We start from the raw sequence: 57,671 nt of genomic DNA, 5'->3' as shown, positions 1-57,671 counted from the left end.
TCCGATTTCGACCTCGGCAACGCGGTATCTCCCTGTTCCGATGAGCGGACGTCCGTCCGCATCGCGCCGGCAGATGTAGAATTCGGAGAAGACGTCAAGAATGTCTGCGAAAGGACGTGGGTTGCGCACTTCAATAATGTTCGGGGACCGGGCAGTAATCGTCGCGTCCTGAAGATAGCGCGCGTAGGACCACTTCATGCCGAACGTATCGACCGCTTGAAGGATGCCGTCGATGAATTCCAGGATGTCTGCGGCGACGCAGGGCTTGCCGTCGTGAAAGGTGGCGCCGTCACGGATGGAAAAGGTCCAGATGCGGCCATCTGGAGAATGCGTCCAGTTCTGAAAAAGGGCCGGACGCGCCCAGCCATTATCCCAGCGCAACAGCGGCTCGAAGACGAGGTTCTTCAAGGTGAGCACGCTCGTGTCGTCCGTCACGCGGTCCGGCGGAAGGAAATCGATCTTCTCCAGGGCGATGTGCAGGCGATCCACGGATGGCATCCTAGTCTATTTCGCTGCGGCGGCGCGGATTAAACCAGTCGGCCAGCGAGTCGCCGATCAGGTTGAATGACAGGACGGCGAGCAGAATGGCCATGCCCGGCGCCAGGGCAACCCACGCAGCGCTGCGCACATATTGCAGGTTGGCAGACACGTCGGCGCCCCATTCCGGCAAGGGTGGCTGCGCGCCAAGGCCCAGAAAGCCAAGGCTCGCGGTTTGCAAGATGGCGCTGCCCAGTGCAAGCGTCGACTGGACGAGGAGAGGACCGAGGCCGTTGACGAAGACATAAAAGATCAGGATTCGATGGGCCGGAAGCCCCAAAGACACGGCCGCCTCCACATAGGGTTTGACGGAAATGCTCAGCGCCTGACTGCGCGCGACACGGGCGAACTGCGGGGCCAGCGTGATGGCGACGGCAAGCATCGCATTTTGCAGGCTTGGTCCGAAGGCTGCGGCAAGGGCGATGGCAAGCACGAGAGCCGGAAACGCCAGAATGGCATCGACAACGCGCATGACCAGCGCATCGACCCAGCCACCGGCGAAGCCGGCAAGCATGCCGACCGAAACCCCGACCGCAAATGCGATCGCCACGACCCCAAGGCCAATCGCCAGCGTTGCACGTCCACCGTACATGATGCGGGTCAGAACGTCCCTACCGAACGCATCAGTGCCGAGCCAATGCTCCAGGCTCGGTGCGGCAAGTTTGTGCAGGATGTCGAGCTTCGTCGGTGAGTATTGAGTGAGCCAAGGTCCGACGGAAATGATGCCGACCAGGACAAGGAGAATGATCAGTCCGACGAGGGCGAGCGTGTTGCGACGCAGAAAAAGCAGAATTTCACCCATCGCCTCATCCCATCTTTCGCCGAACACGCGGGTCGAGGATACTGTACAACACATCAACCAGGATGGATGTCAGGACGAAAAGTAGCGCGAAGACGAGCGTCGTCCCCTGAATAACAGGGTAGTCGCGATTTTTGATCGCTTCGAACATGTAGCGGCCGATTCCCGGCCAGGCGAAGATTGTCTCCGTCAGGATTGCACCGCCCAGCATTTCCGCGAATTTGAGGCCGATGACGGTGACTGCCGGCAGGAGAGAATTGCGCAGGCCATGGGTCAGCACCACATCGCGACGACGCAGCCCTTTCGCCTTCGCCGTCCTGATGAAGTCCTCACCCATGACATCGAGCATCGTGTTGCGGACGAAGCGGCCAAGCGTCGCCGCCAGAAAGGCCGCCAGCACCGCGGTCGGGAGCAGCAGATGCTGAAGCGCATCGACCGCGCCCGGCAGATTTCCCGTGAGCAATCCGTCGAGAATGACAAAACCTGTCACGCTTTGTATTTGCAGATAGGGGCTCAAGCGCCCGGAGACCGGAAGCCAGCCCAGGTAGTTCGCAAAAACGAGTTGCAGAACCAATGCAAGCAGAAACGCCGGCATGGAGACCCCGAGCAGCGAGATGACGCGCGTCAGATGGTCGAAAAGGGAGTTGGGACGCGTGGCAGAGAGGACGCCGATCGGGATGCCAACAACGATGGCCAAAATCGTTGCCAGGACTGAAAGCTCTATCGTGGCGGGCAATCGGTTGAGGATTTCCACGGCGACCGGCTGACCGGTCTTCAGCGAGTATCCGAAGTTGCCGGTCAGCAAGCCCATGACATAGTGATAGAACTGAAGGACGACCGGCTCGTTCAGATTGAGCTGCGTCCGCAAGGCTTCGATCTGCTGTTGCGTTGCGCCGGGCCCGAGCAATGTCGTAGCCGGGTCGCCGGGGATGATCCGGACCAGTGAAAACACAATGACGAGGACAATCAACATCACTGGAATCAAGGCGATCAGACGGCGTATCAGAAAACTCGCCATGTCCGGTTCTCGGTCTTTCTTGCAGCTTGCTTTGGACGATCAAGCGCATTCGCGTGGAATGCCTGACCCAGGATTGCGCCGGCGGCCCTGGACCGCCGACGATCTGACATGATCCTATTTTTTGTAAACAGACCAGTATTCGTTCAGCGGCGGCGCGCTGTTGACGACAAGTCCCTCGACATTTGCCCGGGCAAACACGATCAGCTTCGGGCTGAAGAGATAGGCGCCGGGCACCCGCTTTGCGATCTCCTCCTGGATCGTGAAATAGAGCTGCTTGCGCGCCTCCAGATCCGAGGTTTGCTGCGCTTTAAGGATCAGGTCGTCGAGCTGCTTGTCCGGCGGCATGCGGAACGTCATGGCCGTACTGGCAAGCGACGAGAGGTATCCGATCGTGATGTGGGCATCGGGATCGTTGTACCACGGCTGGCGACCGTCGAGAGCGACATCAAACTGACCCGACGTCTGCAACGTGCGAAGAGCCGGAAATTCGGTCTGCTCGATGGTCGCATTCACGCCGATATCAGCCAGATTGGCCTGGACAAAGGTTGCCACGGCACCCCAGAGCGGTCCCTGGAAGCTGTAGAGCTTCAGGTTCAATGAGGACGGATCAACGCCGGCCTCGGCCAGCAGCTTCTTGGCGAGCGCCGGATCGTATTTCGGCGCGAGTTCCTTCATCTTCGGATTGAAGGCCCAATTGTTGGAAGGAAGCGGTCCATAGACCCGTTCTGCCGTTCCCCCGAACACACCCTTCAGAAGTCCATCATAGTCGATGGCATGCGCAATCGCCTCGCGCGCCTTCACGTTTGCAAACGGGCCGTCTGTCTTGCTGTTGTTGAATTCAAGCTGACGAATGATCTGGCTTGAAGATTCCAGAACCTTCACATCCTTGTTGGCCTTCAGCGCCTGAATGTCCTCCGCAGCAATCGCGGACAGCTGTCCCTGTTGCTGGACGATATCGACACCGCCTCCCTCCAGTTCGAGACGGCGCGTGGAGGCATCCGGAATGACCCGATAGATGATCTGGGACAGTTTGGGCGCACCGCGGAAATAGTCCGCGTTTGCCTCCAGAACCACGTTGGTATCAGGCTGGGCGCTCTTGAAAGCGAAAGGCCCAGTGCCGACAGGATGGGCGGCGAATTTGTCGCCATATTTGGCAACGGCTGCAGGGCTGACAATGGCGGCCTGTGGCTGTGCAAGAATCGAAAGAAAGGCAGGATAGGCGCTCGAAAGGGTGATTTTCAATTCCGTCGGAGAAACGACCGCAATCTCCTTGATGAGATCAAATGTCGCCTTGACGTAAGGGTTGGTAGCCTTGGTGCGCTCCAGAGAGAACTTGACCGCCGCCGCATCGAATGCGGTACCGTCCTGGAATTTCACACCCTCCCGCAACTGGAAATCAAACACCTTACCGTCCTCGGAAACGATCCAGCTTTTGGCCAGACGACCCTCGAGAACCTTGAAATCCGGTGCGGTCCAAGCCACCAGCGTGTCGAAGACGTTCAGGATGATTTCGCTGCCAATCGGCTCGGCCTTGTTGGTGCCGGGCTCGAGGCTGACGGGGTCGGAGGGCACGGCCACGACAAGCGTCTTCAGTTTGGCCCCATCTTCGGCGTGAGCGCCTGAGCATAGCAGCGGCAAGGCAACCGCAGCGATAGCAATGCTGTCCCAGATTTTCATTGTCTCATTCCCCTATCTGTCTGATCGATAAACACGGATGCCGAAATGCGCAGGTTGGATTTCTGTAATATACTACGAAATATATCATGGCCGAGCCCGCTGTAAAGCCCGTTTGGTGATCATTTAGTCACGCCGCGATCCTGCCTAGAATTTGTGCTGATGTCATAGGGTCTGGCGCCCCTCGCGACCGGACGAGCAGGGTCGTAGATCCATTCGGACCAGGACCCGGGATACATGGAAGCCCTGATGCCTATCGATGCGAGTGCCAGAACGGTATGAGCCGCCGACATGCCTGCGCCGCAGTAAACGCCAACGGGTTTGCTGCCGTCTGCGCCGAGCGCAGCGTACATCTCCTGCAGCGTCGCAGCGTCGGTAAAGTTTCCATAATCCGTGACATTGTCGGGCGCAGGGGCGCTGATAGCGCCGGGAATATGTCCACGCGGCGCCGCACCTGGTTGAGCCGGTCCACCGATATAATTCGGTCGAATGCGGGCATCGAGCAGGACACCTTCATGAACAAACCGCTGCGCGTCCTCTGCGCCAAATTCCGGCATATGACCTGGGCTCAGAACGATCTCGCTCGGTTTCGGCTTGCTCGCATGCGCAGCTGTAGGCAGCCCGGCCGCCAACCAGGCCGGCAATCCGCCATCCAGGACCCTGACATCCGGCAGACCGGCCCATTTCAAGACCCACCAGGCGCGGGCCGCAGTCATGCTCCGGTCGGCATCATAAACCACAATCGTGCCGGTTCGCATCAGGCCCCATGCCCGCGCCTTGGCCTGAAAGACTTCGATCTCCGGAAGAGGTCGCTGTCCGCGCTCTGCGGAACCTGGCGACTGGAAGTCCTCGTAGGCGTATGTGTCTATCGCTCCTGGGATGCGAGGGTCGCCGAGGGAGGATCTGCCCGTGTAGGGATTGACCGAGTGCACAGCCAGAACCGTTACGGCCTCGCCGCGCAGTTGCCGCCCCTGCAATTCATGAGCAGCCACCAGCACACGGCTTCTTATTTGCTCAAGGGTCATTCCGTCTCCCGTTCCAAAGGCGTTACAAGCTTAGCTTCGAACACAACAAGGTGCTTGGCAAGTTAAAATATATTACGTAATATATTAGAAAATTTTGCCTTGACCAGCACCCCGCTGCATTCGCTGGAGCCTATCTGCCATGAGCATTCTATCGGTGAGCCACCTGACGACCTCGTTCCGGCAAAAGGGTGAATGGCATGCAGTGGTCAATGATGTCAGTCTCGAAGTGAACATGGGCGAAACCGTTGCCATCGTCGGCGAATCGGGGTCGGGCAAAAGCGTGACAGCCATGTCGATCATGCGGCTTCTTCCGGAAAAGACAGCACGCGTGACAGGCGAAATCCGGTTGGAGGGGCGCGATCTTCTGGCGCTATCAGAGCGGGAGATGGAGGATGTTCGCGGAAACCAGATTGCCATGATCTTTCAGGAGCCCATGACATCGCTCAACCCGGTCATGACCGTCGGGCGACAGGTTTCGGAAGCCATTCGGCGCCATGGCAAGGTTTCAGCCGACACAGCGCGCCGGCAGGCGATCGCCCTTTTCGACCGCGTCCGCATTGCGTCCGCTGCAAACCGCTTCGACGAATATCCGCATCAATTGTCCGGTGGCACATTGCAGCGCGTCATGATCGCGATGGCGCTTGCCTGCCGTCCGCGCCTGCTGATCGCCGACGAGCCCACGACGGCGCTGGACGTGACTGTTCAGGCGGAAATCCTGCAACTGATCAAAAACCTGCAGGACGAGGAAAAGATGGGTGTGCTTTTCATCACCCACGACATGGGCGTCGTTGCCGAGATCGCTGATCGCACCACCGTGATGTTCCGCAGCCGTTCGGTGGAAACCGGAATGACGCAGGACGTTTTTGCAGCACCCCGGCAGCCTTATACACGCGCGCTCCTGTCGGCGGTTCCCCGGCTCGGGTCCATGACGGGGCGCGAGAACCCCGCGACCTTCCCGCTCCTTGATCCGGAGACAGCTTGCGCCACGCCGGAGCGCGAAATGCCGGCGGCCGGTGACGCAACGGTTCTGGACGTCCGCAATCTGGTCACCCGTTTCGACATCAAGACCGGCTTGCTGGGTCGCGTCACAAGCCGCGTCCATGCGGTTGAAAACGTATCCTTCGATCTGCGGGAGGGTGAAACATTGTCGCTCGTCGGGGAGTCGGGCTGCGGCAAGTCCACGACCGGACGATCGGTCCTGCGGCTCGTCAAGCCCACCAGCGGGACAATCCGCGTGCATGGTGAGGAGATCACGGACCTGTCGAAGAAGGCGCTGAGAGGCCGCCGAAAGCAGATGCAGATGATCTTTCAGGACCCGTTTTCGAGCCTGAACCCGCGCATGCGTGTGGGTGAAGCGATTGCAGAACCGATGATCGTCCACAAGTTGGCCAGCAAACGCGATTCCATCGCGAAAGCGACGGAACTGATTGAGAAGGTCGGCCTCAAAGCCGACATGGCGCGGCGTTTTCCTCACGAGTTCTCAGGCGGTCAGCGTCAGCGCATCAGCATAGCGCGGGCTCTGGCGCTCAATCCCGGACTGATCGTCGCCGACGAAGCCGTGTCGGCCCTTGACGTCTCCATCAAGGCGCAGGTCGTCAACCTCATGCTGGAATTGCAGGAAAGTCTGAAGATCGCCTTTCTCTTCATCAGCCATGACATGGCCGTGGTCGAGCGGGTCAGTCACCGGGTCGCAGTCATGTATCTTGGCGAAATCGTGGAAATCGGCACACGTGCACAGATCTTCGGGGACCCGCAGCATCCTTATACACGCCGGCTTCTGGATGCCGTCCCCGTCGCCGACCCGGCACGCAGGCATGATCCCAAGGTCAGGGCCGAATTCGAACTGGGAAGCGCAATCCGCCCGGCAGATTTCGTCCCTCCGAATGCCAGCTACCGGCAACATGCGCCTGGGCATCTGGTCAAGCAAAACTGATAGGATGCGGAGTCTGCCGTTGCAGTCACGTCAAAGGGTCAAATCGGCGCGGCCGTTGGCGATCAGGGCAGAAAGGAGGCCTTTGCGCGTGTTTTCGTTATGCTCCATGATCGCCTGCCGGGCTTTTTCCGCGTCGCGGGCGCGAAGATGCACCAGGATGCGATGATGATCGTTGTTCGTTTCCGGATTGATGTCGCGAACGCGGGTTCCCATGTGAAAAAGCCGCGCACATTCCTCAAGATGGCTCATCACCAAAGTAGAAAGGCGCTGATTACGCGACCCTTGTGCGATCAGGGCGTGGAACTGCTCGTTACGGGCAATAAAGGTCCTCGTGCTCACCTCTTCGCCCATGACATAGCTGGCATCCGCCAGTTCATCCAGTTGGTCCATTTCCGCGACCGTGAGATTTTCAGCCGCCAGCGCTGCGGCAGTGCCCTCCAGCACGCCGCGAACCGAAAAGAGATCGTTCATGTCCTTGATCGTCACCGGGCTGACGCGATACCCGCGCCGCGGATAGGCTTCCATGAAGCCTTCTACACACAGACGTCCCAGAGCTTCCCGCACAGGCGTCTTGCTCATCTGCAAGTCTTCTGCAAGCTCCGGCTCCGAAACATCTGCGCCAGGCGGCAGAGCGCCGGTGATGATTCGCTCTCGCAAGATCGCATAGGCCTGCTCGGTCAGCGATTTCGTACGCTTGCCCCCGGTCGCGTCAGCTTGCCCCATGGCTCTCACGTTCAGTCTCCTTCTGCCCGATCCGGGCGGTCTTTTGTTGTTACGACCAATCCGCCTGATGTCAAAACGTTTCCGGCCAATTTTCCGCGCAGGGTCACGTCATCCACTTTGACACAGTGGCCCTTGTAATATACTACGTAATATATCTAATCCATCCCCATTTGGGTTGGCGCATTGGAGCGCAAGTTGTCAAAAATCCTCGTCATCAATCCCAACAGCTCCGTTTCCGTCACGCAGTCGATGGAGGCATGCATTTTGCCCCTGCGTGCGGCAACCCGTCACCAGATAGCCTGTACAGAACTCGAAAAATCACCCGCCGGCATCGAAACCGATGACCATGTGGCAGAGGTCATCCCCAACATTCTCGAAGCAGTGGGTTCCTTCAACGCGGATGCTTTCGTGCTTGCGTGCTTCTCCGATCCGGGAATTGAGCGCGTCCGGGCGGCCACGGGAAAGCCTGTCACCGGGATTGCGGAGTCGGCTTATCTAACTGCCCTTTCATTGGGCCGACGCTTCGGGATCATCTCGCTTGGCCCCTCCTCTATCGCGAGACATCTGCGCTATCTGCAGAAGCTCGATCTCCACCACAGATTGGCCGGTGATCGTTCGATCGACATGACTGTCGTGCAGTTGATGGCGACTGACGTCATAGAAACTCTCTCACGGACCGCTTGCCTTCTTCGCGACGAGGACAAGGCCGACGTCATCATTCTGGGATGCGCGGGGCTTGGCTCCTATCGCGCCTCGCTTCAAAACAAGTTGGGATTACCGGTTATCGATCCCGTTCAGGCGGGCGTTTTGCTTGCAGCCCATCATCTCGATATGGCCTACGGAAGGTGACGCGCATGTCTTTCGATCTTGTCATTCGCGGCACCGCCGTCTTGCCGGAAGGTCCGATGGAAAACGCCTGGCTCGGGATCAGCGCGGGAAAGATCAGCGCTATCGGGACCGGCGACGCGCCAGAGGCAGCGACAGTGCACGACTGCGGCGACAATCTGATCCTGCCGGGCGTCATTGATGGCCAGACCCACGCCTGCAGCTACGGCGGTCTTCCCGGCATTCGCTCGACCACACGTTCTGCCATCGCAGGTGGCGTGACCACCATCGTGGACATGCCCTATGACAATCCCGCACCGCTCAATGATACTGGGCGCCTGTCGGAAAAGGTCGCTGCGATCGCGGACCATGCGCATGCGCATGTTGCTCTCTACGCGACGATCCTGCCGGGCCAGTCGACAGACGCGATCGCAAGTCTGATCGAGGGCGGCATCGCCGCCTTCAAGATCTCGACGTTCGAGAGCAGTCCGACCCGCTTCCCCCGTATCCCGTCCGATCTCATCCTCGATATCTTCCAGGCGCTTGCGGATACAGCCATTCCCCTGGGTGTGCACAATGAAGACCAGGAAATCGTTCGTGCCTACATCGCCGCCGCCAAGGCCAGCGGAGAAAACGGTATTGAGGCCCATTCCGCCAGCCGCCCGCCCGCTGCGGAGCTGGCGGCAACAGCACAGTTTCTGGAGCTTGGCGCGTCTGCCGGCGCTCATGCCCATATTGTTCATCTGACGACCGGGCGCGGGTTCCAACTCGTCGACAACTATCTCAACGATGGATTTCGCGCGACCGGCGAGCTGTGCGTCCATTACCTCTGGTTTGACCCCGAACGCGACGGAAGGGAACTGGGCGCCCGCATGAAGGTGAACCCGCCGATCCGCCCCCGCCAAATCGACGCACTCTGGGACGAAATTCTCGCCGGTCGTGTCGCCTTTGTCAGTTCCGACCATTCCAGCTGGCCGATCGACAACAAGCTGACCGAATCTATTTTCGATGCGGGGGCCGGGGTACCGGGGCTGGAGACTTTGCTTCCGGCTTTCTGGACCGCTGCCGAAGAACGTGGCCATGATGCTGCGACACTGACGGTCGAGATGCTTTGCGAACGGCCGGCGAAATTCTTTGGCCTCTGGCCCCAGAAGGGTTCGATACGGATCGGCGGCGATGCCGACCTCGCCATTGTCAGCAGGGCGCCACAGACTTGGGATGCCCGAAACGCGCATGACGAATTGCAATGGAGCCCGTTCGACGGTCGACGGTTCACCATCAAGGTCGCGCGCACCTACCTTGACGGTCGTCTCGCCTTCGACGGTGACACTGTTCTCAATCAGCCGGGCGACGGGCAGTACCTGCGCCGCGGTCAATCCCACTGGTTCGAATAGGAGATATCGGCGTGGCTCTTATCAGCGCAGAATCAAAGGGCGTCTTCGTGATTGCCGTGACGCCCTTCAAGGACGATGGAGCACTCGATCGCGACAGCATCGACCGGATGGTCGACTTCTATGCTGAAAAGGGTGCCGACGGCCTCACCATTCTCGGCATGATGGGCGAGGCACCGAAGCTGACGCAGGAAGAATCGATCGAAGTTACACGCCGGACGATGGCGCGCGCCGGTGGCAGACCCGTTGTGGTCGGCGTGTCGGCACCCGGTCTGGCGGCAATTGGCGAACTGACCAAAGCCGTGATGGATCTTGGTGCCGCAGGTGTGATGGTCGCCCCTCCTCCCGCGTTGCGCACCGACGATCAGATCGTCGGCTACTACCGCGATGTCGTCGAAACGGTGGGGGAAACGGTTCCGATCGTCCTTCAGGATTTCCCGCTGTCGACGGGCGTTCAGATATCCACCAAGACTTTGGGGACGATCTTCGAGGCGATGCCCAGTATCGTCATGCTGAAGCACGAAGACTGGCCGGGCCTGCAGAAGATTTCCGACCTGCGCCGGGCGGAAGCGGGCGGCAGGCGCCGTGTTTCCATCCTGTGCGGCAATGCTGGCGTTTTCCTGCCCGAGGAAATGCAGCGCGGCGCAGATGGCGCCATGACAGGTTTCGCCTATCCGGAAATGATGGTGGACGTCGTCCGTCTCAGCAACGAGGCCAGGCATGACGCCGCGCAGGATGTGTTCGATGCCTATCTGCCGCTCGTGCGTTATGAGCAGCAGCCCGGAATCGGCCTGGCCGTTCGCAAATATGTTCTTGCCAAACGTGGTGCGATTGCCAGCGCTGCCCAGCGCCGCCCCGGCGCGCCTCTCAACGCCGCTGCAGTCGCCGAGGTCGAAAAACTGATCGCACGGCAGACGCGCAAACTGGAGGCTCTGGGCTGATGGATTTGAATATTTCCGGGAAAAGGGCCCTCGTATTGGGAGGTAGCCGCGGTCTCGGCGCGGCCATCGCACAAGCGCTCGCAGCAGAAGGCGCTATCGTTTTTGCAGCCGCGCGAAATATCGAGGCGATGCCGGCAAGCTCGAATATATATCCAGTCCGCGTCGATCTTGCTGACCAGGCATCGATTGACGAACTGATCGCATTAGTGCGGCGAGAGGGCGGGATCGATATCCTGGTCAACAACACGGGCGGCCCCAAGGCGGGCCCTGCCATGGGCCAGTCGAGTGAGAATTGGCAGTCCGCCTTCCGGGTGATGGCGACCTCCATTTTCGCCATCACCGACGCGCTTCTGCCGGCCATGATAGAGAAGCGCTGGGGGCGCGTTCTGACAATCGGTTCGTCGGGCGTCGTCCAGCCGATTGCCAATCTCGCGCTGTCCAACGCAGTTCGTGCCGCCATCGCCGGATGGTCGAAGACACTGGCCGGCGAGGTTGCGCGGCACGGCGTCACCGTCAACATGATCCTGCCCGGACGCATTGACACGGATCGTGTGCGTGAACTCGACGGGATAAAGGCGGAAAAAACGGGCAGCAACCTTGCCGCTGTTCAGGAGGCATCGCGAAACGATATTCCGGTGGGGCGATATGGTCATCCGGAAGAATTCGGCGTTGTGGCCGCCTTCCTTGTCAGCGCGCAGGCAAGCTACATCAACGGCGCCACCATCCGCGTTGATGGCGGAATGATCCGGGGCATATGAGCATGAACCGTTTCGACATCGTCCAGAACCGCGACGGAACAGGCAGTTCGAAATGGAGCCGTTATCCTGCGGATGTCTTGCCCATGTGGGTTGCCGACATGGATTTTCCCGTCGCCCCCGAAATTCTGGCAGCCCTCGGCAAACGGCTTGAACACCCGGTTCTCGGCTATGGCGTCGCCCGCGACGAATTGCGCGAACAGATCGTTGCCGACATGGCCAAGCATTATGGCTGGGCGATCAAACAGGACGATATCGTCTTTCTTCCGGGCGTGGAACCGGGCTTCAACATGGCGCTGAAGGCGATGTTTGCATCTGACGATTCGGTCCTGGTCCAGACACCTGTCTACCGCCCTATTCTCAATGCACCCGGTCATTGGGGGCTCGTTCGCCAGGAGGCTCCGCTCATCCCGTCCGCCTCGGGATGGGTCATGGACAGGGAGACATTTTCCGACCGATTGGCATTTTCAAAAGCACTTCTCTTCTGCAATCCGCACAATCCGACAGGAAAGGTCTTCACGCGAGACGAGCTGGTCTGGATCGCTGAGCAATGCCACAGACACGATGCGATCATCATTTCGGATGAAATTCATTGTGAACTGCTTCTGGATGGAAGAAACCACGTCCCGATCGCGACCCTCTCCCCGGACGCCGAACAGCGCACGATCACGCTGATGGCTGCCAGCAAGACCTACAACATTGCGGGCCTGAAGACCGCGTTCGCGATCATTCAAAACCCGAAAATCCGCGAAAGATTTGCGGCCTCTAGACTGGGGATGGTCGATAGCGTGAATATTCTCGGGCTAGAGGCAACGCTTGCTGCGTTTCGCGGTGCCGAGGCGTGGAAAACGGAATTGCTGGCCTATCTCCAATCCAATCGGGATTTCCTGATGAAGGAGATCGCACGGCGCTTTCCGACGATCCGCTGTCTCGCCCCGGAAGGCACCTTTCTGGCCTGGCTCGACTGCAGCAAGCTCGGCTTGACCCCGGACCCTCAGTCGTTCTTCCTGGACCGGGGCAAGGTCGCTTTCAGCGCGGGTTCGGAATTCGGCACCGACTACAAGGACTTCGTTCGGTTGAATTTCGGATGCCCAAGGTCCTTGCTCGAAGAAGGTCTGCAGCGGATGCAAACCGCGTTGCTTGACTGACCGTCGGATCATGTCCGATGGAGCGGCATTGTCGCAACTGTCGCCGAGAGTTCCGACGGCAGATTCGATCCCCTTCGCCAACCGCCGTAAATCCTCGCCAGATTCTCTCTCACGCGATCTCGACCTCGAGAAATCAGCTTGATGCGTGACGTTCAGGCGAAAGACATACCGCATCTCAAAACCGGTTAAGCGATGCCACTCCAATAAGGCATCTAATCAGGGTTCCCAGGAACCAACGAAAAGTTGTCGTTCCACGTTTGATTGCCAGTTGACATTCGGAGCCGCTGCAATTTTAGTAGGATGTCAGACCAATTTTGAACCATAGGATGGAGCGATGGCCCGCGCTGCGGATACCGTCAAGAAGACGCGGCCTCCGATTGCCCCGCTCGACGCCATCGACCGCGTGCAGCAGGTAAGCGAGGCACTCGCCAACTATATCGCACATACAGACATGCAGACCGGCGAGCGTTTGCCCGCGGAACGAGAGCTGATGGAGGCACTGGGTGTCGGGCGGTCGACGATCAGGGAAGTGATCGGGCGTTTCCAGGCACTGGGTGTCATGGAGACACGCAAGGGCAGCGGCACCTATCTGCTGAAGCCGATCAGCAGCGCGACGATCCATATGCCGCTGATGCTCAATACTTCCGGGCTTCGCGATGCACTTTTGCAAACGCTCGAGGTGCGGCGGGGGCTGGAGGTCGAGGCGGCTGTGATGGCCGCCCGGCGACGCACGCCCGAGGACCTGAAAGACATCGAAGCAAAACTTAACGAGATGGAACGTGTGCATCTTTCGAAGGGCACGTCCGGACCTGAAGACTTGCTCTTCCATCTTGCAATCTACGACGCCACCCACAACCCGCTTTTCCGTCAACTGCTCGAACAGATGCGTGAAGCGTTTGAACGCTTCTGGTCGCGGCCGTTTGACAGGCCAGATTTTGCCCGACGCTCGTTTCCCTTTCACCGCACCCTGTTCAACGCGATCGTCGCGCAGGATACCGAAGCGGCAAGGCGCGAGACACTAAAGATCCTCGACGTGGTCGAGGACGATATCAAGGAAATGTCCCGATGAACGAAGGCCACACAGAACCCGGCCAACATGGATTTGACGCCTTTTCGCTGATCACTGCGCATGACGAGGCCAACGCCTTCGACGCGGTCGTTCCGCCGATCGTGCAGACCTCGCTGTTCACTTTCTCAACCTATGACGAGATGATCGCGACCTATCGTGGCGAAAAGATCCGACCCGTCTATTCCCGAGGACTGAATCCCACGGTCCGCATATTCGAGGAAATGCTGGCGAAGCTCGAGGGCGGCGAAGATGCGCTCGGATTTGCGAGCGGTATGGCCGCCATCTCCTCCACTGTCCTGAGCTTCGTCGAGCCCGGTGATCGCATCGTTGCTGTGCGCCATGTCTATCCGGATGCGTTTCGTCTCTTCGGCACCATTCTCAAACGCATGAAGATCGACGTGACCTATGTTGATGGCCGCGACGAGGATGCGATGGACAAAGCCCTTGACGGCGCAAAGCTTCTCTATCTCGAAAGCCCGACGAGTTGGGTCATGGAAACGCATGACGTCGGGGCACTTGCCGGCCTTGCCAGAAAGCACGGAGCAGTCTCCGTGATCGACAACAGTTGGGCGAGCCCGGTCTTCCAGCAGCCGCTGTCGCTGGGTGTCGATCTCGTTCTCCATTCGGCGTCGAAATATCTGGGTGGTCACAGCGACGTCGTTGCCGGGGTGGTCGCGGGATCGAAAGCGTTGATAGACCGCATTCGTGGGGAAGCGTTGCCCTATCTTGGCGGCAAGCTGTCGCCCTTCGACGCATGGCTGCTGATCCGCGGCCTGAGAACCCTGCCATTGCGCATGAAGGCGCACGAGGTTTCCGCCCTGGAGATCGCACGGCGTTTGCAGGCACTCGAAATCGTCGAGCGGGTCTGCCATCCCGCCGTGTCAAATCGCCTGCCACCGGGCCTCAAGGGCACGTCTGGGCTGTTCTCGTTCATCTTCAAGGAAGGCATCGATATCCGGGCGTTCTGTGACAGCCTGAAGCTTTTTAAGCTGGGCGTGAGCTGGGGTGGACATGAAAGCCTGATCGTGCCGGGAGAGGTAGTGCTCCAGCAAAAGGCCCAGCCGAATTCGGCTCACGCTTTTGGCACCCATCCTCGCTCTATCCGCCTCCATGTCGGCCTTGAAGGCACCGAGGCTCTCTGGTCCGACCTCGTGGGGGCGATGGCCGCATCCAAGATCACCTGACCTGAAACACAACCACCAGCGAAAAGGGGAATGACAATGAAAAGACTGATAACCGCAGCACTGATGACCGCGCTGATGTCCGGAACGGCATTTGCGGACACGACGTTGAAGCTGGTGGAAGTGATCACCAGCCCCGAGCGAACAGAGACACTGAAGTCGATCGTCGCCAAATTCGAGGCGGCCAATCCGGGGACCAAGGTCGACATTATTTCGCTTCCCTGGAGCGATGCCTTTCAGAAGTTTGCGACCATGGCATCCGCCGGCGATATTCCCGACGTGATGGAAATGCCCGATACCTGGCTGTCGCTCTACGCAAACAACGGAATGCTCGAAAGCCTCGAACCCTATCTCAAGACATGGGACACGACGGCGGATCTTTCCGACCGGGCACTTGAGCTTGGCCGGGATGTGAAGAACACCGCCTACATGCTGCCCTACGGCTTCTATCTGCGGGCCATGTTCTACAACAAGAAGCTTCTCGCCGAGGCCGGCATTTCCGAGCCGCCGAAAACCATGGATGAATTCCTTGCCGACTCGAAGAAGGTTTCAGCTCTTCCCGGCAAATACGGCTACTGCCTGCGCGGCGGGCCCGGCGGCTTGAACGGCTGGGTCATGTTCGGCGCATCGATGGCCGGTTCCAATGAGTTCTTCACCAAAGACGGCCATTCGACCTTCAATTCGCCAGGCTGGGAAAAAGGTCTGACCTGGCTGATCGATCTCTACAAGAATGGCTATGCGCCCAAGGATTCGGTCAACTGGGGCTTCAATGAAATTGTCGCCGGCTTCTATTCCGGCACATGCGCCTTCCTCGATCAGGATCCCGATGCCCTGATCGCAATCGCCCAGCGCATGAAGCCGGAGGATTTCGGGGTCACCACGATGCCGAAGGGCCCGGATGGAAAAACCTTCCCGACGATCGGCTACGCCGGATGGTCGATGATGTCGGCGAGCAAGCAAAAGGATCTGGCATGGAAGCTGATTGCCACGCTCGAAGGTCCGGAAGGGAACATCACCTGGAACAAGCGCACCGGTGCTCTGCCCGCGCTGAAGTCCGCCGAGAAGGATCCTTTCTATTCGAGCGACCAGTTCAAGGGCTGGTTCGCCGAGCTTGCCGACAAGGACGCGATTCCCACCAAGATGCCGACCTATCTTGAGGAATTTGCATACTTCAAGGATTCCCTTGTCATCAAGACGTCCCAGGAAGCGCTTCTGGGCGACATCACGCCCAAGGATCTCGCCAAGCAATGGGCCGACTATCTGACCAAGGCGCAGCAGAAGTTCCTTGCGAACAAGAAGTGACACGCTGGCCGGGCAGCCGTTTAAGCGCTGCCCGGCCCCATGCCTCCAAACCCGGAAATGCCTGATCGATGACCACCTCACGTCTAAACCAGGCGCGTGCGCCCCTTCTGCGCAGGCTTGCCGTAGCGTCGGAACCGTATCTGTACAGCGCGCCGGCCCTGATCCTCATCGTCGCCGTCATGCTGGTTCCGCTGACGCTGGGGATTTCCTACGCATTCCGCGATGTCCAGTTGCTCAATCCGTTTTCCGGCGGTTTTGTCGGTCTCCAGCATTTCCGCGATCTCGCGGAAGATCCTGCCTTCTTCAAGGCGTTGAAAAATACGCTATGGTGGACGGGCGCGTCCGTCTTCCTGCAATTCGTGTTCGGCCTGATCCTCGCGCTGTTGCTCGACAAGCCGTTTGCCGGACGTGGCCTCATCCAGGCACTCACTTTCCTGCCATGGGCCGTGCCGACATTCCTCGCAGGACTCACCTGGGCCTGGCTCTTCAATCCTGTCATCGGGCCGCTCCCCCACTGGCTATTCGCCATTGGCCTGCTCGACGCCCCGAACAACATTCTTTCAGATCGCAATCTGGCCATGTGGGGACCGATCATCGCCAATGTCTGGTGGGGCATTCCATTTTTCGCAATCACCCTGCTAGCAGCCCTACAGGCCATCCCGCGCGACCTCTATGAGGCCGCCGCGATCGACGGCGCGAACCCGCTGCAGCGCTTCATGTCGATCACGCTGCCGTTTCTTGCGCCGACAATTGCCATCACCGTGCTTCTGCGCACAGTCTGGATCGCCAATTTCGCCGATCTCATCGTTGTCATGACCAATGGCGGACCAGCCGACAGGACCCAGATCGTCGCAAGCTACATCTTCACCCAGGCCTTCAAACGCCTCGATTTCGGCTATGCCTCGGCGGTTTCACTGGTGCTGCTCGTCCTCCTGCTCGCTTATTCGATGCTGATCATCCTTTTGCGGCAAACACTTCTCAACAAGGATTGAGCCCATGCGTATGCAACGAATCCTGCTTACGGTCGCACATCGCCTGGCACTTCTGGTCTATGTCGCCTTCGCCTTGTTTCCGCTTTTCTGGCTTCTGAAGGTGGCAATCACGCCCACCAACCTGCTTTACACGGAGGGTGTGCGCCTCTGGCCGTCGGAGACGACGCTGGAGCACTTCAAATTCGTGCTTGTTCACAGCGACTTCCCGATCTTCTTTCGCAACAGTGTGATCGTCGCCGGGTCGACTGCGTTTTCGGTCACGCTCCTCGCCTCGCTGTCCGGCTACGCCCTGTCGCGTTTCACCTTCCGCTCCAAGTACTGGATCGTCGCACTCATGCTGATCACCCAGATGTTTCCTCTGGTCATGCTGGTCGCGCCGATTTTCAAGATGCTGTCGCCGCTGGGTCTGACAAACAGCCTCACCGGTCTGGTTATTGTCTACACCGCCTTCAACGTACCCTTCGCCACCTTTCTGATGCAGTCCTTCTTCGACGGCATACCGAAGGACCTCGAAGAGGCCGCGATGATCGACGGCGCCACACGTTTCGTTGCCTTCAGACAGATCATCCTGCCTTTGACCCTGCCGGGTATCGCTGCGACGCTCGGTTTCGTGTTCACCGCATCGTGGAGCGAGCTTCTGTTTGCACTCATGCTGATTTCGGGCAATGGCTCGGCGACCTTCCCCGTCGGCCTGCTCACCTTCGTTTCCAAATTCTCCGTCGACTTCGGGCAGATGATGGCCGCCGGCGTGCTGGCGCTCATTCCCGCCTGTGTCTTCTTCCTCTTGATCCAGCGTTATCTCGTACAGGGCCTGACGGCGGGCGCCGTTAAAGGCTGAAAGGACAAGTCATGGCCTCCATCGATATCCAAGCGGTTCGGAAGAATTTTGGGAATTTCCCTGTCCTGCGCGGCATCGATCTCACCATTCAGGATGGCGAGTTCATCGTGCTTGTCGGGCCATCCGGTTGCGGTAAGTCCACATTGTTGCGCATGATCGCAGGCCTTGAAGAGGTGAGCGATGGGGAAATCCGGATCGCCGGCAAACGCGTCAACAGTCTCGCGCCAAAAGATCGCGACATCGCAATGGTCTTTCAGTCCTATGCCCTCTACCCGCATATGAATGTCGCGGGCAACATGAGCTACAGCCTGAAGCTGCGCAAGACGCCGAAAGAGAAGATTGCAAGCGCCGTTCGAGACGCCGCGGCGAAGCTGGGCCTCGATCCATTCCTGGAGCGCCGCCCCAAGGCGCTATCCGGTGGCCAGCGACAACGCGTCGCCATGGGTCGCGCCATCGTGCGCCAGCCCAAGGCGTTTCTCTTCGACGAGCCGCTCTCCAATCTGGATGCTCGACTGCGCGAACAGATGCGCGCCGAAATCAAGCAACTCCACCGCAGCGTCAGCGCAACGTCTATTTACGTCACGCATGACCAGATCGAAGCGATGACCTTGGCAGATCGGATCGTCGCAATGCACGGTGGCGTCGTGCAACAAGTGGGAGCGCCGCTGGAGCTTTACGATCGTCCGGCCAATCTGTTCGTCGCGGGCTTTATCGGCTCGCCTGGGATGAACTTTATCGCTGGCCACTACAGCGCGGCAGGCGACCATGCCGAGTTCAGGCTCGCAGACGGAACAGCGATCCCGCTTCGCCCGCGTGGCGGTATCGAAAACGGTGCTGCTGCAACGCTCGGCATCCGGCCTGAGCATGTCGGCCTGACCACAGAAGGCCCTTGGGAGGCGTCGATCGACCTGATCGAGCCCACCGGCTTCGGCATTATCCTGCATCTGGACTTCCGCGGCCAGAAGTTGAAAGTCTTCACCCTCGATCGCGACGTCCTCAACGCGAGAGGAAGCGTCCGAATGGCGCTTCCCGCATCGTACTTGCACCTCTTCAACGCCGAGGGTAGCCGCGTCGACTGATCAGAACGCTTCGCTTGGGCCGCGTTCGGCCACGGGTTGGGGGAAAAATTGCTAACTCGTGATTCAGACCAGTCTCAGAGCATGGACGATGTTCCAGTCTTCAATCGCTATCGACTGCGCGGAGTTGACCACGGCGATCGCGTCAAAGCGGATGACCTTTCCATCCAGTTCCTGGCGAAGTCCCGCTTCTACGGCCTTTCTCTGCTCCTCGCTGACGCCATAGGCCAGCGAGATATGCGGCATGAAGCTCTCGACGGAGCCGACCCCGAAGGCGTCGACCGCCCGCATCTTGAGCGCGCGAAGCCTTCCCTCAGCCTCAAACGCTGCATAGAGCGACCGGAAAAATTGCGGCAGGCCATGGATGCCGGTGACAGGCGTTGAAAACGCTGACTCACCGGCAAAATGCGAATCCAGGACCTCCGCCAGATCCCCGGCGGATCGTTCCATGTCCTCCACAAGCGTCAGATGCGGGATGAACCTTGGCGTGTCCAGCTTGTCGGAAAGGCCGAAAACGATGTTCTGAAGCCGATCAAGGTCAGCGCTGCATGGCTGCAGCCAGATAGAATGCCAGGAGGTCATTTTTCTGTCCCTTCCGTTGTTCGCGCTGTCGTGAAGGTCTGCTCCCCCTTCCCCTTGCCCGGCTTGGGTGAACGAACCGTGTCGCGCATGATCAGAGGCACATCCAGTTCGGAAATAATCGGCGGTGCATGTGGATCGCTGAGACGCCTGTCGAGAATGCGCAGGATTTCCCGCGCCTGCCGCTCCGCGCTCTGCTGAAAGGTTGTCAGGCGATAGGCACCCCAGCTGGCCTGCGGGATGTCGTCGAAGCCGATCACCGAGAGATCGGCTGGAATGGCAAGCCCCAGCATGTTGCGTGCATAGTCCATGACCCCGAGCGCCATCAGATCGTTTACGCAGAACACGCCCTCGATGCGACGCTGTGGCGAGAGAAGCAAGGAAGCCGCGAGCGTGCCGCCCTCGTAATCGGTCCGCTCCGCACGTTCGACCACAACCTCCAGCCCAGCGTTCCGGGCAGCATCGACATAGGCCCGTTCCCGTTCGACGAGATTGGGGCTCCCGACGGCCGACGTGACCAGACCGATGCGGGCCATGCCGCGGGCGGCGAAAATCTGGACGACCGTCTGTGCAGCGAGCGCATTGTTGACGCGGACGTGGTCCGGCCCCTCCTCACTGCGCCCGACGGCGATCAGTGGCTGACCGTTGCGCTGGGCAAGATCGATGAAAGCCTTCGACGGCATGCCCGAAAGAACGATCGTCGCCTGCGCCCGATAGCGCAAAAGAGTCTCATGCGACGCCTGACCTGTCTCGGACCTGTCCGTGGTGATCAGCACGGGCACTCGACCGTTCTCAATCAACAGGCGCGACAATGTTGAAATCTGCAGCGCACGGAACGGCGTTTCCGGATCGGACGCGATCATGCCGACCAGCTGGCTGCGGTTTGCCAACAGGCCTCGGGCCAGATCATTCACCTGATAGCCGAGTTCCTCGGCAGCTCTGAGAACCTTTTCGCGCGTGGCAGGCGAAACACTGGCGCCATGCGTGAACGTGCGCGACACGGCCGAACGAGATACGCCCGCGCGCTCTGCCACCTCATGGGCACTGATATAGCGCGGCAGATCGGTTGGATCGTTTTCATTGCCATCCCGCATCAGCGCCCCACCTTGGAAAGCACGTCGGCGCGCAGGAACCGCTCAATGACAAGCATGAAGGCGATGGAGGGCACGAGCAGGATGAGCGCGGTGATCGAGGCGATCTGGTAATTGCCCCCAGAACCGGCTGTGTAGAGCAGCAGGGGCAGGGTCGAGATATCCGGTGCGCCGACAAAATAGGTGCCGGTGAATTCGTCGAGCGATTCCAGGAAGACGAAGACGGCGCTGGCGAGCAGGCCGGGGGCGGCAATCGGCAGCGTCACATCGCGGAAGGTGCGCAGCGCCGAGGCGCCCATGGAGCGCGCCGCCTCTTCGAGTTCCCGGTCGATGGCGGAGAAGGCGGCGGTGGCGATCCACACCGCATAGACGAGACCGTGGGTGACATGAACGAGAACGACGCCAACGACGGTGCCGTTGAGGCCGATCTGGTAGAAGAGCCGGGCGATGTTCACATAGACCGGCAGGTTCGGGAAGGCCTGCGGGATGAGGAGCACGAGCAGGATCGCGCCACGGAAGGGCAGCTTGAGCCGCGCCAGCGCATAGCCGGCGGGGATGGCAAGGCCGATGGAAAAGACGACGGTGAGGCAGGCGATGAGGACGCTCATCGTCAGCGAGGTCGTGGCATTGCCGCGCGGGGAAAACACGCTCACCCAATAGGAGAAGCCGTATTGCAGCGGCAGGGCGTGCGGGAAATACCACTTCTCCGCCACGGCCCAGAGGACGAGATTGGTGAGCGGGCCGAAGATGGCGAAGGCGAGCAGGCCGAGCCCGAGGGCTCGCGGTATCCACTTGAGGTCGATCATGGTTGCGTTCATCGATGGTCCCTCATCGTCTGGCGCAGATAGACCCATGCCACGAGGCTGGTCGTCAACAGCGATATGACGCCGAGCGCGTTGGCAACGCCGTAATCTCCATAGGCATTGATGCGGAAGGCCATGCTGGCGGTGATCATGGTCGGCGATTGCGCATTGATCATCAGCGGCACGGAGAGAACCGACATCATGGTGACGAAGCTGAGAATGAGGCCGACAAGCAGCGTGGGCAGCACCTGCGGCAAGATGATTTCGATCAGAATGCGCAGGCGGCTGGCGCCCAGATTGCGGGCGGATTCGATCATCGAGCGGTCGAGCGAGGCCATGGCGCCGGCGAGCAGCAGGGTGACGAAGGGCGTCTGCTTCCAGACGAAGGCGATGACGATGCCGCGCCAGTCGAGAAAGCTCGTCGTCTGCATGGGCGTCAGGATGCCGGCCTGCATGAGCAGGCTGTTCATCAGCCCGTTCTTGGCGAGAAAGGTGCGCAGGATCTGGCCGACGACGATGAAGGGTACGAAAAGCGGCCAGCGATAGAGCCAGCGCAGGATCGCCACCGCGCGCGGATTAGAGCCGAGCGTCAGATAGCCGCCGATGGCGATGGAAAGCAGCGCGATCAGCACAACGGAGAGGCTGACGATGACGATCGTGAAGACGATGTCGCTGCTGTAGAGCTCGAAGGCTTTCTGGAAATTGGCAAAGCCGAACCTGCCGTCGACGCCGAAAGCCCCGGCGATGGAACTCACCAGAGGCACGACGAAGAGCGTGAGCACGATGACCAGCGCCGGCGTGACCAGCAGAAGGCCTAGAAGTGGGATCGGCATGGGTTTCACCGAAGTCTTGGTTTCGAACAGGGTTCGCCGGTCAGGGGCGAGAGAGTTGCCGGGGGCGGGAGAACGCCGCCCGGCAGGCGCTCCATCAGTTGCCGACCTGGCGCTCATAGGCTTCCAGGATCGCCTTGTTGTAAGGCGCAATCGGGAAGGCCTTGCCGTTCTTGGCGAGGTCAGCCGGACCGATATCGGTGAAGAGCTTTTCCCAGGTTGCCTTGTCGAGCTTGGCCTGGACATGCTCGGCATCGATGCCCGGATACCAGTTGAAGCGCTCGACGATGCCCTTGGCCTGGACTTCCGGGCTGGTGGCGAGGTTGACGAATTTCTCGGCCAGCTCCTTGTGGGCGGCCTTTTCCGGGATCGTGTAATGCATCGGCTGGCCGGGCATGCCGGGGGCGGGAAGCACGAGCTTCATCTCCGGCGGCAGCTTGCCGGTGGCCTTCCAGCTATAGAACATGTCCACCCAGACCGGGCCGATGGCGATTTCGCCGCGGCTCAAGAGGTCGAGCGTGCCGGCGTTACCCGGGGTCAGCGTCGCGTTGGTGGTGAACTCCTTCAGCTTGGCGAAGGCGGGCGTCCACTTTTCGGCCTCTGCGGCGTCGAACGGGCCGTTCTGCAGCTTGTCGCCATCGCCGGCAAAGGCATAGATCCAGCCCATGACGAAGCTGACGCCGGAGGCGCCGCCCTTGATGCCGTTATAGCCGAACTGCTTGGGATGCTCCTTCGCCCAGGCGACGAGTTCGTCGTAGCTCTTCGGCGGGGTGGCAACGAGCGCCGGATTGTAGGCGAGCGCCGTCTGGCTGTTGAACATCGGCATGACATAGCCGTCGACATTGGTGCCGAGCGCCATCTTGGCGTTGGAGCGCGTCACCAGCTTGCCGCTTTCGATCTTGTCGCGATACTTTTCGAGATACTTCTTCTCGACCATGGGGCCGACGAACTTTTCGTGCACCACGGCGACGTCCGTGTCCCAGGTCGGAACGTTCGCGCCGGCCTGCGCATCGAAGCGCTCGAGGATCTTCTGCGAACCGGCATCGCCGGGGCCGGTGCCGACCGCGCGGACCTTGACGCCGGGGTTCTGCTTTTCAAACAGCGGGCCGAGATACTCGTTGATATAGTCGACCATGTTCTGGTCGCCGGCCGTCATGACGGTCAGCTCTTCAGCCATGAGCGGCGAGGTCGTGAGGCCAAGGGCCAGGATCGAATAGGCGAGGGTTTTCATGTCATCTGTCCTTTTTGAGGTGATTACACACATCTGTTGAAGGGCATGCGGGGTATTGAGGCGGTTTGTCCGGAGCCCGGCGAAGGGCTCCCTGCGGTCGCGTCGCGCGGTCAGTTGCGGGCGAAAATGTAGAGCGCGGGTTCCGGCACGGTGATTTCGACGGCTGCGCCCTCTTCGAAGCGCGTGGCGCTATCGACGATCAGGCTCGTTTCGCCGAGATGCACGACATGGCGCCAGAGCCCGCCCGGATAGCTCACCTGCGACACCTGGCCGGTCAGCACCAGCCCGTCGCGTTCGGAGACGGAGGCATCCCCGGCCGGGGTCATCCGCACCGCTTCGCTGCGGAAGCGGGCGATGGCCTTGCCGGTGACAAGCTGCCGGTCGCCACGATCAATCACGGCCTTGCGGTTGTTGCGGCCTTCCGAAATGCCGATGCTGTTGCCGAAGACGTTGACATTGATCTCGACGACATTCTCGGCCCCCATGAAGGCGGCGACGAAGTCGGAATTCGGCCTGTTGTAGACCTCCTGCGGGGAGCCAGCCTGGGCGATCTCGCCGCCGTTCATGATGACGATGCGGTCGGCCATTACCATGGCCTCCTCGCGGTCATGCGTGACATGGACGGCGGTGATGCCGAGGCGACGCTGCAGCGCGCTGATCTCGTGGCGGACCGTGAGACGGATGCGGGCGTCGAGGTTGGAGAGCGGCTCGTCGAGCAGCAGGATATCCGGATTGATGGCGAGCGCCCGGCCGAGCGCGACGCGCTGGCGCTGGCCGCCCGAAAGCTCCGACGGCTTGCGGCTGCCCAGCGCCTGCAGGCCGAGAAGCGCCTTCATCTCGTCGATGCGCTGGCGGGCGGCCGTGGCCTCGACGCGACGGAGCTTGAGACCGTAGCCTATATTCTGGTCGACGCTCATATGCGGCCAGAGCGCGTAGGACTGGAAGACCAGCGCCATACCGCGCTTGTCCGGCGGCTGGCGCGTCACATCGCGGCCGTCGATGGAGATCGTGCCGTCGGTCGGCGTGTTGAAGCCCGCAAGGGTGCGCAAGAGGGTCGTCTTGCCGCAGCCCGACGAACCGAGAAGCGCAACGAATTCCCCCTTGCGCACGGAAAGATCAATCCCTCTCAGGACTTCCGTATTGCCGTAGCGCACATGTGCTTTCGATATAATCAGGTAGCCGTCCATCGGTCCCTCCATACCAATGAAGATTGCACAGCCGTGCAAAAGTTTTATGACAGCGTCCGCACAGCGTCCTTTTCAAACGCCGGGAGCCTGAACCTCCTCCCCGAGGTTCAGGCCAGCTGTATTCCAACAACGCGACTGATCGAGTCTGCAAGTCCGGGAACCGAGGCCAGAACCGGCCCTCCGCGCAGGATCTTTTCATCTCCCTCGAATGAACAGATCCTTCCGCCGGCCTCCTCCACCATCAGCAAGCCCGCGACACAGTCCCAAGAATTCATGTGGCGTTCCGCATAGGCCTCGTTGCGCCCGTCGGCCACATAAGCGAGCCCCAGCGCGCCCGAACCGGCACGCCGCACATTGAGACCGAGATCGAGTAAACCGCTCATGGTCTCGAGGTAATCACCCTTCTCGATCCGCGACGACCAACCCAGTTCAACGGTCGCCGCCTGCGCGGACGCAACAGCCGACACACGGATCGGCCTGCCGTTCAGGGTAGCACCCTCCCCGCGGCGAGCGAAATGCAGCTCGCGAAGGACAGGGTTGTAGATGGCGCCGAACTCGGCGCGGCCGTTCTCCACATAGGCGATGGCGATGCAGAAATGGGGAATATTGCGAGCAAAATTGGCCGTTCCGTCGATAGGATCAACGACCCACAAGCGGGGAGCGTTGCCCGCGCCTCCGCCTTCCTCGCCGAAAAAGCCGTCGCCGGGAAAGGCGTCCGCAACGGCCTGACGCAGCAGCGCTTCGCAGCGCCCGTCAAATTCGGTAAGATAGTCCTGCGGACCCTTCATCTGCATCGTGCGGGCCTGTCCAAAACCCTCCATGACCAGATCGCCAGCGCGAACGATCACCTGTTTGCAGAAATCCACCTTCTCGTGCAGCATGGGACCTGTCCAAGGATTTTCGACATCCAGATCATTGCACAGCCGTGCATTCATGTAAATATCCGATCGCCGGCCTTGCGCTTCCACGAGGTGGCGGCCACCCTGCCGAGCGACTGTGGAAACGTATCGGCAGCCGGCGTCGGAACCGCTCGTCCCAGCATCTCTCCGCCGCGCGCGTTGATTTGCAGCCATGGCTCGGATTGGAACCAATTCCTTAATTTCAATTTAATAGACTTCTAGTTGAAGTTCCCGTGACTGATCATTTCCGGGACAATGGTGGGGAAGAGGTTTGGACGACACGGTTTCAAAGGTGAGCGGAAAGAAAAGCAGAATTGGCCGCCGGCTGTTCCTGATGGGCGGCGCAGCGATTGCCGGTGCTGTGGCGGGGCGATCCCTGACCCTCTCCACCAATGCCCGCGGGCCACTCTTTCCGAAGCCGGAAGATGCAATGGCTGATGGCGTACTCAACGACGCGAGTGAATTGTCGCCGACGCCGGTCCGTAGACATATCACGCTGTCGTCGGCACCGGACACTGCTACTATAGAAGCCATACGCAAGGAATTGGAAGCTGCAAAGGCGGCGGGGCAGCCGTTTGTTGCCAGTGCCGCGCGCCATTCCATGGGGGGTCAAAGCCTCGCCCGAGACGGCGCCGTCCTGACGCTCGATCAGGAATGGCTTGAGCCCAATACGGCTGCCAGGACTTACCGCGTGGCCGCCGGCACGCGCTGGTCGACGGTTATCTCGAAGCTGGACAAGATCGGCTTCTCGCCGGCCGTCATGCAATCGAACAACGACTTCGGTGTCGCCAGCACATTCTCGGTCAATGCGCATGGCTGGCCGGTTCCCTTCAGCGGCTGCGGATCGACAGTCCGCTCACTGAAGCTCGTGACGGCTGGCGGCGAGCTCATCACCTGCTCGCGCACGGAAAATGCCGACATCTTCAATCACGCCATGGGTGGATACGGCCTTTTCGGCGTGATCACCGAGCTGGAACTCGACATGGTTCCAAACGCGCTTCTGCAGCCGCAGTTCGAGCGTCTGGCCGGTCGCGATCTGGGCAAGCGATTTGCGGAGGCTCTGGCTACAGATCCATCCATTCAGATGGCCTATGGGCGCATGGACGTTTCGCTCGACCGCTTCTTCGACGACGCCCTGTTCATCACCTATCGGCCCACAGCAGACCAGTCGAATATTCCTCCGGCTGTCGGCTCCGGCATCGTCAGCCGCATCGCGCGCGACATTTTCCGGGCGCAGGTGGAGTCCGACGAGATCAAACACCTGCGCTGGTGGACGGAAGCGGTCGCCAATCCCGCCATCGCGGCGCAATCGACCCGAAACAGCCTGATGAACGAGCCGGTGATCACGCTGGACGACCGCGATCCCGGACGAACCGACATCCTGCACGAATATTTCGTATCACCGTCACACTTTGCCGAATTTGTCGAGGCTTGCAAGGATGTCATCCCGGCCTCCTATCAGCAGCTTCTCAACATCACCCTGCGCTATGTGAATACGGATCGGGACAGTGTGCTGACCTATGCCACGGAACCGCGCATCGCCGCCGTGATGCTGTTCTCCCAGGAAAAGACGATGCGCGGGGAGGCGGACATGGCCCGCATGACCGAGGCGCTGATCGAACGTGTGATTGCCATCGGGGGAAGCTATTACCTGCCCTACAGGCCGCACGCCCGGCTCGACCAGTTGCAGAAAGCCTACCCCCGCGCCGCAGACTTTGTGGCTTTCAAAAGAAAGCTCGATCCGGGACTTCTGTTCCGCAACGGTCTCTGGCAGAATTATCTATCGAGCATCTAGGGCTGGACATGTCGAAACTTCGTTTGATCGCCGGCCTCTACGCTCTGGCTCTTCTGGGTGCTGCGGCCCTCAATTACATTCCGGGCCTGACGGACGCGCAGGGCCGCGCCTTTGGCATTTTCGCACTCGATATCTATGACGACAGCCTGCATCTGGCCTCGGCAATCTGGGCGGCGACCGCGGCCTATCTGTCGGCGCGGTCGGCGCGGATTTTCCTGTTCTATTTCGGTCTCCTCTATTTTGGTGACGGGCTGCTGGGCCTGATCACCGGTTCGGGCTATCTCGATCTCGGGATCATCAATTACGGCATTCTGGATCTGCCGTTCGGTTTCAAGATCCTGGCAAACCTGCCGCATCTGTTCCTGGGCGGAGCCGCCATCGTTTCGAGCTATGTCTTCGCCAAAGAGGCGCGCTGATGCGGCGTCTGCTGAAAGGCCTGGCCATCCTGGCCTTTATGTTGCTGCTGGGGATCATAGGCCTCATCAGCCCGGCGGGCTATGTGGAAGCCTTCTGCCATGGCGACCCGCAGGCCCAGACCTTCGTTCCGCTCATCAAGGACCCCGAGCAACGCCGGGCGGAGGCGAACACGTACCTCACCTATCCCGAGTGGCATATTGTTTATGCCTATGACGGCCTTGCCGAGACCCTGAAAAATGGAGACGAATATCAGTTCCCCTATTGGGAAAGCGTCAAGGGCTTCTGGACGACCGATTGCGCGCTCACCCGCATCGCGGACGCCCATGGCGGAGCCGATACTGATACGCGGCTGACCATCGCCACGATCGGCGTGAGCTTTACCCTCGAAATGGGCCTCAAGGCTGCCTATGAAGACACGATCGGCCGTCTCACGGCCTGGTGGCGCGGGCCCGAGAAGACGCCGCAGGACATCGTCGCGCGCGACATGGCGATCGACTACGCCGCCTTCCTGCGTCAGGTTCCCTGGTACAAGTATCCGTTTCAGAAATCGATCGACGCCCTGCGGGCAGCGCCTTCCGACGGCTCGCTCAGAGCCCTGGAGCGTCGCTTCGCGCTCGGAACCGAGTGGCGTTCGAAAATCGCCTACGCCGGCGCCATTGCAAGCGCGGTCGGCGTGGCCGGAGAGGCGAAGCTGACGATCTTCTCGGCCGTCACGGATATCGATGCGAAAAGGCTTGCAGGCATCAAGGATGTCCGGGTCGTATCGGAGAGCGGCGGGTCCATTCTGATCGAAACACCTCGTTACGATCTTTTCACGCATATTCTGGCGGACATTGCGCGGGCTGGAGGCAACATTCGCGAGATCGCCGGCAACGACGACATCATGTTGTCCGCCACCGTCAAGACGGGCGAAACTTCGCCTCTGCTTGAGAGCGGGCAGTTGATCACGCGCCTTCCGCGAACCGGCTTCGGCAACGATCGGGTTCTTATGTCGGTGAAGGTCGGCGAACTTGCCAATATTCTGCGAGAATGGCCGATCGCCGATCCCGGCATCGAGCATATTTTTGATTACTGAGCGTGACGATGACCCGGCGTCTGAAATCGGTGAGCAAAAAGGTGGCATTGGCCGCTGCGTTGCCGCTTGCGGTGTTTCTGTTGTTTGCCACAGTCTTTGCGATTACCGGAGAAGCTCCTGCCGCTCTCGTGATCTTTCCTCCGGCACGCGATCCGGCGGGGTTGCCGGAAGACATCGAGGTGCTGCGCTGGGACGGGCAGACCGCCGTCGTCACAAGCGACAACCTAGACTATGTTCGACGGCTCTATCAATCCGGCGCGGTTCTCGTGCTTCCGTTCAGGAAGAGCGGCTGCTTGGCCCTGCAACCTTCCAGGAAGCCCGCCGTGTAATCCGCCGCCGCCAGATACCTTGGTAACCGGCTGCAAAAAGATGCGTTGGAATCCGCTTTCCATCCACCAAATCCGGCAAGAAACGCTGCCAATCAGGTGATTATATACGAAATTGATGCCATACGGCAGCGAATTTGGCTTGTTCAGGCGTGTGAAGCGCCGTCCGCCAACGAGATAAGGGAACAATCGATCGCTGCGCGGGTTTCACCGACGAACAATCGGGAGTACCCCATGAGTAACAGACTTCTCTGGGCTGCGGCCGCCGTGATCATCTTCGCCGCCGCAATCATCTACGTCTCTCAAAGCATGACGACTGATCAGCCCTCCAATGAGCGGCCGTCCCCCCACGCGATCAACCAGGGGAACGGCTGACCATGATACAGGCAATCACCTCGTTCGTCTTCGCCATCGTCGGCCTCATCACAGGTGGCGGCGGTGTCTGGCTTCTGCTTCTGGGGGGAAGCTGGTTTTATGCCTTCGCGGGCATCATGTTCCTCCTGACAGCCTTCTTCGTGTGGAGGCGCAGCCGTGTCGCGCTCTGGCTCTACGCGGCGTTTGTGCTCGTGGCCCTTCTTTGGGCTCTATGGGAAGTCGGCATGGACTGGTGGGCGCTCATGCCGCGCGGCGGCATCATCATCCTGCTCGGCATCTGGCTCGCCATGCCGTGGACCGTCGGGCCGTTGCGCAATGCGGGGGATTCCACACGCCAAAGCCTTTCGGCACCGCTGCTTGCAACGCTCGCAATCGCCATTGCCGTTGCCGTCGTCTCGGCGTTCAATGATCCGCACAATATTGGCGGGAGCCTGCCCACAGACGTCGTCGCGCAAAACGCCAGTGTGGGACAGTCAGCGGATGCGGGCGAGTGGCCTGCATACGGACGAACCGAATTTGGCCAGCGCTACTCGCCGCTCAATCAGATCAACGCGAGCAACGTGAGCACGCTGAAAGAAGCGTGGCGCGTCGAAACCGGAGACGTAAAAGGTCCAGACGACGTCGGGGAAACGACTTATGAGGTCACGCCCCTCAAGCTCGACAACTCGCTCTATCTCTGCACGCCCCACAATCATGCCATCGCGCTCGATGCGACAACCGGCAAGGAAAAGTGGCGCTTTGACCCCAAGGTGGGCCTGAACGGTGACAGGCAGCACCAGACATGCCGCGGCGTGACCTATTACCGCGACACGGCGGCGGCCGCAGGAACCTCATGCTCGCAGCGCGTCTATCTGCCGACCTCGGATGCCCGCCTGATCGCTCTTGATGCGACCAATGGGCAGGTGTGCCGTTCGTTCGGCAAAAATGGCGAACTGCACCTCGAAGAGGGCATGAAATATGATCCGTCAGGCTATTACTATTCGACGTCGCCCCCGCTCATTACCGGCAACAAGATCATTATCGGCGGCGCCGTCAACGATAATTACTCGACGACCGAACAGTCAGGCGTCATTCGAGCTTTCGACGTCCAGACGGGCGCGCTGATCTGGAACTGGGATTCCGGCAACCCAGACCAGACCGCTCCCCTGCCGGCCGGGCAGACCTACACCACCAATTCGCCGAACAGCTGGTCGGTCTTTAGCGCCGATGCCAACCTGGGCCTTGTTTACATTCCGCTCGGCAACAAGGTTCCCGATCAGCTCGGGATGGGACGGAGCGAAAGCGTCGAGAAATATTCCTCCTCCGTTGTCGCCCTGGACATCAATACCGGCGCCGTGCGCTGGGCTCGCCAGACCGTTCATCACGATCTATGGGACATGGATGTTCCGGCCCAGCCCGCGCTTGTCGATCTGACGGCGAAAGATGGAAGCACAGTTCCGGCGCTGGTAGCGCCGACAAAACAAGGCGATATTTACGTACTTGATCGCCGCAACGGCGAGCCGATCCTGCCCGTCAAGGAGGTTCCGGCACCGGGCGGCACCATTCCGGAAGATCGGGCCGCCGCCACGCAGCCCGTTTCTTTGCTGTCGTTCAACCCGCCCCCGCTCGAAGAACGCGACATGTGGGGCCTGACACTCTTCGACCAGCTCGCCTGCCGCATCGAGTTCCATCAATATCGGTATGAGGGCCGCTATACGCCGCCCTCGCTCACCGGCTCGATTGTCTATCCTGGCAATTTCGGCACGTTCAACTGGGGCAGCATCGCCGTCGATCCGCAAAGGCAGGTCATGTTTGGCATGCCCACCTATCTCGCCTTCATTTCGCAGCTTGTCCCGCGCGCGGAGGTCCCGCCGAAGGGACAGGTGAAGGGCAGCGAGCAGGGCCTGAACCGCAACGAAGGCGCGCCTTACGCCGTCATCCTCAAGCCGTTCCTCGGGCCGCTTCAGGTGCCTTGTCAGGCTCCGCCGTGGGGCTACGTGGCCGGTGCAGATCTCAGGACCGGCCAGATCGCCTACAAACACAAAAACGGCACTGTGTATGACATGACGCCGCTTCCCCTGCCCTTCAAGCTCGGCGTGCCCGGCATCGGCGGACCGATCATCACGCAAGGCGGCGTCGCGTTTCTTGCCGCGGCGGTCGATGACTATTTCCGCGCCTACGATCTGACGACTGGCAAACAGCTTTGGAAAGCGCGCCTGCCCGCAGGCGGGCAGGCAACCCCGATGACTTACACCGGAGGCGACAACAAGCAGTATGTCGTGCTGGTGGCAGGCGGACACGGGTCCATCGGGACAAAGGCCGGCGACTACGTCATAGCCTATCGCCTGCCCTGATCGGCAGGCGGGCTTCGGCGAAAGCCGCTTGCGCAGCGTCAGCCGCCGGTAGCCGGAAACGCGACCCACCGGCCTGCGCAATCGGGGGCTGCGCCACGCGCGGGCTTGACCGCCAAACCAGCGGGTCCCGGCGAGACTCCACTGGGGCCAATCGACAGTTCTGTATTTTCAAGATGCCATTTGGCCGCATCTGAGAAGCGCACTCCGTCAAAGTTCACCTTGAGAGAGTGCGCCTGGTCGTAGCCGCGCAGGATGAGCGAGCCATCGCCACCGGTCACATTTCGCAGGCTGATCGAGTCAAAGACGGGAAATTTCGTTCCGTGTGCCGTCTTGTCGTAGCGAGTATCGAAATCGAGAGGGTTCTTGTTGTTGCGAAGGCATACATCCTCGTAGCGCACCCGCGTAACCAAACCGCCGCGGCTCACGTCGCTCTTGATGCGCAGGCCCGACGTCGTGCCGTCGAGTGTGGCGTTTCGGACCAGAATATCGCTGACGCCGGCATTCACCTCGCTGCCGATCGAGAGACCGTGACCCCAATAAAAATGATCATCGACAATGGAGATATGATGGGTCGCCCCCTTCCCTGCCTTGATCGCGATGTTGTCGTCGCCGGTCCGGATGAAACTCCGGGCGATGGTAATGTCCTGCGAGGCGCCGGGATCGATGCCATCCGTGTTGCGGGCATCGGCAGGCGTGTCGATCTTGATATTCCAAAACGTCGCTCCCTCGACCGCATTGAGGACGACATGGAAATTGGGAGAATTGCGAAGGGTGATCCGATAGAAGGTGAGTTCGCGGGCCTGCTCTGCCTGGATCAGGCGGGGATTGTTCTGTTGTCCGCCATCCTTCTGCGCGCGGCGGGCGAGTTGCCACCAGGTCTCCGAGTGTCCGGGCTGTTGCGAGGCCATCGTAGCGCCGCCCTGCCCGTCGACGACACCGTCGCCGACAATCCCGCCACCCTTTGTGCCTTCAAATGTTATGAAAGCCGCGCAGCCCCCGCCCTTTTTGGCAATCGTGCCGCAGGTGCCCGCTCCCTTGTCATAGGCCCGCGGATCGGAAACTGCGGCCAGCGTGACGCCGCGATCGACCCAAAGGGTGACGCCGGATTTCATGTTTAAAGGACCGCTGACAAACCGCCCGCCGTGAGCCCCCTTGACGAGACGAACCGCACCGCCGGAAGGGCATTGATCGATCGCCGCCTGCAACAGCTTTGTCTCCTCCTTCCAGGCACCCTTGGCGGTGTCACCGGAAGGCAAAACGCTGGCGCAGACATTTTCCGGCATTGCGGGTTCAACGACAGTTCTACGATCCTGCGCATGAACTTGCGCTAGCGGCACGAAACCGCCCGCCATCGCGCCGGAGGTCGCGCAAAGGAAGAAGAGAGAACGAAAAGACAGGTGCATGGACGGGTCTCGCAAAGCAACCGGCCCCCTGCAGGATTTATGACGGGCCGGCCACCCGATACGACATCCAGAACCATGGCATTTTTCCGGCGTCCTCACTGGCACAGCGTTTTGCGAGACAATACGAAGATCCGCGTTGCCATCTCAATCGGCGACCTCAAACGCCGCTTTGACCAGCTTCTGTGTATAGTCGGTCTGCGGCCGACTGAGAATATCCTCGACCGGGCCCTGCTCCACGATCTTGCCGTGCTGCATGACGATGACGCGGTGGCAGAGCGCGCGAACGACCTTCAGATCGTGGGAGATGAAGAGGTAGCTCAAGCCCCGCTCATCCTGAAGCTTGCGCAAGAGATCGATAATCTGTGCCTGGACCGAAAGGTCGAGTGCCGAAGTCGGCTCATCCAGCAGCAGGAACTCCGGCTCCAGTGCAATGGCGCGGGCAATGGCAATGCGCTGCCGCTGGCCGCCGGAGAACTCGTGCGGAAAGCGGCCGGTGATATTGTCGGGAAGTCCGGCATCCCGGAGCGCCGCGCGCACGCGATCCAGCCGCTCGGCGCTAGATGCGCCGATGCCGTTCACGACCAGCCCCTCCCCAATGATCTGACCGACAGTCATACGAGGGTTGAGCGAAGAAAACGGGTCTTGGAAAACAATCTGCATGCGCGAGCGCAGTGGCCGCATCTCCTCGCGGCTCTTGTTCTGGATCGGAACGTTGTCGAAGAGGATTTCGCCGCCGTCCTGGTCGATCAGCCGGGCGAGCGCCTGTCCGAACGTGGTCTTGCCCGAGCCGGATTCGCCGACGAGCCCCAGCGTTTCGTGTCGGCGCAACCGAAGCGAAAGACTGTCGACCGCTACGAGATCGTGATAGGTGGGATGGAAGAAGCCGCCCCCGCGCAGCGCAAAGGCGACGCGGACATTGCGCCCTTCGAGGATGATCGGTTCGCTATCGCCGAGCGGCTTGGCCGTGCCGCGTGGTTCGGAACCGAGAAGGTGGCGCGTATAGGGATGCTTTGGCGCTGCGAAGAGTGCTGCTGTCGTATTATGCTCCTGTAGCGCACCCTTCTGCATAACGTACACATAGTCGGAGAACTTGCGCACGACGGTGAGGTCATGGGTGATCAGGATCACCGCCATGCCGTGCTTCTTCTGCAGGTCGCGAATGAGGTTCAGGATCTGCGCCTGCACGGTGACGTCCAGCGCCGTGGTCGGCTCGTCCGCGATCAGAACATCCGGATTGTTCGCAAGCGCCATGGCGATCATGACGCGTTGGCGCTGTCCTCCGGAAAGCTGATGCGGATACTGATCGATCCTCAATTCCGGATTTGGTATACGTACCTCATTGAGCAAGGCAACAGCCTGCCTGCGGGCCTCCGCCCGGCTCACCCGGCGGTGCGCGCGGAAAGCTTCAACGATCTGGTTCCCCACCGTATAAAGCGGGTTCAGAGAGCTCATCGGCTCCTGAAAAATCATGGAAATGCGACGGCCGCGCAACTGCCGGCGTTTCTCGCGCGAATATTTCAGAATGTCCTGCCCGTCAAAAACAACGCGGGCGTCAGGGCTGACACGCGCCCGCTTCGAAAGCAGTCCCATAATGAGGCGCGCCGTCACCGACTTGCCGGAGCCGGACTCGCCGACAACGGCGATCGTCTCGCCGCGATAGAGCTGAAGCGAAATGTCGCGCACCGCCTGCACGTCGCCGTGTTCGGTCCAGAACGTCACACCGGCATTGCGAACATCGAGAAGCGGCTGATCGGTATGATGAACAGCATCCAGGCGAAGATCGGGAATGAGATTGTCGGTCATCGAGCTCTCCTCGCCTCTCAATATGGGTCGATGGCATCGCGAAGACCGTCGCCCAGCGCATTAAACGCGAAGACTGTGATCAGCACGAAGCCGACAGGGGCGAGAATCCACGGATAGGACCCAATGACGGAATAGTTCGCCGTGTCCTGCAGCATCAGCCCCCAGGACATCAGCGGAGGCTTCACGGCAAAGCCGAGGAAACCTAGGAAGGATTCCAGCAGCACGATATTCGGAATGTTCAGCGTGACCGCGACGATCACATGGCTCATCACATTGGGAAAAATGTGCTGGAAGATGATGCGCCGGTCGGTTGCACCGATGGCGATCGCTGCCTTCACATATTCGATGCGGGCCAGCGCCAGCGTCTTGCCTCGCACCTCGCGCGACATCTGTGCCCAGCCAAGCGCCGACATTACCACGATCACGAAGGCCAGAAAGACATTCGTTGGTGCCGTGACCGGGATCAACGAGGTCAGGGCCAGATAGAGCGGCAATTGCGGAAAGGCCAGAACGAGTTCGACGAAACGCTGCAGCCAGGTATCGAATGCCCCTCCGAGATAGCCCGAAACCAAGCCGACAGTCGTTCCGATCACGGTCACGATCGTGACCACCGTCAGTGCAATCATCAGCGAAATCCGCGAGCCATAAATGGCACGGGAGAGAATATCGCGCCCGAGCTTGTCTGTTCCCAGGAAGTGTACCGGCTTGCCGTCGGTCGAGCCGAAGAAATGGATCGTTGCCGGGATGAAGCCGAGAAGCTTGTATTCGAAGCCGGAGACGAAGAAGCCGAGCGTCCGCGGATTGTCGAAGTCGGGTCCGCTGATGGGCTGGAAGGTGACCGGATCCAGCTTTTCGGAATCAACTAGCGGGTAAATGCGCGGCATCGCAAAATTGCCGTCCTTGTCATGGATGGAAATGCTTTCAGGCGGCATGAAGGATGAATCCGACTGGATCGGGTCGACGGGCGCAAAAAATCCGGCGAAAACCGCCATGATCAGCAGCATGCAGACAAGGACCAGACCCAGCATGCCGGTGAACGACCGCTTGAGGCGGCGCCAGACCAGCGCCTGATAGCTTTCGTTGCCCGCAGGCGCGGATTTCACGGTCGGTTCGATTGTGGTTTCGGCAGGCACCAGCATCAATGCGCCCCTCCCAGTCTGACGCGCGGATCAAGGGCTGCCAGCAGCATATCCGCGATGATGTTGCCGATGATCAGCGTGGCGGCGAGCACCAGCATGAAGGTCGCCGTGACATAAACGTCACCCACATGCATGGAGCTGACGATGGCCGGACCGACGGTCGGCAGGGCGAAGATGATCGCCACCTCGATTTCGCCGGTGAGCATGTAGGGCAGCACCACGCCCTGATACATGATGAGCGGATGCAACGCATTCGGCACGGCATGGCGCATGATGACGGCGCCTTCGCGCAGGCCCTTGGCGCGCGCTGTCTCAATATATTGGGCATTCAGCGTATCAAGCAGATTGCCGCGCATGACCCGCATGTTGTAGGCGAGCCCGCCGAAGGTCGCGATGGCGACGACCGGCCAGACATGCTTGACGAGATCGACGAACTTGTCCCAGGACCATGGCGCACCGCCGTAACGCGACGAGAAGAAGTTACCGATGTCGCTCATGTTGAACTGGAAGACCAGCAGATAGACCATGATCAGCGCCATGAGGAAGCGCGGCACGGTCATGCCGAGAAAGGCGATGCCTGAGAGGATCGTGTCGACCCAACTATATTGCCGGGTGGCGGCCAGAACGCCGAAGGTAATTCCAAGCGCCGAAGCGAAAATATGACAGACGAGTGCGAGAAGCAGCGTACGCGGCAGGCGTTCTGCGACAATCTCGCCGACTGGCCGGTTGTAATACATGCTGTAGCCGAAATCGCCCTTTGTCACCATCGCACCGATCCAGTTGAAATACTGGACGACCATCGGCTTATCGAGGCCATGTTCCGCGGCATAGGCCTTTGCCTGCGCGTCGGCCTGTTCATAGGACGCGCCGCCCAGGTTGATCAGCTGCGAGCGAATATAGTCCGAATAATTGCCCGGTGGTGCCTGAATGATCGCGAAGGTGACGACGCTGAGGATCAGCAGCACCGGAATCGCGGACAGGAGGCGTGTAACCAGAAACCTCAACATGAACCTTTGTCCTCAAGAAGGGTGGTGGCGGCTTCGGGCTTGCACACCCCAAACCGCCACCTTTTGAGTTCCGCGCCACGCGTTTTCACCGGCGGCGCGGAGCTGGGAGGATACGCTTACTTCTGGGGGCCATCGCCACCCGGCTTGCCCGGCAGCATGTCCTTGAAGAGCTGGTAGTCGCCCTGATCGGCAACCGGAACATAGAGGCGTTCGCGGATGACTGAATCTTCGGCCCAGTTGAACATGTAGATCGGTGTTCCGGGCGGAACGTTCTTGAAGCGCTTGTTGATGATCAGCGCACCGGGATATTCCACAAGACCCACCGTATTCACGTTGGTTGTGTAGATCTTCTGGTACTTCTTCATCAGCTCGGCCTGTTCCTTCGGATCGCTCGCGACAATGAACTTGTTGACCGTGTCCGCAAGCTCCTTCTCGAACGGCATCAGGTCGAGCTCGTTCTTGTTGTTGGCGCGATGGAACCAGCTGGTACGCGGACCCGTGGCAGCAAGCTGCGGCGTGTTCTGGACGACCGAAGCCAGTTCTGCGGAGGTACGCAGGACTTCCCAGTCGAACTTGCCCGCACCAGCCGCCTGGTCGCGGTCCTTGCCGGCCTGCGTGTTGAGCACAACGCGAATGCCAAGTTTCTGCATCTGCGCGACCACACCTTCCGCAAGGCTCTTGTCGGTCGTGTAGTCATTGGTCATCAGCAGCGAGATTTCGACATTCTTGCCGCCATTGACGTTGGCCGGGAAGTTGACGATCCCGTCGCCGTCCGTGTCCTTCAGACCTGCAGCGGCCAGTTCCTTCTTCGCCCCTTCAAGATCGAAGGGATAGTACATGGTCGACTGGCGGTCATAGAAGTTCGAGCCGGACAGGATGCCGCCTGGATAGGTCGCCACAAACGGACCCTTGACGAGGGAATCGCCAAGTTCCTTGCGGTTGATCGCCATGGTCACGGCCTTGCGGAAGTGCTCGTTGCGGTTCAGTTCACGAACCGCCTGCGCCCGTGCGTCCGGATCACCCCAGCCATTGGCCGAGAAGTTCATGTTGATGTTATAGCCAATGAGGCGCGAACCGAAGGCGAGACGGGCCGGCGCATCCTTCTGCGCAGCGCGCTTCAGGGATTCAACGAAGTTTTCCGGCTGCTCGAGGTTCGAGAAGTCGCCCGAGCCGGCCACGGCCTGAACGTCACGATCAGCCCATGTCGAGAGCTTGTAATGCATCTCGTCCAGGTAAGGCAGCTGGTTGCCCTTTTCGTCAACCTTCCAGTAGTACGGGTTGCGGCGCAGGACGATGATGTCGTCCGGACGATAGGCAACCGGCACCCAGGCACCCATGACGGGGAAGTTCATGTAGGTCGGCGGGAAGGCGTTCTTATACTGGTCGTAGGTGTTCTTCGAATATTTCGGGTGCTGCGGCTTGAGCACATGCGCCGGACCGGGGCAGAACGTGCCATAGGCCATGTTGTAGATGAACTGCTTGGGGAACGCATCCTTGAAGGTCCATTCGACAGTGTACTTGTCGATAGCCTTCAGCGTCGTGCCGACACCGAAGGTTTCCGGCGAGGCACCGTTCAGCGGCTTGACATTCGTGTCGAGCACGTTGTCTTCCCAGTAGAACATCAGGTCTTCGGAGGTGAACTCGACGCCGTCAGACCATTTGGCGCCTTCAAGCAGGTGCATGGTCAGCGTGTGTCCATCCTTGGACCATTCCCAGCTCTTCGCGAGGTTGGGCAGCGGCTGCAGATCGTCAGCCTTGACCTGGAAAAGCGGACCGGTGCGCGTCAGGCATTCGCTGAGACCGATATCGATCCCGCCCCAGCCTTGCGTCTGGCCCGCCCAGTAGTTCCAGCCTTCCGGACGTCCCCCGATAACGTGACGCATCGTGTCGCCATAAACGCCGATGCCGTCGGCCATATTGGCCGTCTTGTAAACCATCGGCTCCTTGGGCAGACGATCCTTCACCGGGGGCAGCTTGCCCGCATCCACGAAGTTCTTCTTGACCCATGCCGGTTCATTATAGGCAGGCAGCGCCTTGTATTCGAGGATGGCCTTGCCATCCACATATTGCACCTTGGTCTGCGCCGGAAAATCCGGCGGCTGCGGCACGGCCGTCAGGTCCGATGCCACAGCAACCGTCGTAAACGCGGACACGCCGACAAGAAGGGCGGCCGTTCTCAATAGATATAGGTTAGTCATCCTCACTCCCCTTTGAAAGACGGGCTCCTGTCCCGCTTTTACGTGATGAAAACCGGGCCTCCCGCCCGGTCTTACGGCGGCCCGAAGGCCGCCGGATTCCATTGTCCGCGAAATCAGCTCGCCTGCTTGATCGCGCGCAGTTCCTCGATCGAGCGAACTTCGCGGCGGGCCGAGCCCTGCCAGTCCCGCGTCTTGACCGTTGACATCTTAAGCCGCTCGCGCGCCGCCGGAATGGCATCGGCATATTGCGGCAGCCACTGAGCTTGTGCGACCAGCATCTCGTCCACCATCTGCCACACCTCCTCCGGTGTGCAGATCGCGCCGACCAGCGGGTCATGCAGCATCGCCTGCTTGAGAAGATCGACATCACCGGTGACCGCGGCATGAACCGACATGCGCTGGACATTGATCGAGGCCATGCAGGTCGCGGCCGCGGCTTCCGGAAGGGTAATACCGGCTGCCATGTTGATACCGAAGCGATCAACAAAACCGGGCGATTCAATGATCGCATCCGAAGGCAGATTGGTAATCACGCCATTGTTCTTTTGGTTGAAATGGCCGCGATAGACGCGCCCCGTTTCGATGGCCTCAAGAATGTAACTCGCGTGCTCGCTGGAGCGCCTGTAGTCCGACAGCGGCCGCTTGGCGCGCTCAAGCACGGTCGGGAATTCGGTCTCGAACCAGTTGCGGTTCTCTGTCGTGTAGCGCAGGTAGCCACCCGTTTCGCCATGGATCCAGTCCGACATGTCGATCCATTTGACGATCTCGTCCGCCCGCTTGCGATACCAGGGCAGGTATTCGGATAGATGCCCATTGCTTTCCGTGGAATAGACACCGAAGCGCTTCAAGACGTCGATGCGCACCTTTTCCTGCTGGCTGATGACAGGGTGCCGCTCAAAGGCAGCGATCAGTTCGTCCTTGCCGATCTTGCGGCCCTTGACGCGCACATCGACATACCAAGTCTGATGATTGATCCCGGAGCAGATGAAATCAAGGTCTTCGTGAGCTACTCCCAGGACTTCGGCAATCTGCTCTCCACCATGCTGTACACCGTGGCACAAACCGATCGTGTCAACCTTACCGTGATCGATCGCCGCCCAGGTGTTCATCGCCATCGGGTTGGCGTAGTTCAGGAACTTCGCCCCGGTTTCCGCGACTTCGCGGATATCCTTGCAGAAATCGAGGATTACCGGAATGTTGCGCTGGCCGTAGAGAATGCCGCCTGCGCAAATAGTGTCGCCGACACATTGATCGACACCATATTTCAGAGGAATGCGGATGTCGTCGGCATAGGCTTCCAATCCACCAACTCGAACGCAGGACACGACATATCGCGCGCCTTCAACGGCCTTGCGGCGATCTGTGGTCGCGCTGATGCGAACCTTGAGACCATTGGCCTCCTTGATGGTGTTCAGAACTTTCTCAATAAGGGAGAGATTGTGCTGAGACGTATCCGTCAGAGCAAACTCGACGCCCTCGAATTCCGGCACCTTCAAAATGTCCGAGAAAAGTTTGCGTGTAAATTCGACGCTGCCCGCGCCGATAATGGCGATCTTGAAAGTCACTGCCTTCTCCCATGCATATCAGCACTTCAGCGGGCGGCCATCTAGCGCATTGGCATACTGCCTCTGAGAAATGACCATGCCTGCGGGTGCTGCCTCGCTCCGTTGAGAGGTGATTATCCAGACGAGCGCCGCGATGAAAAGAGAAGCGTTATGCTATTGAGGGTAAAATTGTGCTCATAAATGGCGTATCATTGAAGGGCCCACCGGCAAGACGCAATCACCATAGAACAGGTCGTTCGCACCGGTGCGGCTGATTTCGCGGCCTCGAATAGGACAAAATTCGATTTTTCCTCTGCCTCCGCCCAAAGTCCTGGGCAATAACGAAATCCAGCGATGTGAAAGTAATATCACCGCAAATGCGATCGATGAGCGAAATCGCTCGCTCATGCGCCAAGGCAGTCATCGGGCAAGACGGGCGAAATTTCCTAAACGAAATCTAAATCGCCGTTTGCTTTCACTGAAGCGATAGTACCGACTGTAGCGCAGTCCATATGGCCCGACAGTTCAGGGTGTACACCGGGGCCGCCTGCGGCCTTTCGGGCATCGGCAGCCCGAACACAGCCCTCGCTACCAGACGCCATGCCTGCACGGCCATCCCCTCACCCTCCCGCATCGCTGCTCGGTGGCGATAGTCGCTGCCTGGACTGGGCACGGGCCAAGGCTCTGCAATTTCATAAGTTGGAGGAACCGAATTGAGGACAGGTGAAGTAGGTCCTCAATCCCCGCAAAAGTGCTCGCCGCAGGCTTCCGTGACGGATAGAAGCTCGAGGTCACGACAGTGGGCTTCCAGCAATCATGCGCATCTAGAGACACCAGAGGCCTGCGGACGTTCTACGGTTATGCTCTGGCCGCCCGCCGACCAGCATCACCTTCGAATCTCGGACCCGACATTTCGCGAGCAAAGTCCCCTGCCCCAGCCATCGATCACGCAATTTCCGTAGCAAAACCACATCTGGCTCCAGCATAAAAGCTTCCGCCCCTGTCGCTGCCGAGAGCCCAGTGCGCGACACGCCCCTTCCTCGTCTCACGGTCTCTCGGTCGCCGTCCCTCTAGCACGGCTTCCCATAATCTCCTGCGAATTCCTCCTCTTTGCAGCCCCTCCAATGGCCACAGAATCCTTTATGGTCAAACGGCTCTGACACGATCTGCACAGACATCAACAAGTCGCTTACCTTAGATATTGCCCGCAGGCGCTCTGATGCAGGCACGGCAGTCTCTATAGGTGACGGTCGCGGCCCCTCTATACGTCAGACACTCCTCCGCATCGCTCACTTCAACGCTCGTGGCGCGGACCTATCCGAAGCCGGCAGAGTCTCAGGCGCTGAGACATCTCTTCTCAAACTGCATCCGTCCGCAATCGGTCAAAAAAATAGTCCGCATCGGGGTGAAAACCGATGCGGACTCTTGACGCCAAATCGAGGACGTGCGACCCATAAGCTGCGACACTTAGAGAGGGGCTTCCACGACGGCGACGTTTTGGGAGCCTTTCTTTTTATCGGCCCCGTCTGCTGGACTGAAACTCGGTATAGAGGCGGTCCAGATTTTCTGCGACGAAGCGGCCAAAATCCGGTGCGACCTTCGATTTCAGTTTGAGCGAAAAATCGGTTGCCGATTGCGAGAACTGCGCAGTGACCTGCTTGTCGCGAGCCTGCCAGGTTTCGAGCTTTTGTGAAGGCTTGCTTTTCTTCACGGGCTTACCGCTCTGCCGGAGCGCGAGATAGAGACCATTGAACCGCTCGTCGCTTGACTGAACCCGGAAGGAGGGATCCGAAACGACGTCGCCTATCTTGTCTGAATTCGATTCCTTGCCGGCTAACAATGACAGCTCCACCCAGCGCTCTCGCCCAACGCCACGGGCCGGGCCAATCGCCGACAGAACGCTTTCAGGGATCCGCGAAGTAACCGACACCATCTTCGAAAGCGCCGCGGCGTTCGCCGCCAGAGCTGATCCGATCACGTCGCGGCCATAGCCGAGGTCTTCGAGCCTCTTGGCAAAGAGCGCCCGTTCGATGAAGCTGAGGTTGGCGCGGGCAGAGTTCTCCTGCCCTTGAGCGATCACATGCGAGCGATCGTCGATCGCCTTGACGACGGCACGGACGCTCCGTCCCAACTCTCGAGCTGCACGGACACGCCGATGTCCAAAGACGATCTGATAACGACCTGCGCGGTCCGGATGTGGACGCAGCAGAACCGGGGAATCCTGACCACGTTCTGCAATCGCGGACTTGAGAGCCGCGAACTGCTCTTCATCGTCCTCGAGCCTGTCCGATACAAACGAGCCATCAATCTCGGACGGATCGATCTCAATCACCGCCTCGCCCTCGAGAAACTTGTCGGCCTGACGCGCAAGCTCGTCGAGAGACCGGATCATGGTCTTCGATGCGCCCCGCATGGGATAAGCCGCAGAGGCGGTCGGCGTCGCCTCCTCCGGGTCAGCCAGTCCTGCGAGAAGATTCTTTCGCGCCATTGTCATTTACCTCTATATCGCTGGAAATATTGAATATTTCCCCATTTTTGTCAGCCGACAACTTCAGCGGCCCCAAGCCGCGTGAATGAGTTGCGTAATTTCGGCATTCACCGACTCAAGAGCCTCCATCGCTCGATCATAGGTCGAGCGTGTCATCTGCGTCCGTTCCACTTCGTAGAGCGTCTGCTTGGTGATCCCCGCATCCGAAATCGCAGTCGATTTGAGCATCTGGTTCTTCAACATGAACTCATTGAACAGCGTCTGCATGAAACCGACCATCTGCGCCTGCGGCACATCCGTAGGCTCATATCGGGTCACAAGATAGCGATACCAGGAAAGGTTCACCTCTGCGCCTGCCTGCCGGATGGGCTTCAGAATGCCACCCAGCATCAGCAGGAACTGCCCCATGGACATAACGTCCAGCATCTGCGGATGAATGGTGATCAGCACACTTGTGGCAGCCACCAGCGCCGTAATCGTCAGATAGCCGAGCTGCGGCGGGCAATCGATCACGACGACGTCGTATTGATCATCGACCTCAGCCAGCGCCCGAGAAATGCGGGTGAAGAAGGTCTTGCCCTCGTTAGAGTTCCGGTTCGCCATCGCGAGCGGCGTATCATACTCGAATTCCTGCAGTTCGAGATTGGCCGGCACGATGTGGAGACCGGGAAAGTTCGTCTCGCGAATGACGTCCTTGATCGGCTTGCGCTCTTCGTCATACCGGATCGCTTCATAAAGCGACTGCGTCTGGTCAAGCTCGGGCTGGAAGCCATGCAGCGAAGTCAGCGAAGCCTGCGGGTCCAGATCGATGGCGAGAACACGGTGCCCGGTCAGGGCAAGATGTTGGGCGAGATGCGCCGCCGTCGTAGTCTTTGCAGACCCGCCCTTGAAGTTGACGACCGCAACGACCTGGAGCTTATCGCCCGGACGCCTGCGCGGAGAATAGTCCTTCACGTCGGCGCGCCCGTGCTGACTGAGATAGTCGCGCAGCTCCGCCATCTGAGGAGCGGAATAGGAGCGCCGGCCCGATGGAGATGTCTGGGGGAGGGGACCCTTGCCCTCGAGATGCAGCTTCTTCAGCGTGCTCTGCGAAACACCGAGAAAATGCGCGACCTCCGCCAACGAGAACGGACGCAACGTCTTATGCGCAGTCGGCGGAAAACGCTGAAGGCTAAGGAGGTGCAGCTTCTTCGAAATCAGGTCGCCCTGTTCGAGGATCTCGTCCTCAAAGTGAAAGGCTGAGCGGTCTGTCGCTGCTGAAGTGACGGCATTCATCGAGTCTGAATTCCAAATAACGATTTTCGGGCGGGTCAGTTTGAATAATCGTTATTATCGCAGATTCGTAAGATTGCGCAAGTAACAGGGTTAACGAACGAGAATGGCCCGCAAACGGGCCATTTTCTTATCCGGATGAAGACCGAAGGCCAGTGAATCCGGTTCGCGCCGGATTCCAGATGGCGCAGCGCCATCTTTACTTGATCACGCCCTTCTTGAGAATGATGTTTCCGTAAAGCCTGCGTTCGCCAGTTTGAACGACAGCGAAGGCGTCGCTCGCGCGATCGTAGAAAGCAAACCGCTCGAGACCCTGAATCTTAGCCGGATTGTCAGCCACGCGATCGATGATCGACTGAAACTCGCCAACCACCTCGGGAACGGCCGTGGGATCACCGACCACCTGCATCACGAGCGCCGGATCCGGCACATAGCTGTCGAGCGGCAGCAGTGACAGGATCGCTTCCAGCGCCTCCGTCGCAGAGATGCCGTCGAGCCGGATGCAGGGAACGCCGGAGCTTTCAGCCGGATAATTTGCGTCTGCGATCACGATATCATCGCCGTGCCCCATGGCCGCGAGAGCGTGAAGCAGGTCAGGGGAGAGAATCGGCGGTATGTTGCGGAGCATGTCATTTATCCTCGGGCACGGGTGCGTCGGCGCGAATTAGGCCTTCGCGTTTCAGATCAGTCCAGAGGCCTGCCGGGATATCCACTTCCAACAGCCTCGCATTCGCCAAAAGTTCCGCGCGACTCACCGCGCCGGGAATCACCGTCTTGACGCAAGGGTGGCCGAAGACGAATTGCAGAGCGGCGGCGATCAGGGGCGTCTCATGCGCCTGGCACACTGATTCGATCTTTCGCACACGCTCCAGAATCTCCGGTGGGGCAGGGACGTAGTTATAACGTGCGCCTTCGATTGCGCCGGTCGCGAGGATTCCCGAATTGTAGGGACCACCCAAAATGATACCCACATCACGCCTTTCACAGAGAGGGAGAAATGTCTCAAGCGCCTCCTGCTCAAGAAGCGTGTACCGGCCGGCCAGGAGAAAACAGTCGAAGTCTCCGAGGCCCAGGAGCTTCTCGCAGACTTGCCACTCGTTGACACCCGCACCGATCGCCAAAACGTCGCCGGCATCCCGAAGCTCGACAAGCGCCCTGTATCCGCCCCCGTCAAAAAGCTCGCGCACCCTTGCGTCGCTTGCCTCCTGCGTCCCTTGAGAAAACGCGCAGACATCATGCACGAGAAGAATATCCGCACGGTCAGCTTTGAGACGCGCCTTGCTGGCCTCATAACTGCGCATCACACCGTGATAGGTGTAGTCAAACACGATTCGCTTCTGCGGCACGTCCACGAAGCTTTCCGGCGTCACCTCATCCGGCTCGCAATCGAGAAGAAGCCTGCCTACTTTGGTAGAGAGCACGATGTTCTCGGCACCGAATGTCTGCATTGCCTGGCCGACGCGTTCCTCCGATCGGCCAAGCCCATATTGCGGCGCCGTGTCGAAATAGCGGATGCCAATGTCATAAGCAGCGAGAAGAGCGCCCTGTGCATCCTCGTCACTGACCTTTCGGTAAAGATTGCCTAGTGGCGCTCCGCCGAAGCCCATGCGCGTAACATTCACCGGGCCTTTCGTCCGCCCGTTCAATGGGATGATATCATTCAGCTTCATGACGAGATACTTCTTATAAAGAGGGGAGGGCGATCATCTCAATTTTTCCACGCGATTGCGGACGCGAAACCCGCTTCCACTTACGCTGGATTGCTCTAGTGCGATTGGCGTGACCTGAAAAATTCCGGGTGCTCCTTCTCCAGCGGATCGAAACGGCTAACGAGCTGGGCAAGGTGATAGCGCATCGCAGAACGCGCCTCGTCCGGGTTACGATCCCGAATGGCCTCGACGATCGCCAGATGCTCACGCACCGCATTGTCGTTGCGCCCAGGCTCGGGGAGCAGCAGCATGCGCGGTCGCTTCAGTTTCAAGGCAATTGTCGCAACAGTGGCCGCCACACCGGGAAAACCCGTGAACTCCATCAGCAGCGCATGAAACTCTTCATCGGCCTGATAGAAGCCCGCCGTGTCGTGATCCTCGACCAGCATGGCTTGCAACCGAACATTGCGAGCCAGTTTGGCATATTGGTCGGGCGTATGGTCCCGCGCAACCTTTTCGACGGCCGCCACTTCGAGGGCCTCGCGCATGAAAGCAGCCTCCCTGATTTCTTCAATGGAGAACCGGGCAACGCGCGTGCCACTTTGCGGGATAACGTCCACCAGGCCCTCGGACGCCAATCGTGTAATCGCCTCCGACACGGGTGAGCGCGACACTCCAAGTTCATCGCAGATGGCGCCCTTGCGGATCAAAGCACCCGGGGGAAACGTCAGCGACATGATCGCTTCCTGCAGTGATTGGTACACGCGCTGCGCCAGAGAACCGGGCAAATCATCAATCGCGGTCAATGCTCGTGCGTTAAAAGCCTGCGTCATCTCCGACGAATCTCCTCTATGAATGCCTAACATGTTAGTTGACATTGCGTACTAGTCAAGATAGAACGCTATTTAACATCTGATGTCAGTTGACACCAGAGGCCTGAGAAGCCAAGAATTAATGGGGGAGGATGTACAGGAATGGACCGAGGCGCTAAGTTGATTCGCCTGCATTCGAATGACAACGTGGTCATCGCATTGCGCGATCTGGCCGCGGGCGAACGCCTCGACGAGATTTCCATGCCCCTCAAGCTTGCAGTTCCACGCGGCCATAAAGTAGCGACCCGTGACATCGCAGCGGGCGAAAACGTTTATCGATACGGACAGATCATCGGGCAGGCGAAGACGGACATCCACGCCGGCGAGCATGTGCACGTTCATAATCTCGGCATGGGCGAACACCATCAGGATTATGGTCACGCCACTCAAAACGATCGTCTCGCCCCGGCCAATGACGTTCGGACCTTTCAGGGTTACCGCCGCGCAGATGGCAAAGCCGGCACTCGCAATTACATCGGCATCCTGACAACGGTGAACTGTTCCGGGTCGGTCGCGAAATTCATTGCAGAAGCAGCGGAGAAGGCCGGCTTTCTCAACCAATACGCGAACATCGACGGCATTGTTCCAATCGTCCATTCGACCGGATGCGGCATGTCCGGGGAGGGCGAAGGCTACGCCACGCTGTTCAGGACGCTCTCGGGCTACGCGCAGAACCCCAATTTCGGTGGCATCCTTTTGCTCGGTCTCGGCTGCGAAGTCATGCAGATCCCTGAACTCGTAGGTAGCCGTAAAATTCGCGCAGACGGCGCTCTGCAGTACATGACGATCCAGCAGGAGGGTGGAACCAGACGCACGATAGAACGCGGCCTGGAGGCCCTCAGAGGCGTCGCAGATTACGCCAACAAGGCCACCCGCGAGCCGATTTCCGTTTCTGAAATCACAATTGGGCTGCAATGCGGCGGTTCTGACGGCTATTCGGGTATCACCGCCAACCCCGCACTGGGCTACGCCTCCGACCTTCTCGTACGTCATGGCGGCACTACAATCCTTTCGGAAACTTCCGAAATATACGGTGCGGAACACCTGCTGACACGCCGTGCCGAGACGATCGAGATCGGCGAAAAGCTGGTGGAGCGCATTCGCTGGTGGGAGGACTACACGGCCCGAAATGGCGGCGAGATGGACAACAATCCGTCACCTGGAAACAAGCGGGGCGGCCTGACAACGATCCTCGAAAAGTCGCTTGGAGCTGTCGCCAAGGGCGGCACAGCTCCTCTCAGCGGTGTTTACAAGTTCGGTGAGAAAATCGACGCAAAGGGTTTTGTCTTCATGGATAGTCCGGGCTTCGATCCGTGCTCCGTAACGGGCCAGGTCGCCTCCGGCGCCAACCTGATTGTCTTCACCACCGGACGAGGCTCCGTCTCGGGCTACAAGCCGACGCCCTGCATCAAGCTTGCAACGAACTCCGAAATGTACGCCAAGTTGTCGGAAGATATGGACCTCAACTGTGGGGACATAGTCACCGAGGGCGTAAGTATCGAAGAGAAGGGCAAGGAACTTTTCGAGCTCATTCTCCGCGTCGCATCGGGCGAACGGACTAAGAGCGAAGAACTAGGCTTTGGGGGAGCGGAGTTCGTTCCATGGCAAATTGGTGCCGTGATGTAACACTCTCGCGTGACAGATTACTTTAATTTCATGCACTAGTTCAAGTACAGCTCGTGTAAAGGGTTAGTTATGCGCCTCAACGGCTTGAATATATTGATAACAGCCGCAGGGCAGGGGATTGGCCGGGCTTCTGCGCTCGCAGCCGCGGCGGAAGGCGCAAACGTCTTCGCAACGGATATCAATAGCGAAGCCCTAGCTTCACTTTCTGCAGAGAATTCAAGCATTAGGACGTCGCGTCTTGATGTGACGAAACAGTCGGAGATCGACGATTTGGCAGCAAAATTGCCGAAAATGGACGGTCTCTTCAACTGCGCGGGCATTGTCCATAACGGAACCGTGCTCGACATCACTGATGCCGACTGGGCATTTGCGTTTGAACTCAATGTGACAGCCATGATGCGCATGTGCCGCGCATTCCTGCCCGGTATGCTCGAGCGGGCAGGTGAGACTGGAACGGCGTCTGTATTGAACATGGCGTCCATGGCATCGTCCATCAAAGGCTTCGCCAATCGGGCATCATACGGGGCCACAAAGGCCGCCGTTATCGGCCTGACGAAATCGATCGCCGCTGATTTCGTCAAGCAGGGGCTTCGGTGCAACGCAATCTGCCCTGGGACCGTCGATACGCCGTCGCTCAGAGGCCGCATTGCAGCCTCGGCCGATCCGGTGCAGGCCGAGAAGGACTTCGTCGCGCGCCAGCCCATGGGACGCCTTGCAAGCGTCGATGATATCACCCCAATGGTGATCTATCTACTATCACCCGAAAGCCGCTTTGTGAGCGGGCAGGCCATGCTGGTGGACGGAGGCGTCACCATCTAACCTCACAACCGTCTGTGCGGCTTGGGAGGGCTGCTGAATGAAGACAGTCATTGAAATGAAGGGGATCGAAAAGCGTTTCCCCGGTGTGCATGCCCTGAAATCTGCCCGCTTTGATCTTCGTGCAGGCGAAGTTCATGCGCTCATGGGGGAGAACGGGGCGGGCAAATCCACCCTGATGAAAATCCTTGCGGGGATCTACAGACCTGATGCCGGCGAGATCATCATGGAGGGTGAGCCACTGCAGCTGACTGACCCACGCAGCGCACAGCTTGCCGGGATCGGGATTATCCACCAGGAACTCAGCCTGATGAATGACCTGACCGCCGCGCAGAATATCTTCATCGGACGAGAACCGCGCAAGTCTTTCGGCCGTCTCGATGAGCGTCTTCTGAACAAACAGGCCGCCGAAATCTTTCACACGATGCGGCTGAAGCTCGACCCGCAGGTCACTGTTGGAAGCCTCACGATTGCAAAACAGCAGATGGTCGAAATCGCCAAGGCGCTGTCCTATCAATTCCGCGTGCTCATCATGGATGAGCCTACTGCTGCCCTTAACGATGCAGAGATTGCAGACCTTTTCGCCATCATTCGCGATCTTAAGGCTCAAGGCGTTGCCATCGTCTATATCAGCCATAAAATGGACGAACTGAAGCGGATCGCAGACCGCGTCACGATCATGCGTGACGGCGAATACGTTGATACCGTCCCAGCGAGCGACACCCCCATCAGCACGATTATCACCAAGATGGTCGGCCGAGAGGTCAAGGATGAGCCCTTGCAGGTGCCCAATACATCGGGAAATCCGATTGCATTGGAAGTTCAAGGCCTTAAGCGTGGTCGCGAAATCAAAGATGTAAGCTTCACCCTTCGCCAGGGAGAGATACTGGGCTTTGCAGGGCTCATGGGGGCAGGGCGCACGGAAGTCGCTCGCGCCATATTCGGGGCAGATCCGCTGGAGGCCGGTCAAGTCCTCGTGCACGGGAAGCCCGTCTCCATTCGCTCACCCAATGACGCGGTTCAGGCAGGCATCGGCTATCTTTCAGAAGACCGGAAACATTTCGGCCTCGCGCTCCCCATGGACGTTCGCAACAATATCGCCCTGGCTTCTCTAAAGTCCTTTATTAAATTTCCTGGCCGACTTGATGAAAAGGCTATGAAAAAGACCGCTGAGGGGTACATCCAGAAGCTCGGCATACGAACACCTTCCGATGTCCAGGAGGTTAAGCTTCTGTCGGGTGGCAACCAGCAGAAGGTCGTCATTGCAAAGTGGCTGCTTCGAAACTGCGACATCCTGATTTTTGATGAACCGACAAGAGGCATCGATGTCGGGGCAAAATCGGAAATTTATCAGTTGCTCGTAGATCTGTCCAAAAGCGGAAAGGCTATCATCGTGATCAGCTCCGAATTGCCAGAGATCATGCGATTGTCACACCGGATTGCGGTCATGTGTGAAGGTCGACTCACGGGAATTTTGCCGGGCGGGGCAGCTACCAAACAGGAAGACATCATGCATCTCGCGACGCTGCGGGAATCCATGGTCGTTGATACCGACACGGAAACGCAGAGGAGGGTAGGGTGACCAACACCGATATCGCGGCCCCTATGGCCGCCACAACCGCACAAGGCCGTTTCTCCGGCGCGCAACAGAAGCTGCTGGCATTCGGAACGCTGATTATTCTGGTGATCGGCTTCAGTCTCGCATCGCCGAACTTCATGCAGACGTCAAATATCCTGGCGATCCTGCAGGCAACCAGCGTCAACGGTATTCTCGCGGTCGCTGCCACGCTTGTGATCATCACGGGAGGCATTGATCTGTCTGTCGGTACTCTGATGACCTTCACTGCCATTACAGCCGGCGTCGTTCTCACTTACTGGGGCCTCCCGCTGCCAATTGGCATTATTGCCTCAATTTTGACCGGCGCTGCAGTCGGGCTAACGTCCGGGGCCATTATCGCAAAGATGAAGATTCCACCCTTCATCGCAACACTTGGCATGATGCTGATCCTGAAGGGTTTGTCCCTGGTCATTTCCGGCACAAAGCCGATCTATTTTAATGACACCCCGTCCTTTCCCCTTATCTCGACTGAATCGTTCATAGGTGACGTGATCCCCGGAGTACCTGTTCCGAACGGCGTTCTCGTACTCTTTATCGTTGCAGGTCTCGCATCTTATATTCTGGGTCGTACTGTGCTGGGACGCTATTGCTTTGCCTTGGGGTCGAACGAGGAAGCTGCGCGGCTCTCAGGCGTAAATGTCGATAACTGGAAAATGGCGATCTATTCTCTCTCGGGAGGCATTTGCGGCATTGCCGGTCTCGTTATCGCCTCGCGCCTCAACTCGGCGCAGCCAGCATTGGGCCAGGGATACGAACTGGATGCAATTGCGGCTGTCGTCATCGGCGGCACATCACTTGCCGGCGGCAGGGGCACCATTTTGGGAACCGTCATCGGCGCGCTTATCATGTCGGTACTGCTCAACGGCTTGCGCATTCTATCCATGCCGCAAGAATGGCAGACTGTTGTCACCGGCTCCATCATCATCATTGCCGTCTATGCGGACATGATGCGAAAGCGGAAGGCGTGAGCCAACCGCGAACCAAGAACCGCGAGGGTAATAACCCCGAGGAGAACTGCAAGACTTAAACGAAGTGAACGAACCTGAGGAGGAGCACATGTTCACAAGACGTACATTCCTGGGCGCAGTCAGCGCTACGGCCGTGGTGGCAGCGACAGGCGTCGCAAAGGCTGCCGACAAGATCTACATTCCGCTGATTTCGAAAGGCTTCCAGCACCAGTTTTGGCAAGCCGTGAAGGCTGGCGCCGACAAGGCCGCCAAGGAATTCGATATTCAGGTCACCTTCGAAGGACCGGATACGGAAGCCCAGGTCGACAAGCAGATCGACATGCTGAGTGCGGCCCTCGCAAAGCATCCGGCAGCAATCGGCTTCGCAGCTCTCGACAGTAAGGCAGCCACTCCGCTGCTGAAGAAGGCACAGTCGGAAAAGATCCCGGTCATCGCATTTGACTCCGGCGTCGACAGCGATATCCCGGTCACCACCTGCTCGACGGACAACGTCGCTGCAGCAGCCCTGGCAGCTGACAAGATGGCCGCTCTGATCGGCAACGAAGGCAAGGTTGCTCTCGTCGTTCACGACCAGACGTCGCGCACCGGCATTGACCGCCGCGACGGCTTCGTGAAGCAGATCAAGGCAAAGTATCCGAAGATCGAAATCGTCGACATTCAGTATGGCGCCGGCGACCAGCTTCAGTCGACGGAAATCACCAAGTCGATCATCACGGCGCATCCGGATATCAAGGGCTTCTTCGGCGCGAACGAAGGTTCGGCCATCGGCGTCGTCAATGGCGTCAAGGAATCCAAGAAGTCGAAGATCGTCATCATCGGCTATGACTCGGGCAAGGCCCAGAAGCAGGCGATCATGGATGGCGTGATGGCTGGCGCCATTACGCAGAACCCCGTCGGCATCGGCTACGAAACCGTCAAGGCAGCTCTCGCAGCGGTCAAGGGTCAGCCGGTCGAGAAGCATATCGACACCGGCTTCTATTGGTACGACAAGAGCAACATCACGGATCCGAAGATCGCGGCCGTGCTCTACGATTGATCTTCCCAGCCAGACCTAAAAAGGCCCGGTGCCAAAAGCACCGGGCCTATTCCATTGAACAAGGAGAATGATATCCATGAAATTTCTACGCTATGGTCCCACTGGACAGGAAAAGCCGGGCCTTCTGGACGACATGGGTCAAATTCGAGACCTGTCAGCTGTCATACCCGACCTTGCCGGGTCGTCACTCCTCCCAGAAACCATGGAGCGCCTGATGGCGCTGGATATCAAAAGCCTGCCAATCGTGCCGGGTGCGCCTCAGAAGGACGTTCGTGTCGGCCCGTGCGTCGGCCAGGTCGGCAAGTTTATTTGCATTGGTCTCAACTATGCAGACCACGCCGCCGAGACGGGCGCCACTGTCCCCCCGGAACCCGTGGTCTTCAACAAATGGACCTCTGCCATCGTAGGACCGGATGACGAGGTCAAGATCCCGCGCGATTCCGTAAAGACGGACTGGGAGGTCGAGCTCGGCGTCGTCATCGGCAAAGGTGGCAGCTACATTGAGGAAGCCGAAGCCATGTCACATGTTGCAGGCTTCTGCGTCATCAATGACATATCCGAACGTGAATATCAGCTTGAGAGGGCAGGGACCTGGGACAAGGGCAAGGGCTGCGATACGTTCGGCCCACTTGGCCCGTGGCTGGTCACCCCGGATGAAGTGGGTGACTACGACGACCTCAAAATGTGGCTTGATGTTGATGGACACCGCTACCAGAACGGCTCCACGAGGACGATGGTCTACAAGGTTCCGTTCCTGATTTCCTATCTCAGCCGTTTCATGAGCCTGCAGCCCGGCGACGTCATTTCGACCGGTACACCTCCGGGTGTCGGGATGGGACAAAAGCCGCCAAAGTTTCTCAAGGGTGGCGAAGTCATGTCGCTGGGGATCGAGCGCCTTGGCGTACAGACCCAACGTGTCATAGCCTGACCGAAAGCCTTCCCTTTTCAGAGAGTCACCAAGCCTCTGTGCGCCGCGATCATCTTTCGCGGCGTTTTTCATGCGCGCTTCCCTGCAATTTCCCCATTTGCCCTCAACTGTGCCATGAGCATGGGACCGAGCGAGAACTCGCCTCGCTCGGTGCGACGTGTCAGGTCCCGCAGATAGCCGCCAGCTGAGTTGATATGCCCCGCGCGTTCCAGGATGCAGGCAATTGCGGTTGCCGCATTTTCTGGCCCCATCACAGCGCAAGCCTCTTCGAAGGCGCTGGGCGAAACCCCGAGCATCGATCTCACCAAAATGGCCGCGCTCAAGAACTCACGCCAGGATGATATGGTGCCGCCAAGGCCATAGTTGTTCATTTCCGGACATGCCGAAAGAACCATCCCAAGAGGGAAGGGCTTCATGACCGCGCCGTCCGGCGGATCAAGATCCGGGTAGCTGACAGGTTGCCGCGAGATGCCTCGCTCGCTATCTCTTGGAGTAAACGCCCTGTTATCGTCCGCAGGCACTGTCGAGTTCGCAGTCTCCCGATTTTTCCCCTGCTTCTTTTCGAAGCTTGGTTCAAGTTCATATTGATGTTGTGTATTTGAATTCTGTTTGTGCCGCTCAGAATGAGCGTGATTGCCGTTTATATTTTCAGTTTCATGCCGAATTGTCAGGTACTTGACGAGGTTTTCGCGGAGCGCTTCAAGGACGACCAGGATAGCGTCGATCTCAGTTGTCTCCGGATGACGCGGGAGCGCGGACATTACGTCGCGATAGAGACTACGCATCTGGGCGATCTCACTATCGTCTTCGCCACCATTTTCCTCGGCGGCGACCTGGAACAGCTTGACAATATCACGCCGGCAGATCGTCAGTCTTTCCTTGAGGTCGTGATACTGGAGCCTTTCGGCAGCAACGGAGGCGGCCAATTCCTCGAATTCTGCGGCACGCTGGAGAAGAGGGGCCAGCGAGAATCCAAAAGCCTGTCCGATATCCCCTTCGGCGTCACGGCGAGCGAAGCGCTTGCCATTGGCGCTGTCGCGACGGATCAGCAGCCCCGCCTCGACGAGTGCGGCAATGTGCCTGCGGATCGTTGCCTCCGCCATGCCATGCGCTCTCAACGAGAGCTGCGCGTTGGAAGGAAACACGATGAGTCCGTCGGCTCCTCTTAGCTCCGCTTTGGGGTAAAAGCTGAGCAGGGCGTTGAGGAGAGAAAGCGCCCGGTCGGAAATACCAAGCCGCGGCCGCGCTTCGCAAAGCCAGCGATAGAGCTTCCATTTGTTTACGCAAGCGTCTTCATCGATGGATTGGGCTGCCAGCTGATCTGCCAACATGCCATAGGTCATCGACCGCCGCCCAAAGGGCGTCGTCACATTTCCCGTGATCATCTCTTCACCTTTTCACAAGGTAAAAGATCCCACCCGCCATGAATGACGCCAAAAACTCTTGACTGTGATTCGGGGAAATGCGATTCTCAAGTTGCGACACTTAGAGAGAGGCTTCCACGACGGCGACGTTCTGGGAGCTTTTCTTTTACCGGATTGAATTCCTTTCGGTATTTAACGTTTGTACCCGTTGGGGTTAGCAACTCAAGTTGAGTCCCTGTCAGTTGTCAGGGTCTTCTGTGTGACCGTATCAAGTGCGGTGAACTCGTCCAGCAAACGCGGCAATTCAGCACGCACAAAGTCCGCGAACGCTTGCCCGCGTTCATTCGCGGCGACAATGCGCAACTCTTTACTCGTGTACCTGACCTCGCCGAGCCCGAAACCATCGGCTTCGCGCAATGGCGCATTTCCAGTTCCCAGCGCCCGAGATTCAGCAATAAGTTCGTGCACCCAGGAAAATCGCGCGTCCGAGCCCATTTTGCGAATCCGTTCGGACTGCAGCATTTCGCGAATGTTTTGAACCGCATTTGCATTTTTTGCAAAGGATTTCGCCAGCGCAACCCAACGGGGGCGACCGATCTTGGGCGCGCGGCCGATCGCCTGTATGATATCGAGGGGAACATGCCGACATACGCCTCGCATCCTGGCGAGTTCGGCGTCGTCGATCGAGAGGGCTGTGTAGATATCGCGAGGTCGAAAATTCGCGTCGTCCATTCTCCGGGCAAACAGCGCCCTCTCAATCCAGGAGAGGTCCTGTCGGGCGCTGTTTTCGATCCCCTGGGCAACAGCCAGGTCACGGTCATCGACCTCCACAACTTGCGCGTTGACAGCAATGTTCAATTGCTTGGCGGCGGCCAGGCGCCGGTGGCCGTAGACAACCTGATAACGCCCAGCTTTTTCGGGATGCGGCCGAACCCGGATCGGGACCTGCTGGCCATGCTCTGCCACGCTTTTTACGAATGTGGCAAACCTGTCGTGATCATCATCTATAAGACGATCGGCAAAGGGTGACGGTTCTATCAGCCTGGTATCGAGCCGAACCAGTCCATCATGGCCCGCTTCTACGAGGGAATGGGCCTGCGGCGGAGAGAGCGCTTGCGGCTTCTTCGGCTTTGCAGGCTCCTGCGTCTCTGATGCAGTCGCCACAAGGCTGAAAGCGGAACCGGAGAGCTTGCGTCGACTCATGGCTTACCTCGAACAATCAGAGCTGTACGATGAATAAGACGGAGCCTTTCACAGACGACTGTCAAGTCAGCCGCTCTACAAAGGGCAGCAGGATCGACATCTGCAAAATTTCTCCGAAGCCTAAGCATGGGTCTGGTATACCTTGATCCTGACAAGATCGAAAACAATCAACTATCAGATAGGCCACGATTCTTGTCCCGCGTCCAGCCCGTTGACCCTGATCCAGTCGCTACACGTGCCCGAACATGAAGCCGGAGGCTTCACTACGTAGCCACAATGTTGTTCCATAACATATCTTATCGCACCAACACCTGTAGGGGGGGTACGCGCTATACCGAACTGCGACTTTTGAAACGTGGCAGGATGTTGAAGATGGAAAGGACATCCTGAATGAAGACCCGCTACAGCCACCTCACCCTAGCTGACCGGCGTCAGATCGAACGCTGGCGACTGATGAAGATGAGCGCGACGGAAATCGCTGAGCGACTGGGACGTCACCGTTCGACCGTGTTCCGCGAGCTACGACGAAACCGGCACAACGACGTCGAGATCCCTGAACTGACGGGCTA

51 protein-coding genes (1 of these 51 running past the window's edge) are annotated in these 57,671 nt (G+C 59.1%); 25 read left to right on the top strand and 26 right to left on the bottom strand.

All coding sequences use genetic code 11. The features are described from left to right. From ABID16_RS19430 to ABID16_RS19410, 5 genes are all read right to left on the bottom strand, one after another. A protein-coding gene (locus tag ABID16_RS19430) for an ABC transporter substrate-binding protein (protein ID WP_354558022.1) crosses the window boundary here: on the bottom strand, window positions 1–489 show its beginning. The gene continues 900 nt to the left of window position 1, outside the view; only the first 489 of its 1,389 coding nucleotides appear in the window; its start codon is at window positions 487–489; its stop codon lies off the left edge, out of view. A gap of 10 nt (window positions 490–499) precedes the next feature. After that, window positions 500–1,339 (bottom strand): ABC transporter permease, encoded by an 840-nt coding sequence (locus ABID16_RS19425; RefSeq protein ID WP_354558021.1) that lies wholly within the window; start codon window positions 1,337–1,339, stop codon window positions 500–502. Between the two features lie 4 nt (window positions 1,340–1,343). Then, window positions 1,344–2,354 (bottom strand): ABC transporter permease, encoded by a 1,011-nt coding sequence (locus ABID16_RS19420; protein ID WP_354558020.1) that lies wholly within the window; start codon window positions 2,352–2,354, stop codon window positions 1,344–1,346. Window positions 2,355–2,468: 114 nt separating this feature from the next. Then, window positions 2,469–4,031, bottom strand: coding sequence for an ABC transporter substrate-binding protein (locus ABID16_RS19415; RefSeq protein ID WP_354558019.1), 1,563 nt, complete (start codon window positions 4,029–4,031; stop codon window positions 2,469–2,471). 119 nt (window positions 4,032–4,150) lie between these two features. Further along, entirely contained in the window at window positions 4,151–5,053 is a 903-nt protein-coding gene (locus ABID16_RS19410; protein WP_354558018.1) for a sulfurtransferase, read from the bottom strand. 139 nt (window positions 5,054–5,192) lie between these two features. Here ABID16_RS19410 and ABID16_RS19405 point away from each other — a divergent pair, with 139 nt between their 5' ends. Further along, the gene (locus ABID16_RS19405) at window positions 5,193–6,986 is read left to right on the top strand and encodes an ABC transporter ATP-binding protein (protein WP_354558017.1); all 1,794 of its coding nucleotides are present in this window, start codon (window positions 5,193–5,195) and stop codon (window positions 6,984–6,986) included. A 30-nt stretch (window positions 6,987–7,016) separates the two neighbouring features. Here the strand turns inward: ABID16_RS19405 and ABID16_RS19400 are convergent, their stop codons facing one another. After that, window positions 7,017–7,709 (bottom strand): GntR family transcriptional regulator, encoded by a 693-nt coding sequence (locus tag ABID16_RS19400; protein ID WP_354558016.1) that lies wholly within the window; start codon window positions 7,707–7,709, stop codon window positions 7,017–7,019. A 183-nt stretch (window positions 7,710–7,892) separates the two neighbouring features. On the opposite strand from ABID16_RS19400, the gene ABID16_RS19395 reads away from it, so the two are divergent. The 11 genes from ABID16_RS19395 (at window position 7,893) to ABID16_RS19345 (ending at window position 19,230) form a co-directional block, all read left to right on the top strand. Next, window positions 7,893–8,558 carry an aspartate/glutamate racemase family protein gene (locus tag ABID16_RS19395; protein WP_354558015.1) on the top strand — a complete coding sequence of 222 codons (666 nt, stop codon included), beginning with the start codon at window positions 7,893–7,895 and terminating at the stop codon, window positions 8,556–8,558. Window positions 8,559–8,563: 5 nt separating this feature from the next. Next, complete coding sequence (locus tag ABID16_RS19390; protein WP_354558014.1) at window positions 8,564–9,928, top strand: dihydroorotase; 1,365 nt, start codon at window positions 8,564–8,566, stop codon at window positions 9,926–9,928. 11 nt (window positions 9,929–9,939) lie between these two features. Next, a complete protein-coding gene (locus ABID16_RS19385; protein ID WP_354558013.1) occupies window positions 9,940–10,866 on the top strand; it encodes a dihydrodipicolinate synthase family protein in 927 nt (308 codons plus the stop codon). Beyond that, window positions 10,866–11,624 carry an SDR family oxidoreductase gene (locus tag ABID16_RS19380; RefSeq protein ID WP_354558012.1) on the top strand — a complete coding sequence of 253 codons (759 nt, stop codon included), beginning with the start codon at window positions 10,866–10,868 and terminating at the stop codon, window positions 11,622–11,624. Before ABID16_RS19385 ends, ABID16_RS19380 begins: the two co-directional genes overlap by 1 nt. A gap of 2 nt (window positions 11,625–11,626) precedes the next feature. Then, window positions 11,627–12,769 (top strand): MalY/PatB family protein, encoded by a 1,143-nt coding sequence (locus ABID16_RS19375; protein WP_354558011.1) that lies wholly within the window; start codon window positions 11,627–11,629, stop codon window positions 12,767–12,769. 334 nt (window positions 12,770–13,103) lie between these two features. Beyond that, entirely contained in the window at window positions 13,104–13,838 is a 735-nt protein-coding gene (locus ABID16_RS19370) for a FadR/GntR family transcriptional regulator (RefSeq protein ID WP_354558010.1), read from the top strand. Further along, complete coding sequence (locus tag ABID16_RS19365; protein WP_354558009.1) at window positions 13,835–15,022, top strand: PLP-dependent transferase; 1,188 nt, start codon at window positions 13,835–13,837, stop codon at window positions 15,020–15,022. The genes ABID16_RS19370 and ABID16_RS19365 overlap by 4 nt, the downstream gene beginning before the upstream one ends. 36 nt (window positions 15,023–15,058) lie before the next feature. After that, the gene (locus ABID16_RS19360) at window positions 15,059–16,321 is read left to right on the top strand and encodes an ABC transporter substrate-binding protein (RefSeq protein ID WP_354558008.1); all 1,263 of its coding nucleotides are present in this window, start codon (window positions 15,059–15,061) and stop codon (window positions 16,319–16,321) included. Window positions 16,322–16,389: 68 nt separating this feature from the next. Further along, window positions 16,390–17,313 (top strand): carbohydrate ABC transporter permease, encoded by a 924-nt coding sequence (locus ABID16_RS19355; protein WP_354558007.1) that lies wholly within the window; start codon window positions 16,390–16,392, stop codon window positions 17,311–17,313. 4 nt (window positions 17,314–17,317) lie between these two features. After that, window positions 17,318–18,151: a carbohydrate ABC transporter permease gene (locus tag ABID16_RS19350; RefSeq protein ID WP_435532451.1), complete on the top strand. Its 834-nt coding sequence runs from the start codon at window positions 17,318–17,320 to the stop codon at window positions 18,149–18,151. 11 nt (window positions 18,152–18,162) lie between these two features. Continuing rightward, window positions 18,163–19,230, top strand: a complete 1,068-nt coding sequence (locus tag ABID16_RS19345) for an ABC transporter ATP-binding protein (RefSeq protein ID WP_354558006.1) — start codon at window positions 18,163–18,165, stop codon at window positions 19,228–19,230. Window positions 19,231–19,293: 63 nt separating this feature from the next. On the opposite strand, the gene ABID16_RS19340 is transcribed toward ABID16_RS19345, so the two are convergent. The 7 genes from ABID16_RS19340 to ABID16_RS19310 form a co-directional block, all read right to left on the bottom strand. Continuing rightward, entirely contained in the window at window positions 19,294–19,809 is a 516-nt protein-coding gene (locus tag ABID16_RS19340; protein ID WP_354558005.1) for a 2'-5' RNA ligase family protein, read from the bottom strand. Further along, window positions 19,806–20,900: a LacI family DNA-binding transcriptional regulator gene (locus ABID16_RS19335; protein ID WP_354558004.1), complete on the bottom strand. Its 1,095-nt coding sequence runs from the start codon at window positions 20,898–20,900 to the stop codon at window positions 19,806–19,808. Before ABID16_RS19335 ends, ABID16_RS19340 begins: the two co-directional genes overlap by 4 nt. Continuing rightward, complete coding sequence (locus ABID16_RS19330) at window positions 20,900–21,715, bottom strand: ABC transporter permease (protein ID WP_354558003.1); 816 nt, start codon at window positions 21,713–21,715, stop codon at window positions 20,900–20,902. The genes ABID16_RS19335 and ABID16_RS19330 overlap by 1 nt, the downstream gene beginning before the upstream one ends. Then, a complete protein-coding gene (locus ABID16_RS19325; protein WP_354558002.1) occupies window positions 21,712–22,533 on the bottom strand; it encodes an ABC transporter permease in 822 nt (273 codons plus the stop codon). Before ABID16_RS19325 ends, ABID16_RS19330 begins: the two co-directional genes overlap by 4 nt. 94 nt (window positions 22,534–22,627) lie before the next feature. Next, on the bottom strand, window positions 22,628–23,761 hold the full coding sequence (locus tag ABID16_RS19320) for an ABC transporter substrate-binding protein (protein WP_354558001.1): 1,134 nt from the start codon (window positions 23,759–23,761) through the stop codon (window positions 22,628–22,630). A 110-nt stretch (window positions 23,762–23,871) separates the two neighbouring features. Then, window positions 23,872–24,948, bottom strand: coding sequence for an ABC transporter ATP-binding protein (locus ABID16_RS19315; RefSeq protein ID WP_354558000.1), 1,077 nt, complete (start codon window positions 24,946–24,948; stop codon window positions 23,872–23,874). 107 nt (window positions 24,949–25,055) lie between these two features. After that, complete coding sequence (locus ABID16_RS19310; RefSeq protein ID WP_435532450.1) at window positions 25,056–25,883, bottom strand: inositol monophosphatase family protein; 828 nt, start codon at window positions 25,881–25,883, stop codon at window positions 25,056–25,058. Between the two features lie 298 nt (window positions 25,884–26,181). On the opposite strand from ABID16_RS19310, the gene ABID16_RS19305 reads away from it, so the two are divergent. The 6 genes from ABID16_RS19305 to ABID16_RS19280 all read left to right on the top strand — a co-directional run bounded on the left by ABID16_RS19305 (window position 26,182) and on the right by ABID16_RS19280 (window position 32,168). Further along, window positions 26,182–27,642: an FAD-binding oxidoreductase gene (locus tag ABID16_RS19305; protein WP_354558154.1), complete on the top strand. Its 1,461-nt coding sequence runs from the start codon at window positions 26,182–26,184 to the stop codon at window positions 27,640–27,642. 8 nt (window positions 27,643–27,650) lie between these two features. Continuing rightward, window positions 27,651–28,058 carry a hypothetical protein gene (locus ABID16_RS19300; RefSeq protein WP_354557999.1) on the top strand — a complete coding sequence of 136 codons (408 nt, stop codon included), beginning with the start codon at window positions 27,651–27,653 and terminating at the stop codon, window positions 28,056–28,058. Further along, window positions 28,058–29,134 carry a hypothetical protein gene (locus ABID16_RS19295; protein ID WP_354557998.1) on the top strand — a complete coding sequence of 359 codons (1,077 nt, stop codon included), beginning with the start codon at window positions 28,058–28,060 and terminating at the stop codon, window positions 29,132–29,134. Before ABID16_RS19300 ends, ABID16_RS19295 begins: the two co-directional genes overlap by 1 nt. Window positions 29,135–29,142: 8 nt before the next feature. Next, entirely contained in the window at window positions 29,143–29,463 is a 321-nt protein-coding gene (locus ABID16_RS19290) for a hypothetical protein (protein ID WP_354557997.1), read from the top strand. A 231-nt stretch (window positions 29,464–29,694) separates the two neighbouring features. Further along, window positions 29,695–29,835, top strand: a complete 141-nt coding sequence (locus tag ABID16_RS19285; RefSeq protein ID WP_354557996.1) for a hypothetical protein — start codon at window positions 29,695–29,697, stop codon at window positions 29,833–29,835. A gap of 2 nt (window positions 29,836–29,837) precedes the next feature. Continuing rightward, window positions 29,838–32,168 (top strand): glucose/quinate/shikimate family membrane-bound PQQ-dependent dehydrogenase, encoded by a 2,331-nt coding sequence (locus ABID16_RS19280; RefSeq protein WP_354557995.1) that lies wholly within the window; start codon window positions 29,838–29,840, stop codon window positions 32,166–32,168. A gap of 38 nt (window positions 32,169–32,206) precedes the next feature. Here ABID16_RS19280 and ABID16_RS19275 read toward each other — a convergent pair whose 3' ends face one another. From ABID16_RS19275 to ABID16_RS19225, 11 genes are all read right to left on the bottom strand, one after another. Next, the gene (locus ABID16_RS19275; RefSeq protein ID WP_354557994.1) at window positions 32,207–33,571 is read right to left on the bottom strand and encodes a glycoside hydrolase family 28 protein; all 1,365 of its coding nucleotides are present in this window, start codon (window positions 33,569–33,571) and stop codon (window positions 32,207–32,209) included. A 144-nt stretch (window positions 33,572–33,715) separates the two neighbouring features. Continuing rightward, on the bottom strand, window positions 33,716–35,374 hold the full coding sequence (locus ABID16_RS19270) for an ABC transporter ATP-binding protein (protein WP_354557993.1): 1,659 nt from the start codon (window positions 35,372–35,374) through the stop codon (window positions 33,716–33,718). 17 nt (window positions 35,375–35,391) lie between these two features. Continuing rightward, on the bottom strand, window positions 35,392–36,513 hold the full coding sequence (locus ABID16_RS19265; protein ID WP_354557992.1) for an ABC transporter permease: 1,122 nt from the start codon (window positions 36,511–36,513) through the stop codon (window positions 35,392–35,394). Continuing rightward, window positions 36,513–37,520 carry an ABC transporter permease gene (locus ABID16_RS19260; RefSeq protein ID WP_354557991.1) on the bottom strand — a complete coding sequence of 336 codons (1,008 nt, stop codon included), beginning with the start codon at window positions 37,518–37,520 and terminating at the stop codon, window positions 36,513–36,515. Before ABID16_RS19260 ends, ABID16_RS19265 begins: the two co-directional genes overlap by 1 nt. 116 nt (window positions 37,521–37,636) lie before the next feature. Then, window positions 37,637–39,718 carry an ABC transporter substrate-binding protein gene (locus ABID16_RS19255; RefSeq protein WP_354557990.1) on the bottom strand — a complete coding sequence of 694 codons (2,082 nt, stop codon included), beginning with the start codon at window positions 39,716–39,718 and terminating at the stop codon, window positions 37,637–37,639. A gap of 113 nt (window positions 39,719–39,831) precedes the next feature. Then, complete coding sequence (locus ABID16_RS19250) at window positions 39,832–41,283, bottom strand: alpha-glucosidase/alpha-galactosidase (RefSeq protein ID WP_354557989.1); 1,452 nt, start codon at window positions 41,281–41,283, stop codon at window positions 39,832–39,834. Window positions 41,284–42,775: 1,492 nt separating this feature from the next. After that, window positions 42,776–43,750, bottom strand: a complete 975-nt coding sequence (repB, locus tag ABID16_RS19245; protein WP_354557988.1) for a plasmid partitioning protein RepB — start codon at window positions 43,748–43,750, stop codon at window positions 42,776–42,778. A 63-nt stretch (window positions 43,751–43,813) separates the two neighbouring features. Further along, window positions 43,814–45,025, bottom strand: coding sequence for a plasmid partitioning protein RepA (gene repA / locus ABID16_RS19240; protein ID WP_354557987.1), 1,212 nt, complete (start codon window positions 45,023–45,025; stop codon window positions 43,814–43,816). Window positions 45,026–45,221: 196 nt separating this feature from the next. Beyond that, entirely contained in the window at window positions 45,222–45,650 is a 429-nt protein-coding gene (locus tag ABID16_RS19235; RefSeq protein ID WP_354557986.1) for an RbsD/FucU family protein, read from the bottom strand. Between the two features lies 1 nt (window position 45,651). Next, complete coding sequence (locus ABID16_RS19230) at window positions 45,652–46,692, bottom strand: aldo/keto reductase (RefSeq protein ID WP_354557985.1); 1,041 nt, start codon at window positions 46,690–46,692, stop codon at window positions 45,652–45,654. 95 nt (window positions 46,693–46,787) lie between these two features. Continuing rightward, window positions 46,788–47,504, bottom strand: coding sequence for a GntR family transcriptional regulator (locus ABID16_RS19225; RefSeq protein ID WP_354557984.1), 717 nt, complete (start codon window positions 47,502–47,504; stop codon window positions 46,788–46,790). Window positions 47,505–47,645: 141 nt separating this feature from the next. On the opposite strand from ABID16_RS19225, the gene ABID16_RS19220 reads away from it, so the two are divergent. The 6 genes from ABID16_RS19220 to ABID16_RS19195 all read left to right on the top strand — a co-directional run bounded on the left by ABID16_RS19220 (window position 47,646) and on the right by ABID16_RS19195 (window position 54,535). Next, complete coding sequence (locus ABID16_RS19220) at window positions 47,646–49,169, top strand: UxaA family hydrolase (protein ID WP_354557983.1); 1,524 nt, start codon at window positions 47,646–47,648, stop codon at window positions 49,167–49,169. A gap of 69 nt (window positions 49,170–49,238) precedes the next feature. Next, window positions 49,239–49,988 (top strand): SDR family oxidoreductase, encoded by a 750-nt coding sequence (locus ABID16_RS19215; RefSeq protein WP_354557982.1) that lies wholly within the window; start codon window positions 49,239–49,241, stop codon window positions 49,986–49,988. Between the two features lie 37 nt (window positions 49,989–50,025). After that, on the top strand, window positions 50,026–51,567 hold the full coding sequence (locus ABID16_RS19210; RefSeq protein ID WP_354557981.1) for a sugar ABC transporter ATP-binding protein: 1,542 nt from the start codon (window positions 50,026–50,028) through the stop codon (window positions 51,565–51,567). Between the two features lie 23 nt (window positions 51,568–51,590). Beyond that, entirely contained in the window at window positions 51,591–52,571 is a 981-nt protein-coding gene (locus tag ABID16_RS19205; protein WP_354558153.1) for an ABC transporter permease, read from the top strand. Between the two features lie 88 nt (window positions 52,572–52,659). Then, complete coding sequence (locus ABID16_RS19200) at window positions 52,660–53,607, top strand: ABC transporter substrate-binding protein (RefSeq protein ID WP_354557980.1); 948 nt, start codon at window positions 52,660–52,662, stop codon at window positions 53,605–53,607. A 76-nt stretch (window positions 53,608–53,683) separates the two neighbouring features. Next, window positions 53,684–54,535 carry a fumarylacetoacetate hydrolase family protein gene (locus ABID16_RS19195; protein WP_354557979.1) on the top strand — a complete coding sequence of 284 codons (852 nt, stop codon included), beginning with the start codon at window positions 53,684–53,686 and terminating at the stop codon, window positions 54,533–54,535. A gap of 68 nt (window positions 54,536–54,603) precedes the next feature. Here the strand turns inward: ABID16_RS19195 and repC are convergent, their stop codons facing one another. Further along, on the bottom strand, window positions 54,604–55,920 hold the full coding sequence (repC, locus tag ABID16_RS19190; RefSeq protein WP_354557978.1) for a plasmid replication protein RepC: 1,317 nt from the start codon (window positions 55,918–55,920) through the stop codon (window positions 54,604–54,606). A gap of 201 nt (window positions 55,921–56,121) precedes the next feature. After that, the gene (repB, locus tag ABID16_RS19185; protein ID WP_354557977.1) at window positions 56,122–57,102 is read right to left on the bottom strand and encodes a plasmid partitioning protein RepB; all 981 of its coding nucleotides are present in this window, start codon (window positions 57,100–57,102) and stop codon (window positions 56,122–56,124) included. Between the two features lie 390 nt (window positions 57,103–57,492). Here repB (ABID16_RS19185) and ABID16_RS19180 point away from each other — a divergent pair. Then, window positions 57,493–57,671: helix-turn-helix domain-containing protein (locus ABID16_RS19180; protein WP_354558152.1), on the top strand; the 179-nt coding region annotated here is incomplete at its 3' end.

Source organism: Limnomicrobium aquaticum (assembly GCF_040545545.1).
Classification (GTDB): domain Bacteria; phylum Pseudomonadota; class Alphaproteobacteria; order Rhizobiales; family Rhizobiaceae; genus Ensifer_A; species Ensifer_A aquaticum.
The sequence above is the reverse complement of the archived record's forward strand: the minus strand, read 5'-3'. Positions and strand labels throughout refer to the sequence as shown.

Coding starts and splice junctions, on each gene's coding strand:
- ABID16_RS19425 (WP_354558021.1), bottom strand. CDS start 1,339: ATGGGTGAAATTCTGCTTTTTCTGCGTCGCAACACGCTCGCCCTCGTC.
- ABID16_RS19420 (WP_354558020.1), bottom strand. CDS start 2,354: ATGGCGAGTTTTCTGATACGCCGTCTGATCGCCTTGATTCCAGTGATG.
- ABID16_RS19415 (WP_354558019.1), bottom strand. CDS start 4,031: ATGAAAATCTGGGACAGCATTGCTATCGCTGCGGTTGCCTTGCCGCTG.
- ABID16_RS19410 (WP_354558018.1), bottom strand. CDS start 5,053: ATGACCCTTGAGCAAATAAGAAGCCGTGTGCTGGTGGCTGCTCATGAA.
- ABID16_RS19405 (WP_354558017.1), top strand. CDS start 5,193: ATGAGCATTCTATCGGTGAGCCACCTGACGACCTCGTTCCGGCAAAAG.
- ABID16_RS19400 (WP_354558016.1), bottom strand. CDS start 7,709: ATGGGGCAAGCTGACGCGACCGGGGGCAAGCGTACGAAATCGCTGACC.
- ABID16_RS19390 (WP_354558014.1), top strand. CDS start 8,564: ATGTCTTTCGATCTTGTCATTCGCGGCACCGCCGTCTTGCCGGAAGGT.
- ABID16_RS19380 (WP_354558012.1), top strand. CDS start 10,866: ATGGATTTGAATATTTCCGGGAAAAGGGCCCTCGTATTGGGAGGTAGC.
- ABID16_RS19375 (WP_354558011.1), top strand. CDS start 11,627: ATGAACCGTTTCGACATCGTCCAGAACCGCGACGGAACAGGCAGTTCG.
- ABID16_RS19370 (WP_354558010.1), top strand. CDS start 13,104: ATGGCCCGCGCTGCGGATACCGTCAAGAAGACGCGGCCTCCGATTGCC.
- ABID16_RS19365 (WP_354558009.1), top strand. CDS start 13,835: ATGAACGAAGGCCACACAGAACCCGGCCAACATGGATTTGACGCCTTT.
- ABID16_RS19360 (WP_354558008.1), top strand. CDS start 15,059: ATGAAAAGACTGATAACCGCAGCACTGATGACCGCGCTGATGTCCGGA.
- ABID16_RS19355 (WP_354558007.1), top strand. CDS start 16,390: ATGACCACCTCACGTCTAAACCAGGCGCGTGCGCCCCTTCTGCGCAGG.
- ABID16_RS19350 (WP_435532451.1), top strand. CDS start 17,318: ATGCGTATGCAACGAATCCTGCTTACGGTCGCACATCGCCTGGCACTT.
- ABID16_RS19345 (WP_354558006.1), top strand. CDS start 18,163: ATGGCCTCCATCGATATCCAAGCGGTTCGGAAGAATTTTGGGAATTTC.
- ABID16_RS19340 (WP_354558005.1), bottom strand. CDS start 19,809: ATGACCTCCTGGCATTCTATCTGGCTGCAGCCATGCAGCGCTGACCTT.
- ABID16_RS19335 (WP_354558004.1), bottom strand. CDS start 20,900: ATGCGGGATGGCAATGAAAACGATCCAACCGATCTGCCGCGCTATATC.
- ABID16_RS19330 (WP_354558003.1), bottom strand. CDS start 21,715: ATGAACGCAACCATGATCGACCTCAAGTGGATACCGCGAGCCCTCGGG.
- ABID16_RS19325 (WP_354558002.1), bottom strand. CDS start 22,533: ATGCCGATCCCACTTCTAGGCCTTCTGCTGGTCACGCCGGCGCTGGTC.
- ABID16_RS19320 (WP_354558001.1), bottom strand. CDS start 23,761: ATGAAAACCCTCGCCTATTCGATCCTGGCCCTTGGCCTCACGACCTCG.
- ABID16_RS19315 (WP_354558000.1), bottom strand. CDS start 24,948: ATGGACGGCTACCTGATTATATCGAAAGCACATGTGCGCTACGGCAAT.
- ABID16_RS19310 (WP_435532450.1), bottom strand. CDS start 25,883: ATGAATGCACGGCTGTGCAATGATCTGGATGTCGAAAATCCTTGGACA.
- ABID16_RS19305 (WP_354558154.1), top strand. CDS start 26,182: ATGGGCGGCGCAGCGATTGCCGGTGCTGTGGCGGGGCGATCCCTGACC.
- ABID16_RS19300 (WP_354557999.1), top strand. CDS start 27,651: ATGTCGAAACTTCGTTTGATCGCCGGCCTCTACGCTCTGGCTCTTCTG.
- ABID16_RS19295 (WP_354557998.1), top strand. CDS start 28,058: ATGCGGCGTCTGCTGAAAGGCCTGGCCATCCTGGCCTTTATGTTGCTG.
- ABID16_RS19290 (WP_354557997.1), top strand. CDS start 29,143: ATGACCCGGCGTCTGAAATCGGTGAGCAAAAAGGTGGCATTGGCCGCT.
- ABID16_RS19285 (WP_354557996.1), top strand. CDS start 29,695: ATGAGTAACAGACTTCTCTGGGCTGCGGCCGCCGTGATCATCTTCGCC.
- ABID16_RS19280 (WP_354557995.1), top strand. CDS start 29,838: ATGATACAGGCAATCACCTCGTTCGTCTTCGCCATCGTCGGCCTCATC.
- ABID16_RS19275 (WP_354557994.1), bottom strand. CDS start 33,571: ATGCACCTGTCTTTTCGTTCTCTCTTCTTCCTTTGCGCGACCTCCGGC.
- ABID16_RS19270 (WP_354557993.1), bottom strand. CDS start 35,374: ATGACCGACAATCTCATTCCCGATCTTCGCCTGGATGCTGTTCATCAT.
- ABID16_RS19265 (WP_354557992.1), bottom strand. CDS start 36,513: ATGCTGGTGCCTGCCGAAACCACAATCGAACCGACCGTGAAATCCGCG.
- ABID16_RS19260 (WP_354557991.1), bottom strand. CDS start 37,520: ATGTTGAGGTTTCTGGTTACACGCCTCCTGTCCGCGATTCCGGTGCTG.
- ABID16_RS19255 (WP_354557990.1), bottom strand. CDS start 39,718: ATGACTAACCTATATCTATTGAGAACGGCCGCCCTTCTTGTCGGCGTG.
- repB (WP_354557988.1), bottom strand. CDS start 43,750: ATGGCGCGAAAGAATCTTCTCGCAGGACTGGCTGACCCGGAGGAGGCG.
- repA (WP_354557987.1), bottom strand. CDS start 45,025: ATGAATGCCGTCACTTCAGCAGCGACAGACCGCTCAGCCTTTCACTTT.
- ABID16_RS19235 (WP_354557986.1), bottom strand. CDS start 45,650: ATGCTCCGCAACATACCGCCGATTCTCTCCCCTGACCTGCTTCACGCT.
- ABID16_RS19230 (WP_354557985.1), bottom strand. CDS start 46,692: ATGAAGCTGAATGATATCATCCCATTGAACGGGCGGACGAAAGGCCCG.
- ABID16_RS19225 (WP_354557984.1), bottom strand. CDS start 47,504: ATGACGCAGGCTTTTAACGCACGAGCATTGACCGCGATTGATGATTTG.
- ABID16_RS19220 (WP_354557983.1), top strand. CDS start 47,646: ATGGACCGAGGCGCTAAGTTGATTCGCCTGCATTCGAATGACAACGTG.
- ABID16_RS19215 (WP_354557982.1), top strand. CDS start 49,239: ATGCGCCTCAACGGCTTGAATATATTGATAACAGCCGCAGGGCAGGGG.
- ABID16_RS19210 (WP_354557981.1), top strand. CDS start 50,026: ATGAAGACAGTCATTGAAATGAAGGGGATCGAAAAGCGTTTCCCCGGT.
- ABID16_RS19205 (WP_354558153.1), top strand. CDS start 51,591: ATGGCCGCCACAACCGCACAAGGCCGTTTCTCCGGCGCGCAACAGAAG.
- ABID16_RS19200 (WP_354557980.1), top strand. CDS start 52,660: ATGTTCACAAGACGTACATTCCTGGGCGCAGTCAGCGCTACGGCCGTG.
- ABID16_RS19195 (WP_354557979.1), top strand. CDS start 53,684: ATGAAATTTCTACGCTATGGTCCCACTGGACAGGAAAAGCCGGGCCTT.
- repC (WP_354557978.1), bottom strand. CDS start 55,920: ATGATCACGGGAAATGTGACGACGCCCTTTGGGCGGCGGTCGATGACC.
- repB (WP_354557977.1), bottom strand. CDS start 57,102: ATGAGTCGACGCAAGCTCTCCGGTTCCGCTTTCAGCCTTGTGGCGACT.